The following is a 55,108-nucleotide window of genomic DNA, read 5'->3' on the forward strand; positions in this document are numbered from 1 at the left end:
TGCAATTGCTCTGATATGACAGAGTATAGAATTAAATAAAATGAATTTATAAATTTTAGGTATGTATTCCATCGTAAAATCTGACCTGCAAAATCATAATCATCTTGCTCTCCGGTTTCTTTTAAACTGAGCATAATTCTACCGTCGCGGCAAATTGCTAGTTCAAACGCTTCATGATGATGCTGGAAAACTATTTCGCCCATATACTCATGGAGGTTTTTCTGAATTACCGGGTCATCTACGTCAATAGATGATACGGCCCAGTATTTTTTTGAAGGATAAAATGCCACATATGACTTTTTCATTATTTATGTCCGATTTACATGCGGGTTTTTAAAAAGTGTTGAAGATAGAGGTGCAATTCACTTCGTTCATTGCACCCTACATTCGGGCTGCCGTCTCGATCGATTCGTGGGCTGCGCGGACAAACTCGTCGGCATCGCCCGCTTCGAACGGGCGGATCACGAGCTGAGCGTTGGCAAGGCGCTGGAATGTCATCACTTGTCCTGCTTTTTCAGAAAGTAACTGATATGCCCCGGCGGCATATCGGGCAGCTGGCCAAAGACCTCGTAACCCTGCTTCTGGTAGAAGGGGAGGGCCTGAAAACTGGTGGTTTCCAGATGGTAGTTGCTGATTCCCTTGCTTTGGGCGTACTGCTCCATGGCGCCGAGCAGGCGGCCGCCCCAGCCATCGCGGCGGATGCTTTCGTCGATCCAGAGCCAGTCGACGTGCAGCCAGCCCCACTTGATGTCGGCGATGATACCGCCATGTACCTTGCCCTCTTCATCCTTGATAAAGCTGGCGATCCGCTCGCGCAGATGGGTGCCGGCGTGATCCTTGTTGAAGCCCGAGAGGCCAATGCGCAGCGCTTCGATCTCATCGTCCTGAGGCGGTTGGGGTGGGGTGAGTTGCATAGTGCTTCCTGCTTGATGGTGGTTCTCTCTATGGGGTTGCCGCTTCCAGCGCGGCTATCTCGCCGCCGCTGATAAGCGGCAGGTTGCGGCTGATCTGTTCCACCGGCCAGTCCCACCAGGCGATGGCGTTGAGACGGGCGATGGTGTCGTCGTCGAAGCGGTAGCGGATCACCTTGGCGGGGTTGCCGCCGACCACGGCATAGGCGGGCACGTCGCCGGTGACCACGGAGCGGGCGGCGATAATGGCGCCGTTGCCGACTTTTACCCCCGGCATGATCAGGGCGTCATAGCCTATCCAGACATCGTTGCCGATGACGGTATCGCCCTTGTAGGGGAGGCTGCCCGGGGCGGGGGCGGCGCTCTCCCAGCCGTTGCCGAAGATAAAGAAGGGGTAGGTGGAGAAGCCGGAGGTCTGGTGGTTGGCGCCGTTCATGATGAACTTCACCCCGCGGGCAATGGCGCAGAACTTGCCGATGAGCAGTTTGTCGCCGACGAAGGGGAAGTGGTAGAGGACGTTGCGCTCGAAGCCCGCCGAATCCTCCGGGTCGTCGTAATAGGTGTAGTCACCCACCTCGATATTGGGCCCCTTGATGGTGTTCTTGATAAAGCACACCTGGGGAAAGCCGTTCATGGGGTGGGGATTGGCGGGATCGGGTCCGTGCATCTGGTCTCCTTGGATGGGCCGGGCTAGAGCGCCGGGAAGTAGCAGGCGCTCATGTCGATGGGGTGATCGGGGCAGCCCTGCAGATAGAACTGCCAGCCCGCATCGGAGAAGGCGCGCAGCTCGGTCTCGACAAACTTGATGGCGAGGCTCAGGGCCTGCAGGCTGTCGATGCCGTAGATAAAGGTCTTGTCGCTCAGCCCCGCCAGCTTCACCTTGCAGCGCCAGTCACCGCCAGCCGAACGTGGATCCGGCTCGGGAGCCTTGATGGCGATCTTGAGGGTGAGCTGTTCCCCTTCGAGGCTGACCGCCTCGAAACGGGCTTTGACGATGGCATTCTTCATCCTGCAACTCCTTGTGCGATTCCCCTCCTGCGGCATCGGGCTGCGTCTCCATGGAGGGACAAAAATGGGGGCGAGCCACAGGAGCCTAAACGAAGCCTCTTTTTGAAACAATGGGATATGGGTGGCGAACTGCGGGATTGCGGGTTGCGTCGGGTTGTTTCACCAAACGGGATAAACTTGCTGTAAAGGAATCTTGGCACTGCTGGAAATCTGTCCCATATGGTGATGGTTGGCGGGCTGTCGAGTTGGGGCACAATAGCCAGTCCCTGTTGGCCACAGAAGTACAGGAGCATCCATGACTCTTTCGGTATCGCAGCTTTACGAGGTGATGGCGCAGTTGCCAGATCCGGTCTTCATCCTGAGTGAAGATGGCTATTACGTGGAATACATAGGAGGCATGGAGCATCAATCCTATCAGGACGGCAATCCGCTGGCTGGCAAGCGGCTGCTGGATGTGCTGCCGGAGGCGATGTCCCTCTGGGTGATGGAGCAGGTCGCACTGGCGCTCAACAGCGGTCTGGTGCGGGTGGTAGAGTATGAGTTGGCGGCCAGCGAGGTGGGTGGCATCAACGCCGGTGTCGGGCCGCAAGGCGTGCAGCGCTTTGAGGGCAAGATTGCCCCTCTGCCATCCCTCTATGACGGCAAGCGGGCGGTCGCCTGGGTGACCCGCAATATTACCCGCCAGTTCGAGTTGCAGCAGCGCCTGCAGCGCCAGAGCGAGACCGACCAGCTGACCGGCCTCCATAACCGCCGCTACTTCTTCGAACATTGCCAGCAGGTGAGGGGCAGAGAGGCCCCCTGCGGCCTGCTTATGCTCGACATCGATCACTTCAAGCAGATCAACGATCGCTTCGGCCATCAGCAGGGGGATCTGGCACTGCAGCGCTTTGCCGCCTGCGTCGATGGCCGCCTGCGGGCAGACGATCTGTTTGTGCGCAGTGGTGGCGAGGAGTTTGTGATCTTGCTGCCACGGATTGATGAGGCCGGGTTGCTGGAGATGGCCGAGCAGATCCGCGCCGCGGTCGAGGCTCTGCCCGCCGAACCGGTCGGCATGACGGTCAGCCTGGGGGCCACGCTGGTGCTGCCCGGAGAGGATATCAATCTGGCGCTGGCCCGTGCCGACGAGTGGCTCTACGAGGCCAAGCGGACGGGGCGCAATCGGGTGGCGCACTGTCCGGCCGCCCCCGAAAATTAATGAACAACCCCTTGTTGATGTAAACATTAATTGGATGAAAAGTTCGCCATATTATTTCACTGATATCTCGCGAGCTATGGTGGTAATATTGGCTGCCCGATCGCTGTTCTTATTTGTGTTGTTGGGCAACAGAACAAGGGTTTATCGGTATGTTATCAAACGGGGATAAATGGGTGTGCTGGTGACGAATGCGATACATCTCGCCCCGTTTTGAAACAATCCGATTCAAACGGTCATGAATTATTAACCTTGACCCGGATGGCGATTTCAACGATGGTAGCGTGGCATCTCCATTTCACTCCGGTGGCCCTGTTGGCCGCTGGCGGATTTGCTTTTTCTGCTCCTGCGGCCAAATGCCGCCTGATATTGCCAGCCTGTTATTCGGGCCAATAAAAATAATGATGACAGATTAATAAGGTATATATTGCAATGAGTGTTTCTATTGCTGAAAAGAGTAACCCGGTTTCAAAATTGAAATGGGAGAAAAGTGATTCGGTATGGACCATGGGCTTATATGCCACTGCGGTCGGTGCCGGTACGCTATTTCTCCCCATTACCGTCGGCAGTAATTCGCCGGTTATTTTATTGTTTATTTTGCTGCTCGCATTTCCGCTCTCTTATTATTCCCATCGGGCGTTGAGCCGCTTTGTGCTCTCCAGCTCCCACAAGGAGGGGGATATCACCCATGTGGTGGAGGAGCACTTCGGGGCGCGGGCGGGCAAGCTGCTGATGCTGGTCTATCTGATGGCCTTCTACCCCATCATTCTGGTCTACAGCATCTCCATCACCAACGCGATCCAGAGCTTTGTGGTGCACCAGCTGGGGGATGCCGAGATCCCGCGCGGTCTGCTGGTATTGGGGGTGATGCTGGGTCTGCATCTGGTGCTGCTGGCGGGCAAGCAGATCGTGGTGTCGGCCATCAGCGTGCTGGCGCTGCCCATGGTCGCCTTTCTGATCGGCCTCTCCATCTATCTGCTGCCCCAGTGGAGCCTCTCCTACTTCAGCGAGAGTCAGGCGGTGGACTGGCGTGATCCGGCGTTCTGGAAATCCCTCTGGCTGATCGTGCCGGTGATGGTGTTCTCCTTCAGCCATGCGCCCATCATCTCCTCCTTCAGTGCGGCGCAGAAGAAGCGCTGTCAGGAGAGCGCCGACCTGCGCGCCAAGCGGATCATCAAGTGCAGCAGCCTGCTGATTTGCGGCAGCGTGCTCTTCTTCGTGGTGAGCTGCGTGATGAGCCTGAGTCAGGCCGAGATGGCGCAGGCGCGCATCGACAATATCTCGGTGCTGTCAGCGCTGGCGAACAAGTTCTCCAATCCGCTGATCGCTTATGTGGGGCCGCTTATCGCCATTCTGGCCATGTCCAAATCCTTCCTCGGCACCTCCATGGGAGTGAGCGAGGGGACGGTGAGCATGGTGAGCGGTGCTTGTCAGGGGCTGGGACTTTCCCTGCGTGAAACGACCATCGCGCGGGTCTCGTCGGTGATCCTGTTCGTGGTGACCGGGGTGATTACCTACCTCAATCCCAACGTGCTGGAGATCATCGAGAAGGTGAGCGGGCCGCTCATCGCGGTGATCCTGTTCCTGCTGCCGGCCTGTTCCATCTATCGTCTGCCCGCCCTCAAGCGTTATCGCGGGGCGAGTACCCTCTTCGTGTTGGTGATCGGGCTGCTGGCCATCTCGGCCCTTATCTACGATCTGCTGTAACGGCGGATCCCGCACAAGTCAAAAAGGGCGACCATCAGGTCGCCCTTTTTCTTTGCCTCTCATTTAGCCGAGCAAACTGGTGGCGCTTTGGCCCGCCATCAGCAGGCCGATGGCCAGCACGCTGAACCAGACCAAGGTCGCGCTCACCAGCAGATAGCCGCCGGCGACAAACAGACCATCCCGCTGCAGCATGCCGGTGGCCAGCAGCAGAATGGCCCAGGCGGGCAGGGCATTGGTGAAGGGGATGGCGCCAAGGGGCAGCATCAGCAGCAGAGCGGCCAGCATGATCAGCAGACCGTTGCAGCGGTTGATGGTGGTGCTGGCGGTCAGGGCGAGCAGGCGCGGGCGGATGTAGCGGTCGATGCGGGCCAGCAGATCCGCCCCCTTGTGCAGGGTCGGCTTGAGCTGGTCGGCGGCAAAGCGGCGCTCCATCAGGATGGCGGGCAGCCAGGGCACCCGGTTGAGGGTTATGCCGATACCGATAAAGAGGATCAGCAGGCCAAACGGGGTACTGACGCCGGGGATCGAGACCGGCAGCAGGAAGGGGACGGTGAGCAGCACGCAAAACAGCAGCATCCCCTGCTCGCCGACCAGCGCGAGCATCTGGCGCAGGCTGATATGGCTCTCCTCGATGGCGTGGGCGGTGGCCCGCAGGGTATTGGCGAGGGTGTGTTGCGGGTCGTTGAGGGGGGCTGTCGCCATCTCCGGCATCCTTCTGCTGTCGGCTTGTGCCGGGCCACCATGACCCGGATTGGGCGCCAGCATACGTGGCCGGGGTTAATGGCCGATGAATGACACAGGCGCTTTTAACGCCACGGAAAATGAGCCGGTACAGGTGCCATTTAGGATGGCGACGGGATGGCTCTGGTATGCTTTTGAGCAAAATGGATTGGCCGGAGGTGAGGATGAGACGAGTCGGAATGGTGATGATGGGGGCACTGCTGCCCCTTGGGCTGGCGTGGAGCGGCGAGGGGGAGGCCGGGGCCGGATTGAGCTGGCAGGTGACGCCGTTTTACGGCTACAGCTCCGCCATCGATTTCAAGCGCAGCGAGGATCCGCAGCCTGCGCCGGTGTCGACCAGCATTGACGAGCTGAAGGGGCAAGCCTCCGGCAGTTGGGGGATCTTCATCAGCAAGGAGGTGGATGATCCCGGCATGATCGAGCTGCTCTACAGCCACCAGTCCACCACCCTCTCCCCCGATCAGCCGGATCGCCTGACGGTGGATACCCTGCACTTTGCCGGTGCACTGACCCTCGCTGACAACCTGATGGCGCCCTATATCGGTGCCGGTATCGGGGTAACGCGCTTTGCCGCCTACGACAGCGAGGTGATGCCCTCCATGTCGCTGGCGCTCGGGGTTCAGCCCCGCCTATCCGAGCATCTGGCCCTGCGGGCCGAGGTGCGGGGCTACGGGTCGCTTGCCAACGACAGCAGCGAGTTTCTCTGCAACCCGGATCAGTGCCTGTTCAAGGTGAAGGGGGATTTGGTGACCCAGTGGCAGGCCAATATCGGGCTCACCTTCCGCTTTTAGGTGGGGGAATGTCACGGATAGAGAAGGGGCCATAAGGCCCCTTTTCCATCTGCGATGTTATGCCTTGCCGGTCGTGCTCCAGAGTGGGTTCACTCTCCTTTATTGGCAGGGATAGCCGACACATAGCGATCTCTGCCTGCCTCCTTGGCGCTGTAGAGCGCCTGATCCACCCGCTTGAACAGCGAGACCGCTGGCTCCTGCGGTCCGCGGGTGCCGAACCCGATGCTGACTGTCAGAGGATGGGCCGGATCGGGGGCTATGGTGCGGGTTGCTGCCAGCAGGGTCGCTGCCAGTGGCTCCAGTTTCGTCTGGTTGGCATCGGGCAGCAGGATTGCGAACTCCTCACCGCCGACGCGGGCTGCCAGCCCTCCGACCGGGCAGTGCTGTTGCAGCAGAGCACCAAACTGCTGCAACACCTTGTCGCCCATGTCGTGGCCGAAGTTGTCGTTGATCCATTTGAAGTGATCGAGATCGAGCAGGAGCAGCACCTGATACTCCCCCTCTCCCAAAAACAGCTGCTGATGAAAGTAGCGCCGGTTGGGAAGTTGGGTCAGATCGTCAAACAGCGCCTGTTGTCTGAGCTGGCTATTGATATGAAAGAGGTGATGCATGGTGCTCAGGATACCGATGCTGCTCAGCAGGATACCGCTGGATCGCAGCAGATCCTCGGCATAGATGGCGATCCAGAGCGGCTGGGCGACCAGCTCGTCCATGATGTCGGCGGTCGCACCCAGGATCCACAGCATCAGGCCGCAGGAGAGCAGGCGATAGGTTTTGGCTGGCAGATGGGCGCACTGCACCACCCAGAACAGAAAGATCATGGTGAGCCAGTTGACCAGCTCGAACCCCAGGCTGCTGATATGGATCCGCTCGGCGGGGTAGTGGGGCAGCAGGGTGAGATGGGTGGAGATGATGGCCAGCACCAGTATCCCCAGCAGGGCGCTATGGGTGCGGTGTTCTGCGTCAAAGTGACGATAGCGGTTGACGCTGAGGTCGAGACGATCGGACTGCATGGTGTTCCTCGGATTGGGCCTGCCATCAGAGTGTCGAAAATGGCCCTCATCATGAATCTGTCGTGCCGTTTGTGGCGGCATGGCGTTCAGCCAGTGTAAACGGCGAGCCGGCCGGGCGCGATGATCATCACTCCGGCATGTGGGATAGCGCCTGATTTTGTGCATTTCTGGTGCGAGGGAGACCGCTTGCCCTGTCACAGGGCGACCGGTAGTGGCTTAGCGCAACGCACGCGCCATTTTGGTGCAAAAAGGAGTTTGTTTATATCTAATCTTATGATTTAAATGAGTTTTAACTTTTGGCCCACTTTATGCTTTTTACCATCAGGCGGTCATTTCTGGCCATCTGCACACGGCGAATCGAGGCACGCGAGCAGTGGCCACAAGTTCAATCAAGGAAACGGAGCCGGTTTATACCGGTACGACAGGGAAGGAGAGTGCTCTATGGTCAAAAAATGGATGATGGCGGGTCTGCCGATACTGACGGCGTTGCTGGTGACCCCAAGTTGGGCCGATGAGGTCTCTCAGGTTCAGGCTGCGGTGGCACCGGTTGCCAGCGTGACGATCAACAAGGGTGACAACACCTGGATGCTGCTCTCGGCCGCACTGGTGATCCTAATGTCGATCCCCGGTCTGGCGCTCTTCTACGGCGGGCTGGTGCGCGCCAAAAACATGCTGAGCGTGCTGATGCAGGTCTTTACCCTGTTCTGCCTCATCTGCGTGCTCTGGGTCATCTACGGCTACTCGCTCGCCTTTACCGAGGGCAACAGCGTGTTCGGCTCCTTCAGCAAGGTGCTGCTCAAGGGGGTCACTCCTGACTCCATCGCGGCCACCTTCAGCAAGGGGGTCGGTATCAGCGAGTTCATCTATGTGGTGTTTCAGGGGGCCTTTGCCGCCATCACCTGCGGCCTTATCGTCGGCGCCTTTGCCGAGCGCATCAAGTTTGCCGCCGTGCTGCTCTTCTCGGTCATCTGGTTCACCTTTGCCTACATTCCGCTAGCCCATATGGTGTGGTACTGGGCGGGGCCGGATGCCTATACCAGCGCCGATGCGGCTGCTGCTGCAACCGCCACCGCCGGTTATCTGTTCCAGCATGGTGCGCTGGACTTTGCTGGCGGCACCGTAGTGCATATCAACGCCGCCGTGGCGGGTCTGGTGGGTGCCTATCTGGTGGGCAAACGTCTGGGCTACGGTCGTGATCCCATGACGCCCCACAGTCTGACCATGACCATGATCGGCGCCTCCCTGCTCTGGTTCGGCTGGTTCGGTTTCAACGCCGGCTCCGCGCTGGAAGCCAACGGTGTTGCGGCGCTGGCCTTTATCAACACCTGGGTAGCTCCGGCTGCGGCAGCCCTGTCATGGACGCTGGCCGAGTGGGTGATGAAGGGACGTCCCTCTCTGCTGGGGGCCGCTTCTGGCGCCGTCTCCGGTCTGGTGGTTATCACTCCTGCGGCCGGTCTGGTCGGCGTTGGTGGTGGTCTGGTGATGGGCCTTATCAGTGGCGTGGCGGGTCTGTGGGGTGTCCACGGTCTCAAGCGCCTGCTGGGTGCCGACGACAGTCTGGACGTGTTTGGTGTGCACGGTGTGTGCGGCATTCTCGGTGCCCTGCTGACCGGTGTCTTTGCCAGCCCGGATCTGGGCGGTACCGGGGTGTGGGACTATGTCACCAATCAGGTGGCCGAGGGGTACTCCATTCTGGCGCAAGTGAAGATCCAGGCCATCGGGGTTGGCGTGACCATCCTCTGGTCCGGTGCCGTGGCAGCGATCTCCTTCAAGTTGGTTGACCTGGTGGTGGGTCTGCGGGTGAACGGCGATGCCGAGCGGGAAGGGCTGGATGTGACCACACATGGCGAGAAGGCCTACAGCATGTAATCCCGAACGTCAGACAACAAAAAACCGCCGGTTCCGGCGGTTTTTTTATGGTGCAAGCGCGGTGGCGCTTTTAGTTCGCACTCTTAGTTCACTACGGCCACGTTGATGCTGCCGTTACCCTGGGTCATGCGGACACGGGCACCCGGTCTGAAAGTGGGGCTGGCTTTCTGCACCACTACGATGGCTTCGCCGTTCTCTTTCTTGATCTCCAGCTCGACGCCGTCGACCTGATTCATCTTGTTGCCGATGGCGTTACCGGCTGCGGCACCGGCGATGGCGCCGCCTGCGGCTGCGATATCGCGACCGGTACCACCACCAACGGTGCTGCCCAGCAGGCCGCCGACCACGGCGCCGCCGATGGTACCCATCAGGGAGTTCTCATCGGCCTGGATCTTGACCGGGCGGGTAGAGATGATGGTGCCGTAGCTGACGGTCTGAACCTGCTTGGCGCGGTCTTTGGTATAAACATCGCCAGAGTAGACATCGCTATTGGCGCAACCAGTGATGGTGGTGGCGGCCAGCAGGGCAATAATGGTCATTCGTTTCAACATGATAGGCCTCCAAGGCTGAATAGAATTCAAACAATCAGTTCGATGAATTGAACTTTACTCCAAGCAAGCGGGACATGAAATCGGCAAAATGTAACCAATTATGCGTTCTGTAACCGCTTTTATCCTTGAATCGCAGCTGTATCAGTGAGCTTTTTGACCAGCACCAGCCGATCCTCGCCGGGGCCGAAGTAGTCGGCCACCTCTTCGACCAGCTGATAACCGAGCCGGTAGTAGAGGCGCTGGGCCGGATTGGCGGGATCGACCGTGAGCTGCAATTCGCTGATCTGCAGCCCCTCCATGTTGGTCTCCATCTGACGCATCATCCGCTCGGCCAGCCCGAAACCACGCGCCTCGGGCAGCACCGCCAGCGAGAGTACCCAGCCTTGCGACCGCTCCTGACCGAAACCACCCAGCACATAGCCCACCAGATGCCCCTCGTACTCGGCCACCAGCAGCAGATCGGGCCAGAGATCCATCGCCTGACGGAAGAAGAAGGCGGGATAGACATCTTCGCCAAAAACCTTGGCATCGATCTGCCAGATGGCGTGCATGTCGGTATGGGTCGCGGGGCGCAGCAGGGGCGGGTTGTGGTGCATCAAGGCGTCTCTGGTCAATATTGGCGAAAGGTGATGCCCTGGGTCTGTACCTTGCGATCGCTGCCACCGCGCCATTGGGCGGGGCGGGCCAGCTCGCGGACATCCAGAGCGGTATAGGCAATGTCGTGGTGAAACAGGCTCTCGGCGAGCGACTGGCGCAGGGCGAGCAGCCGCGCATCGTCGAGTTGCCAGCCGCTGACCAGTTCGGGCGCGCTTTCGTGGCGATAGAGCGCGAAGTAGTAACCAAGCCAGCGGGTCGGCAGTTTATGGATCCTGGCCTGGGTCAGCAACTGTCCTGCGCTGTATTGCTCGCAGGCGCCATACTCTTTGGCCAGGATCGCCGACATCGCCAGATAGCGGCGCAGGGCCCGACGCTCACGAAAACGGGTAAACCAGCTCATCTTGTTTCTCCACTGTTCAGGGCAGACAAGGGGTCTGCGCCAGACAGCAAGATCCTAGCGATTGATTTCTGAATCCTGCATGAGCGATCAGGGGGGGAGCGGGCGGCTGTGGGGCAGTTTGGGGGCCTTGCGCCAGCCATCAAGCAGATGGCGGATGGCCAGCCAGGGGTGGCGCAGCAACATGCGGGGGCCACTCCAGCGCATAACCTGCTGGATCTGTTTGCGCATCGCTGGCGCATAGCAGTGGATGTTGCAGTTGGCACAGGTGGGTTTGTGACCGTGGCCGTAACGGCAGCGGGTGAGCCGCTGGTGGGCGAAATCCCGCAGCTTGCGACAGTGACGGCAATGGGGATCCTGATGATGGTGCTGGCAGTAGAGGCGGATCATGGCGCTGACTGTCCGCTGCTCGCGCACCAGTCTGGGGTGAAGAGTCGCCGCTTTGCCGGTGCTGGCGTGCGCGCCCCTTGCTGGGTTGGCTTGATGAATTTTCATGGTCGCCATTTTCCTGACCAGCCCGGGCAGGGTGTTGATACAGGTCAAAAGGGGGGGCAAAAAAACAGGGCCCGCAGGCCCTGTGTCATCAGATGAGGCTGGTTGCCTGCTCCAGCCAGGCGAGATCCTCGCCCTCGAGCAGCGGGCTCAGGCGGCGGAACACCTCGGCGTGGTATTCGTTGATCCAGCGGAATTCGGCCGGGCTCAGCAGGCTGCGGTCGATCAGGCGGGTATCGAACGGTACATAGGTCAGACGCTCGAAGCCCAGCATCGGCAGCTCGCCGATCTGCTCCAGCTCGCTCACCACTACCAGGTTTTCGCAGCGGATGCCAAAACCATCTTCCCGGTAGTAGCCCGGCTCGTTGGAGAGCACCATGCCCGGTTGCAGCGCTACCATGTTCCCTTTCGGGGCGATGCGCTGGGGCCCTTCGTGGACGCTCAGGAAGTGGCCGACGCCGTGACCGGTGCCGTGGTCGTAGTTGTAACCGGCTTGCCACAGCGGCATGCGGGCCAGCACGTCGAGCTGGATCCCTGCGGTGCCGCGCGGGAAGCGGGCCTGATCCAGCGCGATATGACCCTGCAGCACCCGGGTAAACATCGCTTTCTGCTCGTCGGTCACCTCACCCACCTTGATGGTGCGGGTGATGTCGGTGGTGCCATCCATGTATTGGCCACCGGAATCGAGCAGGTAGAGGCTGTCCTGACCAAACGCACGCGGGGTGCCGTTGGTGTGGTGGTAGTGGCACATGGCGGCGTTGGGGCCGAGCGCAGAGATGGTGTCAAAGCTCGGCTCGACGTAGTGCTCCTGCTCGCGGCGGAACGCTTCCACCTGATCGGCCAGAGTGCCTTCATCCACCCCTTCAAACTCGCCGGAGGCGATCAGCCGATCCAGCCAGGCGAGGAAGCGGGTCATGGCCACGCCGTCGCGCAGATGAGCGGCGCGCATGCCGGTCAGCTCCACCTCGTTCTTGCATGCCTTCGGCAGCATGGTCGGGTCTTGGCCAGCCACCAGAATGGCGCCCGCCTCTTCCATGATGAGCTGGGTCCAGGCGTTGGCGCTGTCCGGATCGGCCAGCACCTTCTGTTGATCTTCACCGATGCGCTGCAGCACGTCGCCCAGCTTGTCGATGGGGTAGACGGAGACATCCTGCCCCACGTGCTGGCTGAAGGCGAAGCAGTCGATCTTGTCGGTATCGACGAAGAAATCCATGGTGGTATTGGCGTAGAGCACGGCAAAACCGAGCACTACCGGCAGCCGCTCGATATCGCGACCACGCAGGTTGAGCAGCCAGTTGATGGGCTCGGCCTGGGTCAGCAGCACGGCATCGAGGCCGCGCTTGCGCAGATCGGCGGCCAGCTGTTCGCGTTTGGCCTGGCTCGACTGGCCTGCCAGCTCCTCGCTGTAGAGGATAACCGGCGTCTTGGTCGGCTCGGGACGATCGCTCCAGTTCAGGTCGATGGGGTTCTGCTCGACCCGCACCAGCTCGATGCCGCGCTCGGCCAGCACCGCTTTTGCGTTCTTGTACCAGGTCAGGCTGTGCAGACGGGCGTCGAAACCGACCCGGGTGCCGGAGGGCAGCTGCTCGGCCAGCCACTGGACATGGGGATCTTCAATGAGGTGGAGAAATTCGAACAGCTCGGACGGCGCCTGCATGCGGGCCTGCACCGTGTAGCGACCATCGACGAAGAGGGCGGCACGCTGGGCCATGATGATGGCGACGCCGGCGGAGCCATTGAACCCGGTGATCCAGTCCAGCCGCTCGGCGTAGGCGGGGATGTACTCGCCGAGGTGCTCATCATCATGGGGGACGATAAAGGCGTCCAACTCCTGCATGGCCAGCTCGGCCCTGACTTGGGCGACGCGGGTTTCAATTATCTCGAAATTATTCATGTCGTTAGTGCCAGATGGTTGCTTTATGAGTGTTCATTTCTTGTGGCCGCCAGCCAGGATCCGCTTGATCGACTGGCCTGCTGCCTCGATATGCTGCCTGAGCAGCACCACTGCCTCGTGCTTGCGCCGGGCGCGGCACAGCTCCAGCAGTTGGGCGTGTTCACGCTCCGCCTTGTCCACGCCATCGGTGGCAAAGAGCAGCTCGAAGCGGACATAGCGGTCACAGCTCAGATTGATCTGGGCGATCAGTTCGAGTGCCTGGGGGCGACCGGCTGCCTGATAGAGGGTGGCGTGAAAGCTGTGGTTCAACTCGGCCCAGTGTTCGATCTGGGTGCCTGACTCCAGGGCGTGATCAAACTGGGCGAGGATGGCCTCCGCCTTGGCGAAGGTGGCTTCCGTCATCTTGTCGACGGCGTGGAACAGGGTATCGGCTTCCAGCAGCGCTCGCAAATAAAAGAGCTCGTCGATGGCCGCAGCGTCCAGCATGGTGACGACGGCGCCGCGGTGGGCCTCGAATTTCACCAGCCCCTGCGCTTCCAGCTGCATCAGGGCTTCCCGCACCGGAATGCGGCTCACGGCCAGCTCCTTGGCGATGGCATCCTGACGCAGAGGGGCGCCGGCGGGGAACTCCCCACGGAGGATCCGGCCGCGGAGGTTTTCCATCACCATCTGGGTTCGGGTCTTGTAGGGTGGGGTCATGGTCGGGTCACGATTGGGCGTTACAAAATTGTATATTGTATAAAGTTTGGCTGAATCTACCCCGTCACACCCGGCATGGCAAGGTTTAGGGGCTCGCCGCGGCGTGGCTGGCGGCGTTCGGAACTCCATAAAAACAAAAATGCCGGTCAGCGTGGCTGACCGGCATCATCTCGTTGATGCAAAGGGGTCTGTTACAGCTGCGGACCTGCCGCTACCAGACGTTTGCCCTCGTCGTTATCGGTGAAGCGCTCGAAGTTCTTGATGAAGCGCTGGGCCAGATCCTGCGCCTTGGCGTCCCACTCGGCCTTGTTGGCGTAAGTGTCGCGCGGGTCGAGGATGGCCGGGTTCACATCGTGCAGTGCAGTCGGTACTTCCAGATTGAAGATCGGCAGCACCTTGGTCTCGGCCTTCTCGATGGAGCCATCCAGGATGGCGTCGATGATGGCGCGGGTATCCTTGATGGAGATGCGCTTGCCGGTACCGTTCCAGCCGGTGTTGACCAGATAGGCCTCTGCACCTGCCGCTTCCATCCGTTTCACCAGCTCCTGACCGTACTTGGTCGGGTGCAGGGAGAGGAAGGCTGCGCCGAAGCAGGAGGAGAAGGTCGGAGTCGGCTCGGTGATGCCGCGCTCGGTACCAGCCAGTTTGGCGGTGAAGCCAGAGAGGAAGTGGTACTTGGTCTGCTCCTTGGTCAGCTTGGAGACCGGGGGCAGCACGCCGAAGGCGTCGGCAGTCAGGAAGATCACCTTGGTGGCGTGACCTGCCTTGGAGACCGGCTTGACGATGTTCTCGATGTGATAGATCGGGTAGGAGACGCGGGTGTTCTCGGTACGGGAGCCATCATCGAAGTCGATGGTGCCATCGGCAGCAACGGTCACGTTCTCCAGCAGCGCATCGCGGCGGATGGCGTGGTAGATATCCGGCTCGGCCTCTTCGGAGAGCTTGATGGTCTTGGCGTAGCAGCCACCTTCGAAGTTGAACACGCCGTGGTCATCCCAGCCGTGCTCGTCATCGCCGATCAGCTGACGCTTGGGATCGGTGGAGAGGGTGGTCTTGCCGGTGCCGGAGAGGCCGAAGAAGATGGCGACGTCGCCGTCCTGACCCACGTTGGCGGAGCAGTGCATGGAGGCAATGCCGCGCAGGGGCAGGAAGTAGTTCATCATGGAGAACATGCCCTTCTTCATCTCGCCACCGTACCAGGTGCCACCGATGAGCTGCATCTTCTCGGTCATGTTGAAGGCAACAAAGTTCTCGGAGTTGAGACCCTGCTCCTTCCAGTTCGGGTTGGTGCACTTGGCACCGTTCATCACCACGAAGTCAGGCTTGAAGGTTTTCAGCTCTTCATCGCTCGGGCGGATGAACATGTTTTTCACGAAGTGTGCCTGCCAAGCCACCTCGGTGATGATGCGCACGGCCAGGCGGGTGTCCGGGTTGGCACCGCAGAAGCCGTCGACCACAAACAGGCGCTTGCCGGAGAGCTGTTTGGTGACCAGCCCTTTCAGATGTGACCACACTTCGGGGGTAATCGCTTTGTTATCGTTTTTACCCTGGTCAGACCACCACACAGTATCCTGGGTAGTGGCATCTTTGACGATATATTTATCTTTCGGAGAGCGGCCGGTGAAGATACCGGTGTTGACGTTGACGGCGCCCAGTTCGGTGACGACGCCGCGCTCGAACCCTTCCAGGTCAGGGCGAGTCTCTTCCGCGAAAAGCTGCTCGTACGAGGGGTTGCGAACGATTTCCTGGCTGTTTTTGATGCCGTACTGGTCCAGTCCTAATTGTTGGGCCAGGGTGGGTTCTGCCACGATTGTCATTGTATTCTCCTGGGTTCAGAGGTTTGTAGGGTTCTATCTGACGTTCATCCTATCACTTAGGTGGTAGAGTTTAGCGATCGCCATCAAACTTTATAAAATAGGGTGTTTTTTTGTTATTAAAGTTAAAGGCGGGTTTTGCCCGCCTTTAATTAGTGTAACTTGTTTGCATCATTGCCGGGAGCCCTGCTGAACAGGGTTTCGACATCGATCCCATTAAATTGGTACTGAGCGCCGCAATAATCACAGTGCATGTCGATCTTGCCGAGCTCCTGCACCATATCCATCACCTCTTCCTTTTCTATCTGCAGCAGGGCCCCTTCGCAGCGCTCGCGGGAGCAGGTGCAGCGGAACTCGACCGCCTGCGGATCGAACACCCGCACCTTGTCCTGATGGTAGAGACGGTAGAGGATCTCCTCGGCTTCCAGACCGAACAGCTCTTCATCCTTGATGGTGCTGGTGAGTTGGGTCAGGTGCTCGAAGTCGTTGCTGTGATCCTCGCTCTGGGCGGGCAGCTCCTGCAGCATGATGCCGGCAGCGCGCGGTTCGCCCTCGTGGTAACCGGTGCGGATCCACAGCTTGGTCGCCAGCTGCTCGGACTGGGCGAAGTAGTGCTCCAGACAGCCAGCCAGGGTGTCGGCGTCCAGCGCGATGATGCCCTGATAGCGCTCGCCCTGATCCGGGGTGATGGTGATGACCAGCTGACCGTTGCCGATCAGGCTCTGCAGCTTGTTGTCGCTCGGCAGTTCGCCTTCAAAGCGGGCCACGCCGCGCAGCTGCTGGTTGTGGTCGCCGTTGATGACGGCCAGACGCACCGGGCCATCGCCCTGCAGCTGAACGGTGATGGAACCTTCAAACTTGAGGGTGGCGGTCAGCAGGCTGGTGGCGACCAGCAGCTCGCCCAGCAGTTTTTGCACCTGCACCGGGTAGTTCTGGGCTTCCACCACATGGCGGTAGGTGTGATCCAGCTGGACCAGCTCGCCACGTACTTCGTACTCTTCAAACAGATAGCGATACAGCAGATCTTGGTTGCTCATCATATGTTCCTGGGTTCTTCGGTGAGGTAAATCGGGCGGGCTGGGGTTGAGGCCAGCCCGGTATCAAATCGGGGTCGGTCAGTACTGTTTGACCTTGAGCAGCTGGCGCCGCTCCTGCTTGTCGGGGCGACGCTCCGGGCTCGGCGCAAACTGGCTGTTGAAACGGCGCGCCTCGCTGTTTTCGGCCCGCTTTTTCAGGCTTTCGGCGGTCTCTTCATAGAGCTGCTGGGCGAGCGGTGCCGATTTGCGCTGATCGCTGATGGCCAGCACCCGCACTTCCCGCTCATCCTGCCCCTGCCAGAAGCGGATCAGCGCACCCACTTCCACCTGTTTGCCCGGCTTGCTGCGCTGACCATTGTAGTGCACCTTGCCGCCGTCAATCTGATCCCGTGCCAGCGAGCGGGTCTTGTAGAAACGGGCCGCCCACAACCACTTGTCGAGACGAACCTCAAGGGCGCTTTCCGGATGATTGGCCATGAACCGGCTCCATAACGGGGAAAAGGGGTGGTCGATTATACCAGAGGCGGGCCGCTGGATAGAAACCGGCCGGCAGCGAAGGCGTGCCCCGCTGCTGTCCTGACCACGCAACATATGGGCAGTTTGCTGATTAACAAGGGAAAAGCGGGGGATCTGGCCGTAAGGGGTAGATTGCCTGCCATATGTTGCATAAAAGATGTCGCCCCTCGCGGGGCGCCATCGTTCAGTGCAATTGGCCGGTCAGGTCGGTGATCAGAAGCGATCCTGCGGTTCGACTTTCTTCTCCTCCTTGCCTTCGCTGTGGGCGATGGCGGTGCGGATGAGGTCAACCCCGGCACGGATAATCAGCACCCCCATGTTGACCAGCTTGACGCAGACCCACATGAAGGTGATGAGCAGGATCAGCTTGAGCACGGTCTGGAACGCTTCCAGGAAGTTCTGCTCCAGCTGGGCGGTGAGGCCGTTGGCGCTGGTCATCAGCCAGGTGTAGACCTCGCGCACGAACGGGATGCGGCTTGGCATCTCCAGTACGTCCAGTGCCGCAGGCAGGGCCTGAAAGATAACGATGCTGCCGAACAGGATCAGGATGACACCGATGGCGATGCCGAGGAAAAAGCCGAACTGTCTCATGGAGGGCTCCAGCGGTTGCTGCATGACATTGAAGATAGCCGCCAATAGTAGGGAGTGCCCTCGTTCATCGCAATCTTCCCGGTGCGGCCATCATGGCCGGATCAGCGCTGAACGGGCTGCCAGCATTGCCCAACTATCTGATTTCTGGGAGGCTTGTCGCCATTGTGCATAGGGAAAGCAAATTGATGTCGAGAACCCTCTTTTTACTCTTGCTGGCGCTGTTTACCGCTCTGCCAGCACTGAGCGCCGAACCGACGGCACCGACGGCACCGACGGCGGCAGTCTGCGCCATCCGCCATCAGGATCAACTGCTGCTGGTGCAGGATCGTATCTCCTCCCGCTACAGCCTGAGCGGCGGCTACATAGATGGCGACGAGCGCCCCGAACAGGCGGCCCTGCGCGAGCTGTATGAAGAGACCGGCCTGCGCGGGGAAATCGTCGCGGATCTTGGCCGTTGGCAGAAAGCGCAGGTATTTGCCTGCCGCACTCTGGAGCCTATCGTCGCCCAGCAAAATTCCGATTTTGTCTCGCTGCTGCAGGCCCCCAATCTGGGTGGGGAGATCCTCAATGCCCGTTTGATCGCGGTGGACAAGCTGCCCCGCGCACAGCGCCGCTTCCCCGATCAGCTCGACTGGCTGCAAGCCCGGCTTGGCGAGCTGCCCGAGAGCGAGGTGCGCTGGCAGGCCGATTTCGTGGCGCAGGGCAATGCGCTGCATCAGGCCGAGCTCCCGCTGATGATGCGCCTGCAACAGTGGCTGGGGCCCGATGTCTGGTGGCTGTCTGTCAGCAATCTGTTTGGTTCAGGCGGCTTTCAGCTTGCCCTGATACCTTTGCTGCTCCCGCTGCTGGGGTGGCCACGGCTGCGCCAGCTGCTCTTTGCCATGCTCTGGCTTGGCTTGCTGGTGCAGGCGAGCAAGGAGGGGATCGGCTGGCCGCGCCCCTTCCATCTGCAACCTGAACTGGCGACTCACAGTGCCCAGGGCTTTGGCATGCCGAGCGGTTACACCGCCTCGGCCCTGCTGTTCTGGGGCGCGCTGCTTGGCTGGCTCTGGCCTGCCCGGCGCGGGCTGGCCTATTCGCTGGCGCTGCTGTTGGCCCTCACCACCGGTCTGGCGCGGGTCTGGCTCGGGGTGCACTTTATCTCCGATGTGGCGGTTGGCCTGCTGATTGGCGCCTTGCTGCTGGCGGTTCGTCCATATTGGCGGCTGGATCAGCGCGCTTCTGCCTGGGGCTTGCTGATCGCCGCCGCACTGGTTTGCGCTGGCCAGAGTCAGTCGGCCCATCTGGCCGGGATCGGGCTGGCGGCGCTGGGCCTCTGGCTCGGGGGAAGGGTCACGCTGGTGCGTGACGGTTATTCCCCGTGGCTGACCGGCGCCGTGGTGCTGGCGGGCATGCTGCTGATGGTGGCGGGCGCGTGGGCATTGCCGCTGTTGACCAGTAGTTCGCTCACTATCCTGCTTGGTCAGTTTGCGCTCTTTTTCGGGCTGGGGCTCTGGTTGAGCGCTGGCCTCTGGTGGATACTATCTCTCTTGAAACAAGACTCTAGACCCAGGGGCGGATGCCCTGACAGGGAAACCCTATGAACATGAAAAAAGTGGATTTGGCCAAGATAACCCTGGGGGTGCTGTTTCTCAGCATCCTGATTATCTCCTGTTTCCTGGTGCTGCAGCCCTTCCTGCCCGCGCTGGTGTGGGCCACCATGATCACCATCGCCACCTGGCCGTTGATGCTGATGGTGCAGCGGGTGTTGTGGGGCAAACGGTCGCTGGCGGCCCTCTTTATGACGCTGGTGCTGCTGCTGATGTTCGTTATCCCGCTCTTTATGACGCTGGCCAATGTGGCGGAGAAGGCGCCCATGCTGATCGAGCTGGGCACCAACATCAGCCAGTCGCCGCCGCCCGAGCTGCTCTGGCTGCAACAGATCCCGCTGGTGGGTGACAAGCTCTATGGCTTCTGGCAGCAAATTCTGGCGAGCGGTGGTCAGGTGCTGTTTGCCAAGCTGGCCCCCTACTTTGGCCAGACCGCCCGCTGGCTCGCCGCTCAGGCGGGCAATCTGGGGTTGCTGTTCGTTCACTTCCTGCTGACTGTCGGCATCTGCGGCCTGCTCTACCACTCAGGTGAAGTGGTGGCGACCGGCATTCGCCGCTTCGCCCACCGTCTGGCCGGGCAACGGGGCGACAACGCCACCGTGCTGGCCTCCCAAGCGATCCGTGCCGTGGCCATGGGCGTGGTAGTGACCGCGCTGGTGCAATCCTCGGTGGCCGGTGTCGGCCTGCTGATTGCCGGTATCCCCTACGCCATGGTGCTGGTGGTGGTGATGTTCCTGCTGATCGTTGCCCAGATCGGCCCCTTCCCGGTGCTGCTGGCCTGTATCGGCTACCTCTACTGGAGCGGCGACACCACCTGGGGCACCTTCCTGCTGGTCTGGTCACTGTTTGCGGGCACCATGGACAACTTCCTGCGCCCCTTCCTCATCAAGCGCGGCGCCAATCTGCCGCTGATCCTCATTCTGGTGGGGGTTATCGGCGGCTTGCTGGCGATGGGGATCATCGGCCTCTTTATCGGCCCCGTGGTGCTGGCGGTGGGTTACACCCTGCTGGATGCCTGGATCAAGGAAGATGACCAACCGGCGGCAGCCGCGGTGGAAGCGCCCAAGGCCCAATAACGATTCAGTAAAAAGACGATTCGGTAACAAGACGAATCAGTCACCATCGCTGATGCAAAGAGCCGCCCGGTGTGAACTGGGCGGCTCTTTTGTTTGTGGTGATCGTGGTTTATGGCGATCGAGTCAGATTGGTTGATCCTCGCCAACCTCCATATCCCACATATGACCGTCTCATGTAGGTTCGATTGGCGAAGCGTAATCGGACGCTCGAGATGCCGCTGTTCCGGTTCTATCCATAAGTCGGCGGTGACCCGTCAGAGTGGAAATGCGGGTGACTTATGGCCGTAAAGCAGACCGGGCAAGCGGTATAAGCTGAATTTATGGGTTTGTGTTAAATGACCCAATTTTTGCTTATACCGAAGCCTATCCAGACCCCATGCCACGATTTGGTCCGCTACAAGCCAGCCATAGGCAATGGCCGATTTGTGCCAACCCATATGCACCCCGTGTTACCGCCTATGCCGGTTTGATTAGCGAAGCTTGATTGGAGGATCGAGATGCCGCTGTTCCGGTGTTTCCGTGAATCAGCGGCATCTGGCAGAGGAGAAATATGGATGGCCGTTATTGTGGGGGAATGGATTGACGCGAACGTCCGATTACGCCTGACGGCTAATCGAACCTACGGGCTATACCTATTCCTTTAAATAATCATCATCTATTTCACGTGCAAGGCTTTCAAAGCTTTTGTGACTTTTTTGTAGATAGAATAAGTAAATTCGTGCATCTGCTTCTGAAAAGTCATTCGCATTAGAGTTAGTTAGATAAGTTTTCACTCTTTGAATGGCATGGAAATACTCATCAAGATCGTACTGAGTATGATCTGGTAATTCATTCCTTTCTTTCAATGCACTCTGAAATTTATTGTATGCCTCTTCGATTGACTCAAGCATACTAAGACCAAATGAAACATTTGAACTGGATGGGGAGTATATAGCTTGTCCTACTTTTTCGAACATGTATCCCATTGTTGAGTGAAGAATATCTGCTAGAGGTTGCTCCATAAACTTAGCCCTATGCTGCTCGTCAATTTTTCGAAGTTTTTCACTGATTAATGCGTAAGCATTATTAATGCCGATAAGTTGTGTTTCTACTGTTTTTTTAAAGTCAACGTCGATGAACTCACTTTGGCCTTCATCGTAGAATCGGATCAAAGTAAAGCCGCCTTTACTCATTGAAATACGAGAAATATGATTGAAGTAAGTGGTTTTCTTAACCTGATTCTTTGTTGGGTGACCGATGGAGGCGTTTCTAACGGCTCTGATGCTTTTCAGTTCGTCCGACAATGAATATGGCACTTCAAATGCTTCAGACAAATGACTCATGGCGTCTTGTTGGATAAATAACGCTTGTAATAGCCCATAAGTGTAAATATAAGACAACCCTACATTAACGGGGTATTCTGATTCGAAATAACTTTTTAATGCTAACCCTGTGTCACCAAGCGTGTCTAAAGAACTACAAATTTGGCTCCAGTTATCTAATTCTGAGATTAAGACCTTCTGATATCTATGCGTGTTTATGTGATCTCGTACTTGCGCCTCGATATCAAAAAACCTTATTAAATTATCTTCAATGTTTTTCATCTATGGCAATTCATCTCAATAAGTATGACAGTAATTAGATGGACGGCGGTGATAATCCATTAATAGAACCATCCATATAACTCGGGCTCACCCTAATCACCGCCAAGAAAATTCATTTTAAATCACAATATTGCTGACCAATCTATGGCGCTGAACGCATTCGCTAGGAGTTTTCCTTTGGCTATATTTTGACCATATGGCAAAAGTACACTTCTAGGGCGGCAATGGAAAGTGCCACCGAGTCTCAGCCTCTTGAATAACTCGGGAGTGTGACCAAGGTGACACTCCATATGACATAGCTGGCCAAGATATGGAACGGTGGCTGAACAAAAATGGGCATGGCGATATAACCCGGGGTGTCGCAACGCCCCGGGTTATCAGTCGGTAGGGAAGGCTCAGGCTGGCTGGTGCAGGGTGATGCAGTGAATGCCACCGCCACCGGCTGCGACCGGATCGATATTGATCTGCACGATGTCGCGGCCGGGGTAGAGGCGGGTCAGCAGCTCGTGGCAGTAGCTATCGGCGGCCTTGTCGCCAAACTCGGGGGCGATCACCGCACCATTGATCGGCAGATAGTTGATATAACCGGCGGCAAAGTCGCGGCTGCGGCTAAAGCGGTTGTCCCGCCCATCGAGCGGGGGCGGCAGCACATGCAGCTCCAGCTTGTTGCCGTCGGCATCGGTGGCCTGCTTGAGGATGGCCATATGCTGGCGGGTCACCTCGTAGTCGTGGGACTCCGGATCGTTGTCGAGATTGACCACCACCACCCCGGGGCGGACAAAGCGGGCGTAGAAATCGACGTGAGCATCTGTGATGTCCTTGCCCTTGATGCCCGGCAGCCAGATGATTTTGCGCAGCCCCAGATTGGCTTTCAGCTCCGCCTCCAGTTGCGCCTTGCTCACCCCCGGATTGCGGTTGCTGTTGAGCCAGCAGCTCTCGGTCAGGATGGCGGTGCCGTTGCCATCCACCTCGATACCGCCCCCCTCGCCAGTCAGCTTGCTTTGCTGATAGTGAGCATCCGCCTGCTTGCTGACCAGCTCGGCCACCCCTGCATCCTGTTCGTGCTCCTGCTTGTCGCCCCAGCCGTTGAAGTTGAAATCCACCAGCCCCAGCTCCCCTTCGCCGTTCTGGACGAAGACGCCGCCGGTATCGCGCAGCCAGATATCGTCCAGCTCGGCGACGATAAAGCGGGTGTTCTGCTCGCCACAGAGTTGGCGGGCCAGCGCCTGTTCGGCTTCGCGGCAGAGCACGTTGACCTGGGTATAGGGCACCATGGCCTGCACCAGACGGCCGATGGTTGCCTGCACCTCCTTGTAATCGCGGCCCCAGATGGCCGGGCTGGCGGCAAAAGCGACCCAGACCCGGGTCTGGAACGTCGACTCTTCCGGCATATGAAAGGGCTCGTTGGCAGCCGCCAATGCGTTCTCTTCCGGGTTAGCTCCGTCGGCCGCGAAGGCTTTGCCGGGCAGGTTGCCGAGCCCTGCCAGCGCACCGATGGCCGCCAGCTGTTTCAATACGTTGCGTCGGGATGGCATGAAAAACTCCTTATGATTCATAGGCTGCTCTTGAAGCGAGTCCAGGCCCGCATGCGCGCTCGCATGGCGGATTGCGCGATATCCTGGCCCGGGATGAGCCGCTGATAGGTGGCGTCATCCAGATAGATATCCGGGTTGCCGGTCATGGCCGCATCAACCATGGATTTCGCTTTGGCACTGGCAGTGGGATAACCGGTGCTGTTGCTGATGGCCGCCATGTTGGCCGGGCGCATCACAAAATTGATAAAGGCGTAGGCGTATTCAGGATGGGCGGCATCCGCCGGGATCGCCATGGTATCCATCCAGATAGTGCTCCCTTCCTTGGGCAAACGGTACTCGAATTGATCCTTCTTGCCAGCCTCGGCGGCGCTGCGACGCGCTTGGGTCATGTCGCCGCTGTATCCGAGGGAGAGGCATATGTCGCCGTTGACCAGCTGGGTGGCCGGCTGGGACTGGAATTTGCGGATATAGGGTTTGATCCCCTTGAGCAGGGCCAGGGCGGCATCCAGATCCGCCGCTTTGCCACTGCGGGGTTCACGTCCCAGATAGTGGAGCACCACCGCCAGCACCTCGTCGGGGGAGTCGATGATGGAGATGCCGCAGTCGGCAAACCTAGCCGCCAGCTCGGGCTTGAACAGCATGTCGAGACTGTCAGTCGGGGCATCCGCCATCCTCTGCTTGATCATCCCGGCGTTGTAGGTGAGCCCTATGGTGCCCCAGGTGTAGGGCACCACCGCATCCCGTGAATGGGGATAGGCTTGCTGGATACGCTGCAAACCCGGCTCGATGTCGGCCAGATGCTGCAACTTGCTCTTGTCGAGCGGTTGCAGGCTGCCGGCACGCATCAGCCGCTCCGCCACCGTGTCGCCGGGGAAGATCAGGTCATAACCGCTGTGACCAGCCATCAGCTTGGCTTCGAGGGTTTCGCTGCTGTCCATGACGTCATAGATGACCCGGATCCCGGTCTCTTTGGTAAAGGCGCTGAGGGTATCGGGGGCGAAATAGTCCGCCCAGTTGTAAAGGCGCAGCACCTTGTCGGCCGGTTGCTCCTGAGCGAGCGCTGCTGCGGTGCCGGTGCACAACATGGCCGCGAGCAGCGCCAGCGTGCGGGATAGTCTCTCTGTCATGCCAACACTCCTCTGTGGTTGCCCGTCATCCGGCTCTGGTGGCCATCCAGACTCTGCAAGGTGCCATACATCTCGGGGCGGCGATCCCGATAGATGCCCCAGCTCATGCGCTCCTCGGCCATGGCTGCGAGATCCAGCTCCTGCACCAGCACGCCCGGGGTGGTTCTGTCCGCCTCGGCGAGCAGCGCCCCCTTGTGGTCGGTGATGAACGAGGAGCCGTAGAACGTCATCTGCAGGTCGGGATCCGTGGTGGCGACCTCGTTGCCAATCCGGTTGGCGGCTATCACCGGCAGGATGTTGGCGGCGGCATGGCCGCGCTGGGTCAGCTGCCAGTGATCGCGGGAGTCGAGATGGGCCGCTCCCGGTTCCGAGCCGATGGCGGTGGGATAGAGCAGCAGCTCAGCCCCCTGCAGGGCCATGCTGCGGGCCGCCTCGGGGAACCACTGATCCCAGCAGATGCCGACGCCGATCCGCCCTGCCGCGCACTCCCAGACCCGAAAGCCGGTATCGCCGGGGCTGAAGTACTCCTTCTCCTGATAGCCGATGGCATTGGGAATATGGGTCTTGCGATAGACCCCCAGCAGCTTGCCGTCGGCATCCGCCAGTGCCAGCGAATTGAAGAAGGCGTTGCCGGCACGTTCGAACCAGCTGATGGGCAGCACCACGCCAAGCTCGCGAGCGAGTGCCGAGAAGCGGCGCAGCACCCGGCTCTGTTCGAACGACTCGGCCAGCGCCAGATGGCCGTGGTGCTGCTCGATGCAGAAGTAGGGGGTGGCAAACAGCTCTTGCAGCAGGATAAGACCCGCCCCTTTGGCGGCAGCCTCCCGCACCATTCTCTCCGCCATATCGAGATTGCGCGGCAGATCCCAGCTGCAGGCAAACTGGGTGGTTGCGACGGTGATGTTGCCCATCCTCTTATCCTCGTACCGGCCATGCCGGCTGTTGCTGGGTGATGCAGTGGATACCGCCGCCGCCGTGTGCCAGCTGGTTGATCTGCACCGGCACTACCTCCCGCTGCGGGAAGGCGCGCTGCAGCACTGCTGCCGCTTCCCGGTCGCTGGCCACGCCATAGGCGGGCATGATGATGGCGCCGTTGGCGATGTAGAAGTTGGTGTAGGAGGCGCAAAAGACCTCGGCTTCTGCATCGATGGCCTCGCTGGCCTCGTAGAGATCCTGCAGCTCGAACGTGCGCCCTCTGGCATCGGTGGCCAGCATCAGGGCACGGCGGTTCTCCCTGACGATACGGGCATAGGTCGAGCTGGTATCGCGGGTGGCGTCCACCAGCAGCTGACCGGGGCGACTGAAGGCGCAGACTCCGTCCACATGGCCATCGGTCATGTCGCCGGTGACATGGTCGGGATCTCCCGGCAGCCAGATGGTCTTCTCGATACCGAGCAGGCGACTGAAGATTTGCTCGATCTCGCCCTTGCTGATCCCCGGGTTGCGATTGCTGTTGAGCAGCACCGATTCGGTGGTGATCAGGGTGCCTTCGCCATCCACATGGATGGCGCCCCCCTCGTTGGCCAGAAAGCTGCCGATGGTATCGAGCTCCAGACTGTTGAGGATGCGGCGAGCCAGCCCTTCATCGAGCGGGTGGGCCGATTTGCCGCCCCAGGCGTTGAAGCGCCAGCTCACCCCGGCACAGCCCAGTTCCGGGTGGCAGATAAAGGTGGGGCCGGAGTCGCGGCACCAGCTGTCATCCACCGCAATGGGGACAAGAGTGACCCGCTCGTCACAGAGCGCGCGCGCCTCGGCCTGCGCGGAAGGGTCGACCACCAGCTTGACCGGCTCGAACCGGACGATGCTATTGACCACCCGGGCGAAGTCCTGCTGCACGCCGGCGAGGGTGACGCCCCAACCTGACTCCCACAGCGCCTTGTTGTGGGGCCAGACCATCCAGGTCGCTGCGTGCTGACACCATTCGGCGGGCATAAACCAGCCCTTTGCCACGATTCCCTGTTCCCGCATATCACCACCCTGATTAGGTACTATTAAGATTGCTGACGATGGGGATAGACTATTCCCGCAGTTGGTGGCGAACAAACGATCAATTTTCCGTAAAAGTGATAAGTGGAGCTAATCAATGGTGTTCAAGCAGTGGCCCCCGCTCAACGTGCTGCGGGGCTTTGAGGCGGCAGCCAGACTCGGCAGTTTTCATCAGGCGGCGCAGGAGCTGCACCTGACCCAGTCCGCCATCAGCCAGCAGATCCGCTCGCTGGAGGAGCTGCTCGGCCAGCCACTGTTTCACCGGCAGGGGCGCTCGGTCGCGCTGACCGATGCGGGGCAGGATCTGCTGGAGACCACCCAGAGCGTGCTGTTGCAGCTGGCGATGGGGATCCAGCGGCTGGAGCAGTACCGCAAACCGAACCAGCTGGTGCTCAACACCAGCACCGCCATCGCTCGTCACTGGCTGCTGCCGCGGCTGGGGGAGTTTCACCGCCTGCATCCCGACATCGATCTCTGGCTGTTCACCAGCGATGAAGAGCCCGACATGGCCGAGCAGACCGTCGATCTCGCCCTGCGCTGGGATCTCGGGCCGCAGGCCGAGTGTCGCCATCAGCACCTGCTGGCGGATCGCTTGCTGCCGGTGGCCACCGCAACCGTGCTGTCCCGGCCCGCGGAGGAGCGCACCACCCTGCACGGCGAGCGGGAGCTGGATTGGCATCACTGGACGCTGAGAGGAGGGGAGGATCTGCACCTGCAGACCCGGGGACTCAACTTCTCCGATCCCGGCCTGCTGCTGGAGGCCGCCAGCGCCGGACTCGGTGTGGCGCTGGTGAGCGAACTGCTCTCCCGTCCCGCTCGTCAGCAGGGGTTGCTGTTGCTGCTCTCCACCCGTCGGGTCAAGGGGCCGCAGTGGAATCTGCTGGTGCATCAGGATAGCGAGGGGATGCCGGAGTGCCGCGCCTTCTGCCATTGGCTCGGCCAGCAGTTTGCCGACGGTGAACCCGACCGGGAGGAGGGCGGGCTTGCCACCCTCTGAGGCAGGTCACTGAATCGGGGGCGCTGGCGTGGTTAAATGGTCGGCTCACATCTTGCCGGATATTGCTGTGACCATGCCATCTGACCTTCAGCCGCTGCTCGCTTGGCCCGACTATCTGCAGGCATCCTGGCTGCGCTGCGCCCACCAGACCAGTGCCACCCTCTGGCATCCGCCCCACAGCGCCAAGGGGCAGACCTTGCAGAGCCTGCGCCAGCGCAAGCGTGACCTGCTCACCACCGGCGAGATGGCCCTCGAAGATCTCTACGAATTTATGGAGGGGCGCCCCTGCGCCCTGCTGCTCACCGACGAGAGCGGCTGCCTGCTGGCCCAAACCGGCCACCCCGACACCCTGCGCGAGCTGGCGGCGCTGGGGTTTGGCCCCGGTGCATTCTTCAGCGAGGGGCGCATCGGCTCCAATGCCATCAATCTGGCGGCGCTGGAGGGAGTGCCGCTCTGCGTCAGCGGCCCCCAGCACTTCAACCAGACCCTCCACCCCTGGCACAGCTGCGCCAGCCCGGTCTACAACAGCAATGGCCGTCAGGTCGCCATCATAGCTCTGATCTGCAAGGTGGAGGAGGCGAGCGCTGGGGATCTGGCGCTCACCGTCAGCGCCGGGCGCGAGCTGGCCCATCTGCTGCAGATGGAGACCCTGATGCAGGAGTCCCAGCACCACCTGAGCGAGCTTTACGCCCTGCTCGACGGCATGGATGACGGTGTGCTGGCCTGGGATCCGCAGGGGCGGCTGCGCTACCTCAACGCGCTGGCAGCCAATCGGCTGCGGCTCGATCCGGCACTCTGTCTCGGCCAGCCGCTGGAGCAGCATCTGTTGTTGCCGCAGCGGTTGCAGCTGGCCATCAGGGGGCAGACTCCGCTCAGCCATGTGGAGGTGACGCTGGAGCGGCTTGGCGCTCAGGAGGGGGAGTTCATCAATGCGCTGGTGAGCCTCAAGCCGCTACCGGGGCCGGAGGGGGTCAGCTTTATCGCCCTGCTGCACCCGGTCGATCGGCTGCGGGCTATTCACCAGCTGCGCCAGACGGTGCCCGAGCTGTCGGCGCTGGTGGGCGAATCGAGCGCCATGCGCAAGCTGCTGCGCTACGCCCGGCAGGCGGCCCAGAGTCAGGGGCCGATCCTGCTGCGCGGCGAGGAGGAGGTGGGCAAGGCCCAGCTGGCGGAGGCTATTCACTTTGGCAGCGAACGGGCCGCCGGGCCGCTCATTACCCTCAACTGCAAGGCGCTGCCGAGCGAGCGGATGGCGCTGGAGCTGATGGGCTCCGACGAGGCGGGGCAGGAGCGGGCAGGCAAGTTCGAGCTGGCCCACGGCGGCACCCTGGTGCTGGAGCAGGTGGAGTGCCTCTCTGCCCCCATGCAGGCGGCGCTGCTGCAACTGCTCAAGACCGGCCGCATCCAGCGCTTCGATTCGGCCCGCATCCTGCCGCTCAAGGTGCGGATCATCGCCACCAGCAGCGCCCCGCTGGAGCAGCTGGTGCAGGAGGGGCTGTTTGGCCGCCAGCTGCTCTATGCCTTGCAGGCGTGCGAGCTGTGGCTGCCGGGGCTGCGGGAGCGCGCGGCGGATCTGCCGGGCCTTATCAGCCAGCAGCTAGGGGCACAGGGGCGCGAGCCGGTGCGCCAGTTCAGTCCGGCGGCCCTCGACTGCCTGCTCGCCTATCCCTGGCCCGGCAATCTGGGGGAGCTGCGCAGCGCCGTCGAGCATGCGCTGCTTCATTCCGGTCAGGGGCCGATCCCGCCGGAGGCGCTGCCCGCCGCCATTCGTCACGGTTATCAGCGGGTGGCTGACGAGGTGGTGGGGCAACCGCTGCTCACGCTGGCGGAGCTGGAGCGGCAAGCCATCCTGCGCTGCGCCCACGCCTGCAAGGGGCAGGTGAGCCAGATGGCCCAACATCTTGGCATCAGTCGCACCACCCTCTGGCGGCGGCTCAAGCTGCTCGAGATCGATCCCGCCGACTATCACGGCTGATAGTTATTCAGGCTGTTGCCAACCGGCCCGCAGAAAACGAAACGGCCCCGCAGTCGCGGGGCCGTTTTTATATGGCAAGGTAAGCGGTGGCGTGGTTATAGCCCCAGCTGGTGGGCGGTGACGATGGCCGCCAGCACATCCTCGGCGGTGACCTTGAACGGCATATTGTGGATGGTCTCGCCCTCGGCGGTGGAGGCTTTGGCCACCTCCATCAGGCGCACCATGTCCAGCTCCTTGACCCCCATCATATGCAGGTTGGTCGGCAGGCCCACCGAGCGGCAGAAGCCCAGTACGGTTTCGATCTCCGCCATCGGCGCATTCTCCAGCACCAGCTGCACCAGGGTACCGAACGCCACTTTTTCACCGTGGTAGAGGTGGTGACACTCGGCCAGCTGGGTCAGACCGTTGTGGATGGCGTGGGCGGCGGCCAGACCGCTGCTCTCGAAGCCGATACCGCTCAGATAGGTGTTGGCCTCGATGATGTTCTCCACCGCCTTGGTGCAGAGCCCCTGTTCAACCGCCAGCTTGGCCTTGTAGCCATCGGCCAGCAGAGTCTTGTAGCAGAGCTCGGCGATGGCCTGCGCCGCCAGCGTGGAGGCGCCACCGGCCATGGTCTGGCAACCGGAAATCTTGTTGGCGCGCGCCTCGAAGTAGGTGGAGAGCGCATCCCCCATGCCGGAGACCAAGAGCCGCACCGGAGCGCGGGAGACCACGCCGGTATCCATGATGACCATGTTGGGGTTGGTCGGGATCATCAGGTATTCGCTGAACTGCCCCTCCGGGGTGTAGATGACCGCCAGCGCGCTGGTGGGGGCATCGGTGGAGGCGATGGTGGGCACTATGACCACCGGCACCTTCTGATAGAAGGCGACCGACTTGGCGGTATCCAGCGTTTTGCCGCCGCCGATGCCGATGATGACGTCAAACGGGGTCTGCTTGCAGCGGGCCAGCAGGCGGTCGATCTCGGGGCGGGAGCACTCGCCGTTGAAGCAGTCGAACTCCGGCTTGATACCGGCGCCGTGGAAGCTGGTGGCCACGGTATCGCCGACCAGCTTGGTGACGAAGGCGTCGGCCAGAATAAGCGGCTTGCTGCCGAGCGCTTTGACGTAGTTGCCGATATTGGCGAGGGCCCCGTTGCCTTGCACGTATTTGCTGGGGCTGATGATGATGCGGTCCATATTTTATCCCTCTCTCTTTATGAATTAAGAATCGGGGCGAAGGGGCGGCAGTGCCGGGGACTCCTTCGTCTTGAATGGTGCTGCACAGGCTCAGCGAGCGAGTGCAGCCCCTTGAAGCAGTGGCGTCAGTCGCCGAAGCGCTCGTCGGCCAGCTGCTGGAAGCAGGTCAGGGCGGCGTTGGCATCCTCGCCGCGCGCCAGCAGGGTGAGCTGGTCGCCCTGACGCACGTTGAGCATGGCGAGCCGGGTCAGGCTGCGGGGATTGGCCTCTTTATCCCCCTTTTGCAGCTTGAGCTCAGCGGCAAAGGGCTTGAGGGCGGCCACCAGCCGGGCGGCGGGGCGCACATGCAGGCCGTGGGGGTTATCCACCACCACCTCGCAGCGCAGCCAGCCATCGTCGGCAACGGGGGCTGTCTCGGTGGCGGCCTGCGCCGCGCTGGCAGGCAGCATCGCTTGTTTCGGGCCAAGGGCACCGAGCGCCTCGGCGGCCACCTCATCCAGCGTCAGGCCGGAACCGGCCGCCACCACAGCGGCCAGAGTGCCTTCGACCAGCGGAGCGGGGCAGAGCCGCACCCTCGCGCTCAGCTCCGGGGGCAGCAGTTCGAGGGCGGTCTCGGCACTCAGGAGGGCGCTGCCCAAGTCCATCAGCACCAGCACGCCGTTGCCGTCATCCGCTTCTTCAATCGCACTCATCACGGCGATGGCATCGGTGCCGATGGGGTGGTCGGGGTCATCGACCCCGGCTGCCAGCAGCAGGCGGGCCGGGCTGCCGAGCTGGTCGGCCAGCGCTTTCAAGCCGGCCGCCAGCATGGCGCTGTGAGAGACAACTACGATTCCGATCATGTTACAACCTCGCTCTGTCACGCAGGGCGGTCAGCAGCAGCAGGGTCGAGGTGGCCCCGGCATCCTGATGGCCGATGCTGCGCTCGCCAAGATAGCTGGCGCGCCCCTTGCGGGCCTGCATCTGGATGGTGGCCTCGGTACCGGCTGCGGCAGCTGCCACCGCCTTGTCCAGCGCCTCGTTGAGGGGCAGCTCTTGCTGCTGCGCCTGTTGCAGGGCGGCCAGTGCTGGCCACCAGGCGTCACACATGGTCTTGTCGCCCGGCTCGGCACGGCCGCGGGAGACGATCCCCTCGACGCCATCGCTCAGCATTTTGCACAGCTGACTGAGGCTGAGGCTCTGGCAGGCATCGCTGCTGGCCGCCGCCCGGATAAAGAAGGTGCCGTAGAGCGGGCCGCTGGCACCGCCGACCGAGGAGAGCAGGGTCATGCCGGTGGTTTTCAGTACCTGCCCGATATCCTTGTCCGCTACTGCCGGCAGCTTCTCGGCCACCTTGGCGAAGCCGCGCTGCATGTTGAGGCCATGGTCGCCGTCGCCGATATCGGTATCCAGCGCGGTGAGGTAGTCACGCTGCTCGGTAAAGATGTGTTCGCAGTCGAGCAACCAGTTGACGATTTGGTGTTTGCTTAGCATGGCTATCGGCACTCCTTAGCAGCCGCGACGCAGGGCGGGGGTGTGAACGGGGGCATCCCACAGGGTCATCAACTCATCATCCACCTTGAGCAGGGTGATGGAGATGCCGGTCATGTCGAGGGAGGTGCAGTAGGGGCCGATCAGGTTGCGCACCAGATGGATGCCCGCCTCTTCGCACAGGGTAGCGAGGCGACCATAGACGCCATAGAGCTCGGAGATGGGGGTGCCACCGAGGCTGTTGACCAGTGCGATGACTCGATCGCCTTTGTTGAGCGGTTCGATAAAGGTGTGCTCCTCCTGCCAACTACCGCTGGTGCGATCCCAGTGGCGCAGGGTGCGGCCATAGGGGGTGTTGTCAGCAAGCTCGCTGAACATGTCGTCCACCAGGGTATTGAGGTCGGTGAAGGGGCGACGCTCGATGCCCGGCTCGCCGTGGATACCGACGCCGAACTCCAGCTCGTTGTCCGCCAGAGTGAAGGAGGGCTTGCCAGCGGCCGGCACGGTGCAGGCATGCATAGCCACGCCTATGGTGCGGCTCTGGTTGTTGATGCGACGGGCCAGCGCCTCGCAACGCGCCAGATCGTAGCCCGCCTCGGCGGCGGCACCGACCAGCTTCTCGCACAGCACGGTCGTGGCAACGCCACGGCGACCTGCGGTGTAGAGGCTGTCTTTGACCGCCACGTCGTCATCGATCAGGGCGAAGCCCACCTTGACGCCGTCGCCGTGCAACAGCTCGACCGCGGTCTCGAAGTTGAGTACGTCGCCGGTGTAGTTCTTCACCAGAAACAGCACGCCCGCGCCGCCATCAACGGCCTGACCGCACTCGTACATCTGATCCGGGGTCGGAGAAGTAAAAATCTCGCCAGGACAGGCGCCATCCAGCATCCCCTTGCCCACCAGACCACCGTGCATCGGCTCGTGGCCGCTGCCACCGCCGGAGACCAGCGCCACCTTGCCCATCACGGGGGAGTCGGCGCGGGTGATGTAGTGGGGTTCGATACGTACCTTGAGCTCGGGGTGGGCGGCGGCCATCCCCATCAGTTGTTCACGGACCACGGCATCGACGGCATTGATCAGTTTCTTCATGGCTCACTCCTTGGCTTGCCACCGCACGGGTGGGCAAATGGTTGATGCAGCCAGTCTAACGACAGAAAAAGTGATAAAAATGACGGGCGATTTGGTTCGGATTTGAAACAGCAGACGGGGTATAGGCGTTTCAATCTGAAACGACGCAGGGCAAGCGGGCGGGAAACTGTTAGCTGACTCACAGCCATGAAAAAGGGCCCCGCAGGGCCCTTCGCTATAACCGGAATATGTAGACGGGTTAGATGGCCCAGCCACCGGCGTAGAAGACCACCAGCGCCACGGCGATGATAACGGTGCCGACGTTCAGCTTCTTCCACTCGGCAGCGAACAGGCGACCGATGACCAGCGCTACGAAGCCCAGCATGATGCCGGTCACGATGTTGCAGGTGAGCACGATAAAGACGGCGCACAGCATGCCGGAGAGCGCATCGACCGAGTCGCTGAAGTCCAGCTTGGTGACGTTGCCCAGCATCAGCAGACCGACATACATCAGTGCCGGTGCGGTGGCGTAAGCCGGTACCAGATAGCTCAACGGGGAGAGGAAGATCATCAGCAGGAACAGCACACCGACCAGAGCGGCGGTCAGACCGGTCTTGCCGCCAGCTGCGGTGCCTGCGGCAGACTCGATGTAGACGGCAGCCGGAGCACCACCGACGGCGCCTGCCACCATGCTGCTGACGGAGTCGGCAGTCAGGGCCTTGCCGCCGCTGATGATGTGGCCACGTTCGTTGATAAGGCCAGCCTGACCGGCCACGGCACGGATGGTACCGGTGGCGTCAAACACGGCGGTCATCACCAGCGCCAGTACGGTCGGAATCACCACCGGATTGAGGGCGCCCAGCAGATCCATGCTGCCTACCAGCGAGCCCTTCTCGCCAGTCAGGCTCGGCATGGCGAAGAAGCCCTGCCAGGTCACTTTCGGGTCGAAGATAAGGCCGAGGATGGAGATAGCGATGATCACCATCAGGATGCCGCCCGGCACCTTGCGACGCTCCAGACCGAAGATGGCAGCCAGACCCAGCACCGTCATGATGACCGGGAAGGCAGTCACTTCACCGAGTTGTACCGGCAGACCGGCCCCTTCGTTCTTGATCACCATGCCGACGCCGTTGGTGGCGATCAGCAGCAGGAACAGACCGATACCGATACCGGTACCGTGAGCGATGCCGGAGGGGAGGTTGTCCAGGATCCACTGGCGCACGCCGGTGACGCTGATCAGGGTGAACAGCACCCCCATCAGGAAGATGGCGCCGAGGGCGACCGGAATGCTCAGCCCCTGACCCAGTACCAGACTGAACGCGGTAAAGGCGGTGAGGGAGATGGCGCAACCGATGGCCATCGGCAGCTTGGCCCACAGACCCATCAGCAGGGAGCCGAAGGCGGCGATCAAACAGGTGGCCACAAACACCGGGCCCTGCTCAAAGCCGGCAGCACCCAGCATGTTCGGCACCACTATGATGCTGTAGACCATCGCCAGGAAGGTAGTCAGCCCCGCGACCAGCTCCTGACGCACGCTGCTGCCGCGCGCAGAAATGGAAAAATAAGAGTCCAGAAAGCCGCCAGTCCCTGTTTGGGCGGCCATATCTTGCTTTGCCATAACTAATCCTGAAAGTGTGAAGGAAATCGTTTGCGTTGGTGGCGCGCAAAATAGCAAGAATCTGTGACAAAAGCAGCGGATAACTGGAATTTTTCCTCAAGATCTCTGCATGAGAAGCCATTCGAAGCTTGTTTGGAGACTCAATTGATAAGAGACAGCGAAAAACAGCTCGGAGCTGGTGAGGGACGGGGAGGGGATGGCGGTGAGCAGATAGCAAAAAACCCGCCTTGGCGGGTTTTTTCATTCAGACCGGACAGCTGCCCGGGCGTGAATTACAGAGCTACTACGTTGGCAGCAGCCGGGCCTTTCTGGCCTTGCTCGATGGTGAACTCAACGCGCTGACCTTCGTCCAGGGTTTTGAAACCCGGGGTCTGGATGGCGGAGAAGTGAACGAACACATCTTTGCTGCCATCAACCGGGGAGATGAAACCAAAACCTTTCTCGGAGTTGAAGAACTTAACGGTACCAGTCACTTTAGACATAATAATTTCTCTTAAATTTAGTGTTAGAAATGCCATCAAATGGCAAATTTGATTTTTCGTCAGCAATACGTATGGGAAGCACTAAAGAAGGAGAATTATTCGTCAAGCATCATCGAAATAATACTTGCACTAATCACTGCTTTACTAAAATGACTGCCTAACATAATCAGGACTGAACTGCCGAACTATCGCTGACGATTAGAACACGCACTCTTTTTTAAAGCAAATGTTATCTCGTTCTTAACGTTTTATCGTGAATTTAACCTGATGCAGTAAAAAACAAACGTGATGTATATCAATCGGATAGGCGCATGCTTTGCGCTTTTTTCATGAAGAAATAATTTTCCCGGGATGGTGTGGCAAGCAAAGTAACGGCGTAAAACGACGGTTCCTGGCGGGATCAAAAATAACATCCCCGTTTGGGGATTATCAGTCTCTTGCGAGACACAAAAAAACGCCTCGCACAGGGCGAGGCGGCTCTTGCATCAGAATCCGGATTGCTCAGCGTTTGCTGCGAAATTTGTTGCTGACCGAATCTATCCAGCTGAACGTTTCCGGCAATGCCTGATTCTTGGCGCGTTCTTTGGCTTTCTCGCGGGCCAGCTTGGAGGCTGCCTTGGCCGCTTCGGCGCGGTCGGCCACAATCTTCAGGCGACCCTCTTCACGGATCTTGTTCCGCTCGCCATTGGTCAGCTGGTGATCGGCATTGGCTTGCGCCTTTTGCAGCATCAGGGCTATCTCGGCTTTTTCAGCCTCGGTCAGATCTTTCATTTCCAGCTTTTTCATGGTGCGCTCCTGCGGCAGGGTGTCAGCCACCCTAACACAGTTGTCATATCGCGCCCCCATGCAATCGCCGTTATGCCGAACAAAGACTTGATTGTGTGACTTAGCCGGATATTCGCGACCTTTTCCTGTCCGTTTGCCACATTTCAGCTGAGAGTGAGCTGCGCTTCTGTCAGTGCCTCATCCGGTTCGACATGGATCAGCACGATGGCGTGGGGCAGCTCTGCCATGATGGCGTGCTCGATCCGGTCGCAGATATCGTGGGCTTCGCTGATGCTCATCTCGGGCGGCAGGGTGAGGTGAAAGTCGATATGACGGCGGCGGCCAGCACGGCGACTGCGCAGGTCGTGGAAGCCGCTGGCGCTCGGACAGCATTCGGTGATGATGCGGCTGGTCATAGCCAGCTCTTCCGGGCTCATGCTCTCGTCGATCAGGGGCTGGAAGGCCTCATTGAGCATGCTGATCGCCTCTTTGACGATAAACAGGGCAACCCCGATGGCGACCAGCGGGTCGAGTATGGCGAGAGAGTGGCCAAACAGACCGGCCAGCCAGATCCCGCCAAGGCCGACCGCAACACCGGCAGAGGTGAGCACATCCGCCTTGAGATGCAGAGCGTCAGCCGCCAGTGCAACCGATTCCTCTTCCCGGGCCACCTTGTAGAGGTAGGCCGAGACGCCGCTGTTGACCAGCGCAGAGATCACCATGACCAGCACACCCCAGCCGATGCTCTCGATGGCGGTTGGTTGCAGGATTTTGTCGACCGCCTCGAAGATGATCCAGCCCGCGGCGAGCAGTATCAACAGTGCTTCGATGACGCCGGAGACGTTCTCTATCTTGTCGTGACCATAGGGGTGGCGATCATCGGGAGGCAGATCGGACTTTTTCACGGCGAAAAGGGCGATCAGGGCGGCCACCAGATCCATGGCGGAGTGGATGGCCTCCGAGATAATACTGACCGAGCCGCTGGCAAATCCGGCTACCAGTTTCATAGTGATCAGGCTGATATTGGAACAGACCGATACCATGGCTGCTCTGGTTTTTCTGCTCATGAGACTATTTCCTGAATAAATAGCTGACTTTCCGATGTGGCCGGCCATTATATAGAGTTGTTCGGAAATAACCTATTCAGGGTTGTAACTTCATGTTTCCGTTGATATTGAGAATGCTTATTAAAATTGTGGCGCTTAAATGGATTGAATATTTATAAGCAGTTCCTTCTCTGCCGGATTTTATTATTCGTCCATTTTTCATGAGGTTGTTCTGAGAATATCAGTGGAACAACATTTAATAATGCGAATAACTCTTTTTTGGTCTTTCATGCCGGCCCTATTCCCTTGTCTGGAACAGGGGATTTATGAGACGGAGAATGAGGCTGGATCCGGACGCATATGGGGGGTATGCTGGGTCTGGTGATGGTCAGATGCCATCGCATATAGCGTACTGAAGTTGATGATTCGGATGACATGCTGGCTCCCTTGAGGAACCAACTGTCTGGGTAACATTTTTGGAGTTTGATGATGAGTAACAAAGAACATCACAACGGCAAAGATGCCAAGAAAAAACCGCAGATGTCACTGAAAGAGAAACGCGAAGCCAAACGTCAGAAAGCAGAACTGAAAAACGGCAGCGCAATGAAGTAACGCTCCCTTACTGCTGTTCCTTAGGAGCCAGTACAAAGCCAGCCTGTGATGGGCTGGCTTTTATGTTTCCGGCCCGCAGACAATGTCGCGATTATTCCCCCCGAAACAGCAATCTTTTGGTATCCATCCCTGACGGGAAATAAATCGGTTTTCTCCAGAACAGTGACAGCTGCGAGCTGGATATAAAAAAGCCCTGATTAATCAGGGCTTTTTTGATCTTGTGACGGCTTAGAACGGGATGTCGTCGTCGAAATCCATCGGCGGCTCGTTGTAGACCGGCGGGGCAGACTGGGGCTGTTGGGGCGGACGGCCGTAGCCACCCTGCTGCTGCATGTTTTGCTGCGGGGCGGCGGCCGGACGCTGCTGGTTCATCGGCTGCTGCATGGCTTGCTGCGGTTGACCCCAGCCACCTTGTTGCTGGCCACCCATGTTCTGGCCCATGCCCTGACCGCCTTGCGGACGGCCACCCAGCATCTGCATGACGCCAGTAAAGCTGTCGACCAGCACTTCAGTGGTGTAGCGCTCCTGACCACTCTGATCCTGCCACTTGCGAGTCTGCAGTTTGCCTTCGACATAGACCTGGGAGCCTTTCTTCAGGTATTCGCCAGCCACTTCGGCCAGTTTGCCCATGAAGACGACGCGGTGCCACTCGGTGCGCTCTTTCTGCTCACCGGTCTGTTTGTCGCGCCAGGTTTCAGAGGTGGCCAGAGTAATGTTGGTCACAGCACCGCCACTCGGCATGTAGCGTACTTCCGGGTCTTGCCCGAGGTTACCGATCAGAATGACTTTATTGATGCCTCGACTGGCCATAATCTCTCTTCCACCTTTATATTCCGGTCAGGCAAGGCCTGGACCCACTAAATAAGTTACCGCGCTTTTTTCATGACCATGTCGTTATCATATTGAACAGCATGGTTTTTCTATAACCGTTGCAGCAATCAGAGTACTCGTTTCGCGTGTTCTGATTCAGGTTTAGCCCCCAATAGTAACAGTTGATCACTCTGCGGGCGAGCGCTTGCTGGTGTGGATTGTGGGCAAACTCGCCGCCTTGGTCAGGGTGTGACGAAGGGGCTATCCATCGTAAAAAAGGATAACTGCGATAGATAATGCCTGTCTATTCATCCAGTAGTCTCTATGCCATACTGACTCGCTCAGGTTTCTGTATCGAGCGTGCAACAAGATGGAAAAGATCGTGGTCCGGGGTGCTCGCACCCACAACCTCAAGAACATCAATCTGACCCTGCCCCGCGACAAGCTGATCGTGGTCACCGGCCTCTCCGGTTCGGGCAAATCCTCTCTGGCGTTCGATACCCTCTATGCCGAGGGGCAGCGCCGCTATGTGGAGTCCCTCTCCGCCTATGCCCGCCAGTTCCTCTCCCTGATGGAGAAGCCGGACGTCGACCATATCGAGGGGCTCTCGCCCGCTATCTCCATCGAGCAGAAGTCCACTTCCCACAACCCGCGCTCGACCGTCGGTACCATCACCGAAATCTACGACTACCTGCGTCTGCTGTTTGCCCGGGTCGGTGAGCCGCGTTGCCCGACCCACGCCATTCCGCTCGCCGCCCAGACCATCAGCCAGATGGTGGATCAGGTGCTGGCCCAGCCTGAGGGGAGCAAGCTGATGCTGCTGGCCCCAGTGGTGCGCGATCGCAAGGGGGAACACACCAAGCTGCTGGAGAATCTGGCGGCTCAGGGCTACATCCGTGCCCGCATCGATGGCGAGGTGTGCGATCTATCGGATCCTCCGACTCTGGAGTTGCACAAGAAGCACACCATCGAGGTGGTGGTGGACCGCTTCAAGGTGCGCGATGACCTTGCCTTGCGTTTGGCCGAGTCGTTCGAGACGGCGCTGACCCTCTCCGGTGGCATCGTACTGGTAGTGCCGATGGACGGCGAGGAGGGGGTTGCCCCCATGACCTTTTCCGCCAACTTCGCCTGCCCGGAGTGCGGTTACTCCATGTCGGAGCTGGAGCCGCGCATCTTCTCTTTCAACAATCCGGCCGGCGCTTGCCCAACTTGTGACGGCCTCGGGGCGCAGCAATATTTCGATCCGGCCAAGGTGATCGGCGATCCGGCCATCAGTTTGGCCAACGGCGCCATCCGTGGCTGGGACAAGCGCAGCTTCTACTACTTCCAGATGCTCAAATCCCTCTCCGAGCACTACAAGTTCGATCTGGAGACGCCGTGGGAGGATCTGCCGCCGAAGACCCAAGAGGTGATCCTGCGCGGCTCCGGTCGCACCGAGATCGAGTTTCGCTACATGAACGATCGCGGTGACGTGGTGGTGCGCAAGCACCCGTTCGAGGGGATCCTGCACAACATGGAGCGGCGCTACCGGGAAACCGAGTCCAACTCGGTGCGCGAAGAGCTCTCCAAATACATCGCCAACAAATCCTGTACCAGCTGCGGTGGCAGCCGGCTGCGGGAGGAGGCGCGCCACGTCTTCGTCGACAACCGCAACCTGCCGGCCATCGCCGAGCAGTCCATCGGTGATGCGCTGGCCTTCTTCGAAGGGTTGAATCTGACCGGCCAGCGCGCCCAGATCGCCGAGAAGATCCTGAAAGAGATCGTCGAGCGGCTTGGCTTCCTGGTGAACGTGGGCCTCAACTACCTGAGCCTGTCGCGCAGTGCCGAGACTCTCTCAGGCGGCGAAGCGCAGCGCATTCGACTGGCTAGCCAGATTGGTGCCGGTCTGGTGGGGGTGATGTACGTGCTGGATGAGCCCTCCATCGGCCTGCACCAGCGCGACAACGAGCGGCTACTCAAGACCCTCACTCACCTGCGCGATCTCGGCAACACGGTGATCGTGGTGGAGCACGACGAGGACGCCATCCGCCTCGCCGACCATGTGCTCGACATCGGCCCGGGAGCCGGGGTGCACGGCGGGGCCATCGTCGCGCAGGGCACGCCGGAGGAGATCATCAATAATCCCGAGTCGCTGACCGGTGACTATCTCTCCGGCCGCAAGCAGATCGCCATCCCGGCCGAGCGCACTCCGCTTACCGGCAAGTGGCTGAAACTCAAGGGGGCGAGCGGCAACAACCTGCGCAACGTCAACCTGGATCTGCCGATCGGGGTGATGACCTGCGTTACCGGCGTCTCCGGCTCCGGCAAGTCGACCCTGATCAACGACACCCTGTTCCGCATCGCTCACCGCGAGCTCAACAAGGCCACCGAATCCACGCCGGCGCCTTATCGCAGCGTGGAGGGGCTGGAGCATCTGGACAAGGTGGTGGATATCGACCAGAGCCCCATCGGCCGTACCCCGCGTTCCAACCCGGCCACCTACACCGGCCTGTTCACCCCGATCCGCGAGTTGCTCTCCGGCACCCAGGAAGCGCGCTCGCGCGGCTACCAGCCGGGCCGCTTCTCCTTCAACGTGAAAGGGGGCCGCTGCGAGGCATGCCAGGGGGATGGAGTCATCAAGGTAGAGATGCACTTCCTGCCGGATGTCTATGTGCCGTGCGACGTCTGCAAGGGCAAGCGTTACAACCGCGAGACGCTGGAGGTGAAGTACAAGGGCAAAAACATCCACGAAATCCTAGAGATGACGGTGGAAGATGCCCGCGAGTTCTTCGATCCGGTGCCGGCGGTGGCGCGCAAGCTGCAGACCCTGATGGATGTGGGCCTCTCCTATATCCGCCTTGGCCAGTCTGCCACCACCCTGTCGGGCGGCGAGGCGCAGCGGGTCAAGCTGGCGCGCGAGCTCTCCAAGCGGGATACCGGTCAGACCCTCTATATTCTGGACGAGCCGACCACCGGCCTGCACTTCCACGACATCCAGCAGCTGCTCAAGGTGCTGCACCAGTTGCGGGATCGCGGCAACACCATCGTCATCATCGAGCACAATCTGGATGTCATCAAAACTGCCGACTGGATCGTCGATCTGGGTCCGGAGGGGGGCGCCGGTGGCGGCCGTATTCTGGTGACGGGGACCCCGGAGGAGATATGCGCCAATAAAGAGTCTCATACAGCACGCTTTTTACGGCCCCTGCTGGAGAGATAAACCGTTATAATCGTGGGGCCTTGGGCCCCTTTTTTATGATGAAAATCGGGAGCGTGGAGGTTTTGGGCGGTGCGTGGCATCGCAGCATCACTGCAATGGATATGTCGGTTTATGGCTCAGGCTTCGCGTACCATCGATCATCAGTTGGCTTACTCCATGTTTCCTGTCTGGCTGGGCGCCATCTTGTTGCTGCTGATCGTGGTGGCCTGGGCTCAGGTGCCAGCCGCCAATCGTATCGAAGACCAGCGGATGAGGGAGCATTTACTCCGGGTCAGTCGGGTGGTGCAGGCCGATCTGACCTCGCTGAATGCCTTGAGTCGTGACTGGGGGATTTGGGATGATAGCTACCGCTTTATGGCCAGCAAGAAGCGCGCTTACATTGAATCCAATCTGCTTAATGACATGACGATGCAGGACTTCAGCCTCAATCTGATGAGCTTTATGGATCTCAATGGTTATGAGGTCTGGACCCGCACCCTGCTGCCCGATGCCCCCGGTGTCAATCCGGGTCAGTTTCCCTACTTTCTTGACGAGTTGAAAAGAGAGCTGAGAGAGCAGTCATTGGCGCTGGGCGGAGGCAATCTGCATGGGATCCGCTCTTCCCAGTGGGGGCCTCTGATGTATGCCTGGCAGCCCATTCGGGATAGCAAGGGGGCATCCACGTTCAACGGCTTTTTGCTGCTCTTGCGTTGGCTCGACAAGAGCTATCTTGGTGAGGTTTCGGATCGCACCGCTCTGCCGCTGGCCATTACCCATATCAATACGGATCTCTCCGCTTCGTTTACGCCGCTGGGGCCGCAAATGACCTATCGCCTGACCAATCTTGGTCTGGCGCGTCTTCGGGGAGAGGTTCGCCTGTTGAACAGTGAGCGTCACCCTGTGCTGACTCTACAAATAGAAGAGGAGCGGACGGTTTTGAGCGGTGTACTTGAGGGGGCTCTCTGGACCTTCGTTGGCATGCTGGTTATCAGCTTCATCTGCGTCACCATCGCCATGTCCCGCTTGAAGGCTATCGTACTGACTCCCCTGCAGCAGCTGGTTGCGGCGTTGCAGCGCTTTGGCGATAAACCGGATGCAGGCTTGATCCCGGAGATCAACAGCAGTGTCGAGATGGCCATGCTGAGCGGCAAGTTTCGAGAAATGGCCTGCAAGGTGAGTGAACAGCATGATCAGCTGCTGGCGAGATCGAACCGGATGGAAGCGGCCGCTTTCACCGATCCGTTGACCCGCTGTTTTAACCGACGTTATCTGGATGAGTGGTTGCGAGCCCATGTTGCGACCCCTTGCCTGTTGCTACTGCTCGATCTCGATCACTTCAAACGGATCAACGACGAGCTGGGGCACGATATTGGTGATCTGGTGCTGAGTCAGCTGGCCGAGTTGCTGCGCAAACTGGTAACTGGCGAGAGTGAGCCTCTTATCAGGTTGGGAGGAGAGGAGTTTCTGCTGCTGTTACAGATAGAAGATGAACAAGAGGTGGCCCTGCGCGTGGAATACATCAGCCAGCGCATTGCTCAGCACCGTTTTGGCCGTGAGGATCTGCCACTGTGGTTGACGGTTTCCGCGGGATATTGCAGTTACCCGCTGCATAACGGGATGCAGGATTCATTTTGGAGCCATAGCTTCAAGCTGGCTGATATGGCGCTTTATCAGGCGAAACAGGGGGGCCGCAACCAGTGGCGAGGTTATTCGGGGAGAGTGCCTGATGGTGCTGTTGGTCAATCTGCTGAACAGCTCGCGCATAGCTTGCTGTTAATCGAGCGGATGTCAAAGAGTCGCGGTTAACCCTGACGCACGAGCACTAGGTAGGCTATCGCGAACATGAAACCGAACAGGATAAAGAGAAAGGAACCTATTCCCCAGATGGCAGCAAGTATGGCTCCCACCTTTTGCCACCGAGACTGATTCTTCATAAATAAACCATTACTTCCTGATAACTTGTGCGCCGCAAAAATACGCTTTTTTACAGTGATTAACAACAAGGCGCCGAGGGGAATTGCCCAGATAAGGCGCAATTGAATTGCATCTTAAGCAAGGCGGTATTGTTATCCAGGCGACGCTATCGAGGATTTTGGCTTTCCGAGAGGGGGATGAAACGAACCGCAAAGATGTCAGCGCAATCAATTTATTTCTGTGCAACCTTTGCTCCAAGTCAATAACTTTGCATTTACAAGGATCTATAGTCAGCAGGCTTACAGCATCAAATGAAAACAAAAAAAGGGATTACGTGATGAAAAAATTACTTCCTCTGATGATTGCCGCTGCAGTGACCTCTCCTTTCGCCATGGCCCACCAAGCTGGCGACATTCTGGTTCGTGGCGGTGCTGCCATTGTTTCCCCCCAAGGGAGCAGTGACAACGTACTGGGTACCGGTGAATTTGAAATCAATAACAATACTCAGCTGGGTTTGACTCTTGGTTACATGATTACCGATAACTGGGGTGTCGAATTGCTTGCTGCAACGCCTTTTTCTCATAAGGTAAGCACTGCTGGCTTGGGTGAAATTGCCAAAGTTAAGCATCTGCCGCCAACCCTGATGGGTCAATACTACTTCGGTGATGCCAAGAGCAAGGTTCGCCCTTATGTTGGTGTCGGTATCAACTACACCACCTTCTTTGACGAGAAGGGCGTTGGCAAACTGGATGGCGCCAATATCAGTCTTGATGACTCATGGGGATTGGCGGGGCAGGTTGGTATCGATATGGCTGTGACCGACCGCTGGTTTGTGAACGGTTCTGCCTGGATTATGGACATTGACACTGATGTCAAAGTCGATGGCGTTGGCACTTTTAAAACACATATTGACCCGATGGTCTTTATGCTGGGTGTTGGTTACCGCTTCTGATGATTTGATTCTGACGGCCCTTTGCTCTGGGGCCGTAGAAAATAGCAATGTACGTCTCTTTCAGCCCGGCTTGTGCCGGGCTTTTTTGTCCCCACAATTGCCACTGATTGTGATCCAGTCCCATACAAATCAATTAAATACCCAAGCCCGGTTTCAGTAATTAGCCACCCCCGCCGATAGTGACTATGTTCACTTTACCTTTCCCCAATGAGTGAGGATGTCTCCATGGGTTTATCTATTGTGCAGCGGATCATCGCAGGATTCGTGTTGATGCTGCTGTTGCTGATCCTGCTTGGCGTGATCAGTACTTTCAAAATCAAAGGGATCAACGAGGGTCTATCGGCTGTCTCCGATCGGGCAACGCCACTGGTTGTCGCCGTCGCGGGTCTCAAGGGGGCGTTGCAGGATAGCAACCGTTGGGTGCTGATCTACCGTACCAGCGAAGAGGGGGGTCAGCTGCCACAGCTGGCCAGCCAGTTCAAAGAGCAGCAGAACCGTTTTGCCCAGCTCAGTCAGGAAATGGGCAAATTTACCGACGTGGCGGATGCCCGAGCCCGTTTTCAGCAGGTCGAAAATGCAACTCGCCAGTTCTACTCGCTGGCGGATCAGGTGCTGGCTCAGCATGGTCAATGGGTGAGTGCGCTGGATCAGCGCCGCAAGCTGGAGATGGCGTTTATCCGCCTCGAAGATACCTACCAGTGGGCCGCCGACTTGCTGCTGCAACAGACGGCAAGCAAACGCTCCATGCGCAACAAGGCTGAGCTGATTACCTCTGGTATTGCCCGTGATTTGAAGAACATTCGCCGTGCCGATGCCAAGACCGACCTGAACGAGTTGGAGAAAGTACTGAGCAAGGATATCGAGATGGCCCGCAAGCGGCTGGATCGGGTGTTGGTACCTGATGATGTGAAAGCCCGTTTTGTTGCCAATCTGGATCGGATGCAGGAGCTGGCACTTGGTCCGCAGGGCCTGCTGGCCACCATGCGTCAGGCCCAGCAGCTGGAGTTGTCATTGGCAAGCCAGAACCAGCAGCTCGATGCCAGCTTGATCAACAGCCTGAACCTGCTCGATGAGATGGGTAAATCCGCGAGCGCAATTGCCAGTGAAAGCCGGGTCAATGCCGATGCGGCGGTCACCAGCGCCAGTTTCTGGATCCTGGTGGTAGCAGCCATATCTGCCGGTGCGGCACTGGTGATTGGTTATACCACTACCCGCAGCATTCAGCGGCCGTTGCAGATGATCGACAAGGAGCTGAGCTACATGGCGGCCGGTGATATGACCCGTCGCATCAACTATCGCAGCAGTTGCGAGTTTGGCAGTCTCTCCCGATCTATCGATACGCTGGCGGGCAAGACCGGGGAGCTGCTCTCCCAAATCAATGCGGGTTCCCGCCATCTGGTGGATGAGGCGAGCCGGGCGGCCGAGATTAGCGAACGCGCCATGTCGCGGGTGCAGGAGCAGAAGAGCCAGACCGATCAGGTCGCAGCAGCTATCACCGAACTTGAAGTGAGTGCGACCGAGGTTGCGCGTTCTACCGATGGTACCAAGCGCGAGGTGGATCTGGCGGATGAAGAGGCCCGCAGTGGCCGCCAGAAAGTGGCGACCACCCGCCGGATTACCGAACAACTGGCCGGTGCCATGGAGGAGGCCGTTGGCATCACCTACAAGCTGGGCGAGTTCAGCAACAATATCGGCAGCATTCTCGATGTGATCCGCAGCATTGCCGAACAGACCAACCTGCTGGCGCTGAACGCCGCCATCGAAGCTGCCCGAGCTGGCGATGCCGGTCGCGGCTTTGCGGTGGTAGCTGATGAAGTGCGGGCATTAGCCAATCGCACCCAGACGTCGACCGAGGAGATCCAGGCGATGATCGAGAACCTGCAGAGCTCCAGCAAGCACGTTGTCGAAGTAATGGGGCGCAGTCAGGAGCAGACCCAGAACTGTGTCGAGCAGACTCGCGAGATGGATAGTGCACTGCAATCCATCGCCGATCGGATGGGGGCCATCAAGTCGATGGCGGATCAGGTGGCGCACGCCGCTCAGGAGCAAATCTCGGTCAGCCAGGGGGTGGCTCGCCATATCTCGGGTATTGCCGAGGTGGCGTACGAGACGGAGCGCGAGGCGCGTGAGTCAGCCAGCAGCAGCGAAGTGCTGGCCGAACTGGTCGCCAAGCAGCAACAACTGATTGCACATTTCAAGGTCTAGGAGGGCTTATGTCTAAAAAGTGGATTGGAGCCCTGAGTCTCCTGTTGTGTGGCCAGTTGATGGCCAGTGAGTTGGTGATAGAGAGCTGGCGTACCGATGACAAGGCATTGTGGGAACAGAAGATCATTCCGGCATTCGAAGCGTCACATCCCGGTATCAAGGTAAGTTTTCACCCTGTTCAGAACGTCAACTACATGCCGACCCTGTGGGAGAATCTGAAAGGGGGTAAGGCCGGTGACCTCATCACCTGCCGCCCGTTCGATGATTCGCTGGCGCTGTTCAAGGCGGGTCATCTGGCCGAGCTGACCGAGATGGCCGGGATGGAAAACTTCCCGAGTTTTGCCCAGTCGCCCTGGCAGACTGACTCCGGTGCCCAGACCTTCTGCGTACCCATGGCCTCGGTGATCCATGGCTTCTTCTACAACAAGAAGATTTTCAGCGAGCTGGGACTGGCCGTGCCGCAAACTCGTGATGAGTTCTTTGCTGTGCTCGACAAGGTGAAGGCGGATGGCCGCTATGTGCCGCTTGCCATGAGTGGTTCCGAGAGCTGGGTTGCCTCCGAACTGGGTTTCCAGAACATCGGCCCCAACTACTGGAAGGGGGAGGATGGGCGTCTGGCGCTGATCGGTGGACAGGAGCGGCTCGACAATCTGCAATACGTGAAGGTGTTCGACGAGCTGGCCCGCTGGCACGACTATCTTGGCGAGGGAGCCGAGAGTCGCGATTATGCGACCAGCAACAAGCTGTTTACCTCCGGCAAGGCCGCTTTCTATGTGGCAGGCTCCTGGGAGATTGCACCTTTTACCGGCAAGGTTGATTTCGGTGTGATGCGTCCGCCAGTGGCGAAACAGGGTGACGGCTGCTTCTTTACCGATCACACCGACATCGGTATGGGGATGAATCCGGCCAGCAAGAACAAAGAGGGGGCAATGGCTTTCCTGCAGTGGCTGACAACCCCGCAGTTTGCCGAGCTCTATACCAACTCGCTGCCGGGATTTTTCTCCCTCTCCAACCACTTCTTTGATGTCACCAATCCGGCGGCAAGGGAGATGATGGGATGGCGCGATCAGTGTGACTCGACCATTCGCGTGGCTACCCAGATCCTCTCTCGTGGCACTCCCAAGTTGGGGGATGAGCTGGCGGAAGTGAGTCAGGCGGTGTTGCTTGGCAAGATGGAGCCCAAGGCTGCCGCAGAGCGGTTGGAGAATGGCCTCAAAGGGTGGTATGCCCCCCATCAGGGCAACAAGGCCAAGGGGCAGGATTGTCAGTGTGATGCTGTCGCACCGGCTGCGGCTGTTTCCGCGGCTCCTGCAACGACCGACACTCCTGCGGCACCGGCACCGGCACCGGCACCGGCACCGGCACCGGCACCTGTGGCATCGGTTGCTCCTGCTCAGCCAGCGTCGTCTGCTGCCGCGCCACAACCAGCATCTCCCCATGAGGTGGAGCAAGCGCTCTCCAAAGAGCTGGAGGCGCCTCAGCAATAGCGGGGTTTGTAAAAGGAACGGGAGGCATCAGCCTCCCGTTTTTGTTGCTGCTCTACCGAGGTTCATGGGGCCAGCGGCAAAGGCTGCCGATGCGGGCGACCGGAGTGAAACCCAGCGAGCGGTAGATCCGCTGTGCGTGGTAGTGCTCGTCGGCCACTATGATCAGCTGTTCGACGCGAGTGAGCCCGTGTTGAGCAACCTGGCTCAGCAGCTGGCGGCAGAGCCCCTGATTCCGCCATCTCCGGTGGGTTCTTACCAGCTGAAAGCGCCCCAACTTATCGGTAAAGAAGAGACCGCAGCTGGCAACCAGCTGATCATCCAGCCAGACCCCCCACCAGTTACCCAGGCCATCGGCAATCATTGCCTGATAGAGCTCGCTGCGGGAGTGAAGGTAGGAGAGATAACTCTCCTTTGAATGAGCTTCATCTCGCTCATGGAGCTCGAAGTCTATCCACTCCTGCCAGTCAGCAGGCTTGAATGCACGCACTTCGGCATGGGAAAGAGCGCTATCGGACATTTGCCAGCCATCCTTGTCGAGTGCCAGAACAACGCACTCCAGATACTGATATCCGGTAGTGACGAAGCCGGCGACCCGGCTGTTCTGCCCTTCGGCCAGTGGCCACTGGAAAGTTCGGTGCTGGATCCTGGGATCCTGGCCAATCAGCTGATCGAATGCGGCTTCCAGCCATCCTTTATCCCTGTCACTGGGGGGAGAGGCGAGCAGCAGATAGTTGCCAAAGTAGTAGTCGGGAGCATCCGGAGTGCGCACGGCCCAGAACTGCTCGTGCCGGGTGACCTCGCCCTGATAGCGATCAAACAGCAAGTCGGTGGCAAAGCCGGGGTGGGTATCCATGATGGTGCTCCTGCGAAGATTCAATCTTTTATCGGCAGGTGCAGGAAGAAGTAGATAAAAAGGGGCCGGAGAATTGATTCTCCGGCCAAACAATCACACGCAGATTCAGAACGTCCAGGACGATCCGTCGTCTATCATAACTCGCTCGGGATAATTTTGGGATGATGAGTTCCGCTTAGTCGTTGATTAATTTGTAACGATGAGTTTCATCTGACGGTGTTTGTGAAATGACAGTTGACTTTATATTGCTTTGCTCATAAATATAGAGACGTTTAGACGTCCAAACATCCGTTTTGGCGTGCGTAGATGGATTGCAGGACAGGGAGAAGAGCAGATGGGATTTCACAGTGCACGTCAGGTTGAAGCGCTCAACCAGAGTCTGGCAGATTTGAATGGCGATATATCGGTCAGTTTCGAGTTTTTCCCGCCCAACAGCGAAGGGATGGAAAACACGCTCTGGCAGTCCATTGAGCGACTGAAAGTGCTGGAACCCAAGTTTGTCTCCGTGACCTACGGCGCCAATTCCGGCACTCGGGATCGCACTCACAAGGTGATCAAGGATATCAAGGAGCGCACCGGCCTGATCGCGGCACCTCACCTGACCTGTATCGATGCCAGCCGCGACGAATTGCGTACCATTGCCCGCGACTACTGGAACAGCGGTATCCGCCATATTGTTGCGCTGCGTGGTGATCTGCCTCAGGGGCTGGAGAAGCCCGAGATGTATGCCACCGATCTGGTTGCCCTGCTCAAGGCTGAAGCTGACTTCGATATCTCGGTAGCGGCCTATCCGGAAGGTCACCCGGAGGCGAAGAGCGCCCAGTCGGATCTGCTCAACCTCAAGCGCAAGATCGATGCCGGTGCCAACCGAGCGATTACCCAGTTCTTCTTCGATGTGGAGACCTATCTGCGTTTTCGGGATCGTTGTGCCGCTATCGGTATTGATGCCGAAATCGTGCCGGGGATCCTGCCGGTCTCCAACTACCAGACCCTGGCCAAGTTTGCCGGCTTCACCAACGTGAAGATCCCGCGCTGGATGCATCAGCGTTTTGAAGGGCTGGAGAACGATCAGATGACTCGTAATCTGGTGGGGGCGAGTATCGCCATCGATCAGGTACGGGTGCTGAGTCAGGAAGGGGTCAAGGATTTCCACTTCTATACCCTGAACCGATCCGAATTAACCTATGCCATCTGCCACACCCTTGGGGTGCGACCGAAAGGTCAGCCGTAATCGGCAGAGGGATAAAAAGCCAATGAGTCGTTCATTGGCTTTTTTGTTATGGCGACCCGTCAGGGTCTGGTCGGAGCGATCTCTTTCGGCTCGAGATCGATTACCGCATTGCCTGCTGCTCCCGGATACTGGTGATAACTCTGGTCCTGCTCCAGGGTGTAGAAGGTATCCAGATAGTCATCGTCATTGGTCATCCAGGAGTCGGGTAGCGCCTTGACGATACGACCGCCCAGATCGAGGAAGGGGAGGCCCTCCGGCACTCCGCCAGCGGTAAAGCCGAGCTTGAGCGCCTCAATCAGCAGGTCGGCCAGCTCCTTGTAGTTGACGTTGTCATCCTGCTCCATCATCACGATATCAACCGCACCCCAGCGGTAGCGATCCCAGTAAACCAGGATCTGGTTGGGAGTGTAGTCGGTATTGTCATAGTCGAGGTAGGGCATATCGACGATATCGACCACGGGTTCATCCCGACTGGGGTTGACCCCGGCGACGACGGCATAAACCTCGGCAGCACCGAGCAGCCATGGCTCCTGATCATCTTTCAGTCTGATCTTTTTCAGGATGCTGGTTTTGAGCGGTGCAGTGCTGGCAGAAGCCTTGGGTTGGGGGGCTGCCTGCATATCGGCCGCGGCAAACGCCTTGCGCATCACCTGCAGACCGGCATTTTTGGCTTTCACCGGATCTGCTTCGACCACGAGCACGGGTCGGGCCGGTGCCTTGTCGACATCCAGATAGACCGGATTGCCAGCGCTGTCGAACGCTTCGATGGCACTCCAGCTCTTCTCATCACCGCTCGGGACATAAGCGACCAGCGGTTCAACCCCCTGTTGCAAGGCGGCAGCCTGTTCCGGGTTGGCCAGTCGCAGCTGCATCAACTGCTTCACTTCCCCGTCGAGCCCTTGTCGGGCGATCGCTGCCTGATTGGCATCGGTTGCTTGCCGTTTAAGGCGGGTGGGCGCTTTCTTCAACAACTCGGGCAGCGGGCTTTGGTACTGAGGATTGCTCACCAGAGGCAGCAAACTCTTCTGTTGTAGCGCGAGCTGGCGCGCCAGCTCCCGATCCGTATCGGCAGCCTGGACGCTCGTGGCGCCCAGTATGGCCAGCAATAACAAGACAGCCTGACTTTTCATTTTTATTCTCCGTTATATGAACCTGACAGGCGGCAAATTGGGAAGAAGATGCCGCCTGATGCCACTAGATTAAAATTAGTTTCAGTTGTGAACTATTTTGTACGGAGAGTGTGGAATGGTTCACGGTTTGTGATCCAATTGATTCCTTTGTCGATAAATTTGGATGCCATAGAGCCCCATGCCGATGAGCAGTCCCCAGCAGGCGGCAGCGATGCCGAGCAGGTTGATACCGGAAGCCGTGATGATGAAGGTCAGCAGGGCGGCCTCACGGGCATCATCGTGTTGCAATGCGGTGTGCAGGCTGCTGCCGATGGTGCCGAGTAGGGCCAACCCGGCGACACAGGTCACCAGTGTCGCTGGGAAGGCTGTGAACAGCGCCGCCACCGTGGCCCCGAAACAGCCGGTCAGCAGATAGAAGCAGCCAGCCCACACTGCCGCGGGCCAGCGCCGGTTGGCATCCGGATCTACCTCTTTCCCCATGCAGATGGCAGCGGTGATGGCCGCCAGGTTGAAGGCGTAACCGCCGAATGGAGCCAGCAGCAGACCGGTCAGGCCGGTCCAGGTGATGAGAGATGAGGTGGCGGGTTGATAGCCGTGGGCCCGTAAAATGGTAATGCCTGGCATGTTCTGGGAGGTCATGGTGACGATGAACAGTGGCAGAGCGATACCGAACAGGGCGCTAAGGGAAAACTCTGGCCAGGTCATGACCGGGCCGGCCAGTTGCCAGTGAATGGTGTCAAGCCGCAGTTCTCCTCTCAACAGGCAGATGAGGATGCCGACCGCCAGCACCAGTACCATGGTATAGCGTGGCCAGAGATGGCGGCCGAGCAGGAATGCCAGCAACAGGCTGCCGAGTAGCATGGGATCTGCCGGCGCGACTTTGAACAGATCCAGCCCGAATTTGAGCAATACCCCGGCGAGCATGGCCGCCGCCAGCTGTGCAGGAATATGACGCATTAGCCGATCGAACCAGCCGCTGATGCCGCACAGGGTGATCAGCATGGAAGAGATAATGAAGGCACCGATGGCCTCGGCCAGGGTGAAGTTGCCCAGGCTGGTGATGAGCAGGGCGGCCCCCGGGGTCGACCAGGCAGTCAAGACGGGAATGCGGTAATAGAGGGAGAGGCCGATGCAGCTGATGCCCATGCCGATACCCAGCGTCCATAACCAAGACGCGAGCTGGGCAGCATCGGCCCCCGCTGCCGTGGCTGCCTGAATGATCAGGATGACCGAACTGGTATAACCGACCATCACGGCGATGAAGCCTGCGACCAGATGGGGAAGGGCAAAGGGCATATAACGTCCTTGTGGGGTTGTGGCGGTTTGTGCGTTATTACGTACAATATTGCACCAGACTATATCGGTGTGCGCTATAGCGCACAAGGCAATTAATGCTGGCGCAATTAAAGAGGCAGTCATGCAAGAGGTGAATCAGCATCTGGCACAACGTCTGAAGGGTTTACGCAGTGAACTGGGCTGGAGCCTGGATGTAGCGGCGCGAGAGACTGGCGTCAGCAAGGCGATGCTGGGCCAGATTGAGCGAGGGGAATCGAGCCCGACGGTGGCCACTTTGTGGAAGATTGCCACCGGCTTTCGGGTCTCTTTCTCCAGCTTCATCGAGCCGACTCCGGCAGAGCAGGGGGAAGTGCTCTATCGCACCGCAGATGCGATTCGCCAGCAGCCGGCGGGAGAGGGCATGCAGGTCGCCCCTCTCTTCCCTTATGAGAGACGCTTTGGATTCGAACTGTTTGAGCTGACTCTGTTGCCCGGTTATCAGCGAGAATCAGAGCCCCATGAGCCCGGAGTGACCGAGCATGTCATCGTCATCAGCGGCCAGATGGAAGTGCTGGTGGATGGAGAGTGGCGTTCCTTGACACAGGGAGAGGCGGTGCGTTTTGCGGCTGATCGCCCTCATGGCTATCGCAATCAGGGGGTGGCCCCGGCTATCTTCCACAATCTGATCCACTATCCGGCCAGCAGGTCTTGAGCTGGTGGCTCAGCCAGGTCGCCCATCTGCACGAGGGCTGGTCAGTATGGGGGCATAGACCCAGACAAACAGACCATACGCCAGACTCCAGGCCAGGCCGCTCAGGTTCCAGCCGTGCAGGGTATAGGCAGGCCAGAATAGCGGGATCAGGACCCTGAGTAGGGCGGCCACGATCACCAGCGCGAACGCGTACTGGATCCTGCGCCCCACCTGCAAAGCCCGGCCACTGTGACCAAGGGAAACCCGGGCTATCATCCCCAGAATCATTGTCCCCATGCAGCCGGCACTGAGCTGGTGGCTGGCCAGCGACAGGCTTATGGGCAGGCCGGCAGCCAGAGCACCAAGGGAGAGCAGGCCGAGGGGAATAAACAGGTAGGCGAGGTGCAGCGACCACAAGAGGGGCTGGCCAAGAGTGGACGGCAGTCGCCAACGCAACTGGCGCCACAGATGCAAAACGGCAGCCACTATATATAGAGGGAACATATAGATGCTGGTGGTCCACTGTGTGGGTAGCAGCAGCCAGCTCACCAGGATGAGCCACAGCGTGGCAAGGGCTGCACGCTCCAGCCAGAGAATAGGAACAGCTTTTTCCATCCCGGTGGCTCTGGCGGTAAAGAAGGGGATGACTCGCCCTCCCATCACGGCGATGAGGTTCGTAAACAAGAGCACAGCGGTAATGAACAGATGTTCCATATCTACCCACTGTGCCTCCCATAGCCAGCTGGCACCGTTGAGCAGGGTCAGAACAACCAGCAGAGGTACAAAGAAGAGGTTGCGCCATTGTTTAGTTTGCACGATAGGTTTGGCCAGATACCAGGCGCAAAGCGGCAGCCAGAGCAGGTCTGCTGCCATCAAGAAGGTATTGTGTTCGCTCAGCCAGGGCAGCAAAGCTCTCGGCAATGCCCACAGCACCACGATCAGCACTAGCGGCCAGCTTCTAACCCCGGGGTGAGCGGTCCAGTTTTGCACTGCGGTCAGTAGAAATCCTGCAACAATCGCAGCTCCGAAGCCAAACAACATCTCGTGAGCATGCCACCAGATGGGATTGCCAATCCCCGGCAAGACGAACCAGCCATTGAGCTGCCCAAGCCAGCCCAGCATTACCAATGTTGAGAACAAGGCGCCGAGCAGGAAGAAAGGCCGAAACCCGAGGCGGAACAGAGGAACAATTTTCTCCTCTTTACGGCTATCCAGGATCTGATGCATGACGAAACCTTAATTGAACATTTGAAAAGCCAATTATAAATTGGCTTTTCAAATGTTCAATTAAAACCGATGTGTTGATAAGGGCAAGAAATGAGAGGGCAGTGATAAACCGTGGCAGGTAGCCTGATTTGGCTATTGAGGTGCCAGTAGTAAGCTGATTTCGCCGGTTTAATATGCCAATTGGTGGCTTTGTGAGCGAACGAACAGCGAAAGCCATCTTTTTGCAAT

Annotated in this window: 51 protein-coding genes and 1 pseudogene (1 of these 52 only partly in view); 16 read left to right on the forward strand and 36 right to left on the reverse strand. The window is 59.2% G+C overall.

From position 1 onward, the window contains the following. From NOM67_RS18040 to NOM67_RS18060, 5 genes and pseudogenes are all read right to left on the reverse strand, one after another. Window positions 1-305, reverse strand: the 5' portion of a protein-coding gene (locus NOM67_RS18040; protein WP_255939008.1) for a hypothetical protein. It extends 700 nt beyond the left edge of the window; 305 of the gene's 1,005 nt are visible here — the first part of the coding sequence; the start codon lies at window positions 303-305; its stop codon lies beyond the left edge, outside the window. A 91-nt stretch (window positions 306-396) separates the two neighbouring features. After that, window positions 397-498 (reverse strand): annotated as a pseudogene (locus tag NOM67_RS18045) (GNAT family N-acetyltransferase); the annotation flags it as partial. After that, on the reverse strand, window positions 498-914 hold the full coding sequence (locus tag NOM67_RS18050; protein WP_043850290.1) for a GNAT family N-acetyltransferase: 417 nt from the start codon (window positions 912-914) through the stop codon (window positions 498-500). The gene NOM67_RS18050 and the pseudogene NOM67_RS18045, both read right to left, overlap by 1 nt. A 28-nt stretch (window positions 915-942) precedes the next feature. Continuing rightward, window positions 943-1,578, reverse strand: coding sequence for a Vat family streptogramin A O-acetyltransferase (locus NOM67_RS18055; RefSeq protein ID WP_255939011.1), 636 nt, complete (start codon window positions 1,576-1,578; stop codon window positions 943-945). A gap of 23 nt (window positions 1,579-1,601) precedes the next feature. Beyond that, the gene (locus NOM67_RS18060; protein ID WP_219278460.1) at window positions 1,602-1,919 is read right to left on the reverse strand and encodes a hypothetical protein; all 318 of its coding nucleotides are present in this window, start codon (window positions 1,917-1,919) and stop codon (window positions 1,602-1,604) included. A gap of 295 nt (window positions 1,920-2,214) precedes the next feature. On the opposite strand from NOM67_RS18060, the gene NOM67_RS18065 reads away from it, so the two are divergent. Both NOM67_RS18065 and NOM67_RS18070 read left to right on the forward strand, forming a co-directional pair. Then, window positions 2,215-3,114: a GGDEF domain-containing protein gene (locus NOM67_RS18065; RefSeq protein WP_255939014.1), complete on the forward strand. Its 900-nt coding sequence runs from the start codon at window positions 2,215-2,217 to the stop codon at window positions 3,112-3,114. 429 nt (window positions 3,115-3,543) lie between these two features. Next, window positions 3,544-4,818 carry an amino acid permease gene (locus NOM67_RS18070; protein ID WP_201915407.1) on the forward strand — a complete coding sequence of 425 codons (1,275 nt, stop codon included), beginning with the start codon at window positions 3,544-3,546 and terminating at the stop codon, window positions 4,816-4,818. 63 nt (window positions 4,819-4,881) lie between these two features. Here the strand turns inward: NOM67_RS18070 and NOM67_RS18075 are convergent, their stop codons facing one another. After that, window positions 4,882-5,520 carry an exopolysaccharide biosynthesis protein gene (locus NOM67_RS18075; RefSeq protein WP_255939016.1) on the reverse strand — a complete coding sequence of 213 codons (639 nt, stop codon included), beginning with the start codon at window positions 5,518-5,520 and terminating at the stop codon, window positions 4,882-4,884. A gap of 203 nt (window positions 5,521-5,723) precedes the next feature. On the opposite strand from NOM67_RS18075, the gene NOM67_RS18080 reads away from it, so the two are divergent. Further along, a complete protein-coding gene (locus NOM67_RS18080) occupies window positions 5,724-6,350 on the forward strand; it encodes an outer membrane beta-barrel protein (protein WP_255939017.1) in 627 nt (208 codons plus the stop codon). An 89-nt stretch (window positions 6,351-6,439) separates the two neighbouring features. On the opposite strand, the gene NOM67_RS18085 is transcribed toward NOM67_RS18080, so the two are convergent. Next, entirely contained in the window at window positions 6,440-7,363 is a 924-nt protein-coding gene (locus tag NOM67_RS18085; protein WP_156854032.1) for a GGDEF domain-containing protein, read from the reverse strand. Window positions 7,364-7,804: 441 nt separating this feature from the next. On the opposite strand from NOM67_RS18085, the gene amt reads away from it, so the two are divergent. Further along, on the forward strand, window positions 7,805-9,232 hold the full coding sequence (amt, locus tag NOM67_RS18090; RefSeq protein ID WP_108571437.1) for an ammonium transporter: 1,428 nt from the start codon (window positions 7,805-7,807) through the stop codon (window positions 9,230-9,232). Between the two features lie 83 nt (window positions 9,233-9,315). On the opposite strand, the gene NOM67_RS18095 is transcribed toward amt, so the two are convergent. The 10 genes from NOM67_RS18095 to NOM67_RS18140 all read right to left on the reverse strand — a co-directional run bounded on the left by NOM67_RS18095 (window position 9,316) and on the right by NOM67_RS18140 (window position 17,820). Continuing rightward, on the reverse strand, window positions 9,316-9,783 hold the full coding sequence (locus NOM67_RS18095) for a glycine zipper 2TM domain-containing protein (protein WP_185228185.1): 468 nt from the start codon (window positions 9,781-9,783) through the stop codon (window positions 9,316-9,318). A 119-nt stretch (window positions 9,784-9,902) separates the two neighbouring features. After that, on the reverse strand, window positions 9,903-10,379 hold the full coding sequence (locus NOM67_RS18100; protein WP_255939018.1) for a GNAT family N-acetyltransferase: 477 nt from the start codon (window positions 10,377-10,379) through the stop codon (window positions 9,903-9,905). Window positions 10,380-10,393: 14 nt separating this feature from the next. Then, complete coding sequence (locus tag NOM67_RS18105; RefSeq protein WP_042032206.1) at window positions 10,394-10,780, reverse strand: DUF6559 family protein; 387 nt, start codon at window positions 10,778-10,780, stop codon at window positions 10,394-10,396. A gap of 87 nt (window positions 10,781-10,867) precedes the next feature. Continuing rightward, a complete protein-coding gene (locus NOM67_RS18110; RefSeq protein ID WP_041209671.1) occupies window positions 10,868-11,272 on the reverse strand; it encodes a nitrous oxide-stimulated promoter family protein in 405 nt (134 codons plus the stop codon). An 88-nt stretch (window positions 11,273-11,360) separates the two neighbouring features. Then, window positions 11,361-13,163 (reverse strand): aminopeptidase P family protein, encoded by a 1,803-nt coding sequence (locus NOM67_RS18115; protein WP_255939019.1) that lies wholly within the window; start codon window positions 13,161-13,163, stop codon window positions 11,361-11,363. A 33-nt stretch (window positions 13,164-13,196) separates the two neighbouring features. After that, the gene (locus tag NOM67_RS18120) at window positions 13,197-13,862 is read right to left on the reverse strand and encodes a GntR family transcriptional regulator (protein ID WP_042032204.1); all 666 of its coding nucleotides are present in this window, start codon (window positions 13,860-13,862) and stop codon (window positions 13,197-13,199) included. A 191-nt stretch (window positions 13,863-14,053) separates the two neighbouring features. Next, window positions 14,054-15,679, reverse strand: coding sequence for a phosphoenolpyruvate carboxykinase (ATP) (gene pckA / locus NOM67_RS18125; protein WP_041209673.1), 1,626 nt, complete (start codon window positions 15,677-15,679; stop codon window positions 14,054-14,056). 149 nt (window positions 15,680-15,828) lie between these two features. After that, a complete protein-coding gene (hslO, locus tag NOM67_RS18130; protein ID WP_033113738.1) occupies window positions 15,829-16,713 on the reverse strand; it encodes an Hsp33 family molecular chaperone HslO in 885 nt (294 codons plus the stop codon). Window positions 16,714-16,791: 78 nt separating this feature from the next. Beyond that, window positions 16,792-17,190 (reverse strand): ribosome-associated heat shock protein Hsp15, encoded by a 399-nt coding sequence (hslR, locus tag NOM67_RS18135; RefSeq protein WP_033113739.1) that lies wholly within the window; start codon window positions 17,188-17,190, stop codon window positions 16,792-16,794. 252 nt (window positions 17,191-17,442) lie between these two features. Then, the gene (locus NOM67_RS18140; protein WP_033113750.1) at window positions 17,443-17,820 is read right to left on the reverse strand and encodes a hypothetical protein; all 378 of its coding nucleotides are present in this window, start codon (window positions 17,818-17,820) and stop codon (window positions 17,443-17,445) included. Between the two features lie 185 nt (window positions 17,821-18,005). On the opposite strand from NOM67_RS18140, the gene NOM67_RS18145 reads away from it, so the two are divergent. Both NOM67_RS18145 and ydiK read left to right on the forward strand, forming a co-directional pair. Then, on the forward strand, window positions 18,006-19,403 hold the full coding sequence (locus NOM67_RS18145; RefSeq protein ID WP_255939022.1) for a phosphatase PAP2 family protein: 1,398 nt from the start codon (window positions 18,006-18,008) through the stop codon (window positions 19,401-19,403). Continuing rightward, complete coding sequence (gene ydiK, locus NOM67_RS18150; RefSeq protein ID WP_201968249.1) at window positions 19,400-20,485, forward strand: AI-2E family transporter YdiK; 1,086 nt, start codon at window positions 19,400-19,402, stop codon at window positions 20,483-20,485. Before NOM67_RS18145 ends, ydiK begins: the two co-directional genes overlap by 4 nt. Before the next feature lie 632 nt (window positions 20,486-21,117). Here the strand turns inward: ydiK and NOM67_RS18155 are convergent. From NOM67_RS18155 to NOM67_RS18175, 5 genes are all read right to left on the reverse strand, one after another. Next, window positions 21,118-22,068 (reverse strand): hypothetical protein, encoded by a 951-nt coding sequence (locus NOM67_RS18155; protein ID WP_255939023.1) that lies wholly within the window; start codon window positions 22,066-22,068, stop codon window positions 21,118-21,120. A 395-nt stretch (window positions 22,069-22,463) separates the two neighbouring features. Then, window positions 22,464-23,603 carry an agmatine/peptidylarginine deiminase gene (locus NOM67_RS18160; protein ID WP_255939024.1) on the reverse strand — a complete coding sequence of 380 codons (1,140 nt, stop codon included), beginning with the start codon at window positions 23,601-23,603 and terminating at the stop codon, window positions 22,464-22,466. Between the two features lie 17 nt (window positions 23,604-23,620). After that, complete coding sequence (locus NOM67_RS18165) at window positions 23,621-24,730, reverse strand: extracellular solute-binding protein (RefSeq protein ID WP_255939025.1); 1,110 nt, start codon at window positions 24,728-24,730, stop codon at window positions 23,621-23,623. Then, window positions 24,727-25,641 carry an N-carbamoylputrescine amidase gene (gene aguB / locus NOM67_RS18170; RefSeq protein ID WP_255939026.1) on the reverse strand — a complete coding sequence of 305 codons (915 nt, stop codon included), beginning with the start codon at window positions 25,639-25,641 and terminating at the stop codon, window positions 24,727-24,729. The genes NOM67_RS18165 and aguB overlap by 4 nt, the downstream gene beginning before the upstream one ends. 4 nt (window positions 25,642-25,645) lie before the next feature. Beyond that, window positions 25,646-26,698 (reverse strand): agmatine/peptidylarginine deiminase, encoded by a 1,053-nt coding sequence (locus tag NOM67_RS18175; protein ID WP_255939027.1) that lies wholly within the window; start codon window positions 26,696-26,698, stop codon window positions 25,646-25,648. Window positions 26,699-26,813: 115 nt separating this feature from the next. On the opposite strand from NOM67_RS18175, the gene NOM67_RS18180 reads away from it, so the two are divergent. Beyond that, on the forward strand, window positions 26,814-27,713 hold the full coding sequence (locus NOM67_RS18180; RefSeq protein WP_255939028.1) for a LysR family transcriptional regulator: 900 nt from the start codon (window positions 26,814-26,816) through the stop codon (window positions 27,711-27,713). A 73-nt stretch (window positions 27,714-27,786) separates the two neighbouring features. After that, entirely contained in the window at window positions 27,787-29,688 is a 1,902-nt protein-coding gene (gene dhaR, locus NOM67_RS18185) for a dihydroxyacetone kinase operon transcriptional regulator DhaR (protein WP_255939029.1), read from the forward strand. A gap of 95 nt (window positions 29,689-29,783) precedes the next feature. Here dhaR and NOM67_RS18190 read toward each other — a convergent pair whose 3' ends face one another. From NOM67_RS18190 to NOM67_RS18225, 8 genes are all read right to left on the reverse strand, one after another. After that, entirely contained in the window at window positions 29,784-30,866 is a 1,083-nt protein-coding gene (locus NOM67_RS18190) for a glycerol dehydrogenase (protein ID WP_255939030.1), read from the reverse strand. Window positions 30,867-30,991: 125 nt separating this feature from the next. Continuing rightward, entirely contained in the window at window positions 30,992-31,708 is a 717-nt protein-coding gene (gene dhaM, locus NOM67_RS18195; RefSeq protein WP_216950070.1) for a dihydroxyacetone kinase phosphoryl donor subunit DhaM, read from the reverse strand. 1 nt (window position 31,709) lies between these two features. Beyond that, window positions 31,710-32,339, reverse strand: coding sequence for a dihydroxyacetone kinase subunit DhaL (dhaL, locus tag NOM67_RS18200; protein ID WP_005341571.1), 630 nt, complete (start codon window positions 32,337-32,339; stop codon window positions 31,710-31,712). 15 nt (window positions 32,340-32,354) lie between these two features. Then, window positions 32,355-33,425, reverse strand: coding sequence for a dihydroxyacetone kinase subunit DhaK (dhaK, locus tag NOM67_RS18205; RefSeq protein WP_005340163.1), 1,071 nt, complete (start codon window positions 33,423-33,425; stop codon window positions 32,355-32,357). A 238-nt stretch (window positions 33,426-33,663) separates the two neighbouring features. Beyond that, the gene (locus tag NOM67_RS18210; RefSeq protein ID WP_042032197.1) at window positions 33,664-35,022 is read right to left on the reverse strand and encodes an NCS2 family permease; all 1,359 of its coding nucleotides are present in this window, start codon (window positions 35,020-35,022) and stop codon (window positions 33,664-33,666) included. 272 nt (window positions 35,023-35,294) lie between these two features. After that, window positions 35,295-35,504 carry a cold-shock protein gene (locus NOM67_RS18215; RefSeq protein ID WP_156854046.1) on the reverse strand — a complete coding sequence of 70 codons (210 nt, stop codon included), beginning with the start codon at window positions 35,502-35,504 and terminating at the stop codon, window positions 35,295-35,297. A 501-nt stretch (window positions 35,505-36,005) separates the two neighbouring features. Beyond that, window positions 36,006-36,290, reverse strand: a complete 285-nt coding sequence (gene yjbD, locus NOM67_RS18220) for a DUF3811 domain-containing protein (RefSeq protein ID WP_042032196.1) — start codon at window positions 36,288-36,290, stop codon at window positions 36,006-36,008. A gap of 143 nt (window positions 36,291-36,433) precedes the next feature. Then, complete coding sequence (locus NOM67_RS18225; RefSeq protein ID WP_124243477.1) at window positions 36,434-37,336, reverse strand: cation diffusion facilitator family transporter; 903 nt, start codon at window positions 37,334-37,336, stop codon at window positions 36,434-36,436. Between the two features lie 468 nt (window positions 37,337-37,804). Between NOM67_RS18225 and NOM67_RS18230 the strand changes: the two genes are divergently transcribed. Next, complete coding sequence (locus NOM67_RS18230; RefSeq protein WP_005306071.1) at window positions 37,805-37,927, forward strand: hypothetical protein; 123 nt, start codon at window positions 37,805-37,807, stop codon at window positions 37,925-37,927. Between the two features lie 228 nt (window positions 37,928-38,155). Here NOM67_RS18230 and NOM67_RS18235 read toward each other — a convergent pair whose 3' ends face one another. Further along, window positions 38,156-38,737 carry a single-stranded DNA-binding protein gene (locus NOM67_RS18235; RefSeq protein ID WP_156854066.1) on the reverse strand — a complete coding sequence of 194 codons (582 nt, stop codon included), beginning with the start codon at window positions 38,735-38,737 and terminating at the stop codon, window positions 38,156-38,158. 370 nt (window positions 38,738-39,107) lie between these two features. Here NOM67_RS18235 and uvrA point away from each other — a divergent pair, with 370 nt between their 5' ends. From uvrA to NOM67_RS18260, 5 genes are all read left to right on the forward strand, one after another. Then, window positions 39,108-41,936, forward strand: coding sequence for an excinuclease ABC subunit UvrA (uvrA, locus tag NOM67_RS18240; RefSeq protein ID WP_255939037.1), 2,829 nt, complete (start codon window positions 39,108-39,110; stop codon window positions 41,934-41,936). A gap of 111 nt (window positions 41,937-42,047) precedes the next feature. Further along, on the forward strand, window positions 42,048-43,721 hold the full coding sequence (locus NOM67_RS18245) for a diguanylate cyclase domain-containing protein (protein ID WP_156854073.1): 1,674 nt from the start codon (window positions 42,048-42,050) through the stop codon (window positions 43,719-43,721). A 445-nt stretch (window positions 43,722-44,166) separates the two neighbouring features. Further along, window positions 44,167-44,781, forward strand: coding sequence for an outer membrane protein OmpW (ompW, locus tag NOM67_RS18250; protein ID WP_042032192.1), 615 nt, complete (start codon window positions 44,167-44,169; stop codon window positions 44,779-44,781). 225 nt (window positions 44,782-45,006) lie between these two features. Continuing rightward, window positions 45,007-46,986, forward strand: a complete 1,980-nt coding sequence (locus NOM67_RS18255) for a methyl-accepting chemotaxis protein (RefSeq protein WP_041209689.1) — start codon at window positions 45,007-45,009, stop codon at window positions 46,984-46,986. Between the two features lie 8 nt (window positions 46,987-46,994). Beyond that, the gene (locus NOM67_RS18260) at window positions 46,995-48,473 is read left to right on the forward strand and encodes an ABC transporter substrate-binding protein (protein WP_255939045.1); all 1,479 of its coding nucleotides are present in this window, start codon (window positions 46,995-46,997) and stop codon (window positions 48,471-48,473) included. A gap of 52 nt (window positions 48,474-48,525) precedes the next feature. Here the strand turns inward: NOM67_RS18260 and NOM67_RS18265 are convergent, their stop codons facing one another. Further along, window positions 48,526-49,326: a GNAT family N-acetyltransferase gene (locus NOM67_RS18265; RefSeq protein ID WP_041209691.1), complete on the reverse strand. Its 801-nt coding sequence runs from the start codon at window positions 49,324-49,326 to the stop codon at window positions 48,526-48,528. A gap of 334 nt (window positions 49,327-49,660) precedes the next feature. Here NOM67_RS18265 and metF point away from each other — a divergent pair, with 334 nt between their 5' ends. Then, complete coding sequence (gene metF, locus NOM67_RS18270) at window positions 49,661-50,557, forward strand: methylenetetrahydrofolate reductase (protein ID WP_005341548.1); 897 nt, start codon at window positions 49,661-49,663, stop codon at window positions 50,555-50,557. Between the two features lie 59 nt (window positions 50,558-50,616). On the opposite strand, the gene NOM67_RS18275 is transcribed toward metF, so the two are convergent. Further along, window positions 50,617-51,687, reverse strand: a complete 1,071-nt coding sequence (locus NOM67_RS18275) for a DUF3103 family protein (protein ID WP_156854077.1) — start codon at window positions 51,685-51,687, stop codon at window positions 50,617-50,619. Window positions 51,688-51,807: 120 nt separating this feature from the next. Beyond that, entirely contained in the window at window positions 51,808-52,983 is a 1,176-nt protein-coding gene (locus NOM67_RS18280; RefSeq protein WP_198505707.1) for a benzoate/H(+) symporter BenE family transporter, read from the reverse strand. A gap of 121 nt (window positions 52,984-53,104) precedes the next feature. Between NOM67_RS18280 and NOM67_RS18285 the strand changes: the two genes are divergently transcribed. Continuing rightward, window positions 53,105-53,674 (forward strand): helix-turn-helix domain-containing protein, encoded by a 570-nt coding sequence (locus tag NOM67_RS18285; protein WP_182927082.1) that lies wholly within the window; start codon window positions 53,105-53,107, stop codon window positions 53,672-53,674. Between the two features lie 9 nt (window positions 53,675-53,683). Here NOM67_RS18285 and NOM67_RS18290 read toward each other — a convergent pair whose 3' ends face one another. Together NOM67_RS18290 and NOM67_RS18295 are read right to left on the reverse strand one after the other, a co-directional pair. Continuing rightward, entirely contained in the window at window positions 53,684-54,880 is a 1,197-nt protein-coding gene (locus NOM67_RS18290) for an NnrS family protein (protein WP_156854083.1), read from the reverse strand. Continuing rightward, the coding region (locus NOM67_RS18295) for a hypothetical protein (RefSeq protein ID WP_255939063.1) at window positions 54,861-55,108 on the reverse strand (248 nt) is incomplete at its 5' end. The genes NOM67_RS18295 and NOM67_RS18290, both read right to left, overlap by 20 nt.

This window comes from Aeromonas sp. SG16 (assembly GCF_024436135.1).
GTDB lineage: Bacteria > Pseudomonadota > Gammaproteobacteria > Enterobacterales > Aeromonadaceae > Aeromonas > Aeromonas jandaei.

What these genes read in the sequence shown, in the direction of transcription:
- NOM67_RS18065 (WP_255939014.1), top strand. Translation starts at nt 2,215, where the DNA reads ATGACTCTTTCGGTATCGCAGCTTTACGAGGTGATGGCGCAGTTGCCA.
- NOM67_RS18190 (WP_255939030.1), bottom strand. Translation starts at nt 30,866, where the DNA reads ATGGACCGCATCATCATCAGCCCCAGCAAATACGTGCAAGGCAACGGG.
- NOM67_RS18210 (WP_042032197.1), bottom strand. Translation starts at nt 35,022, where the DNA reads ATGGCAAAGCAAGATATGGCCGCCCAAACAGGGACTGGCGGCTTTCTG.
- NOM67_RS18165 (WP_255939025.1), bottom strand. Translation starts at nt 24,730, where the DNA reads ATGACAGAGAGACTATCCCGCACGCTGGCGCTGCTCGCGGCCATGTTG.
- dhaR (WP_255939029.1), top strand. Translation starts at nt 27,787, where the DNA reads ATGCCATCTGACCTTCAGCCGCTGCTCGCTTGGCCCGACTATCTGCAG.
- NOM67_RS18180 (WP_255939028.1), top strand. Translation starts at nt 26,814, where the DNA reads ATGGTGTTCAAGCAGTGGCCCCCGCTCAACGTGCTGCGGGGCTTTGAG.
- NOM67_RS18260 (WP_255939045.1), top strand. Translation starts at nt 46,995, where the DNA reads ATGTCTAAAAAGTGGATTGGAGCCCTGAGTCTCCTGTTGTGTGGCCAG.
- ydiK (WP_201968249.1), top strand. Translation starts at nt 19,400, where the DNA reads ATGAACATGAAAAAAGTGGATTTGGCCAAGATAACCCTGGGGGTGCTG.
- NOM67_RS18100 (WP_255939018.1), bottom strand. Translation starts at nt 10,379, where the DNA reads ATGCACCACAACCCGCCCCTGCTGCGCCCCGCGACCCATACCGACATG.
- uvrA (WP_255939037.1), top strand. Translation starts at nt 39,108, where the DNA reads ATGGAAAAGATCGTGGTCCGGGGTGCTCGCACCCACAACCTCAAGAAC.
- NOM67_RS18120 (WP_042032204.1), bottom strand. Translation starts at nt 13,862, where the DNA reads ATGACCCCACCCTACAAGACCCGAACCCAGATGGTGATGGAAAACCTC.
- NOM67_RS18095 (WP_185228185.1), bottom strand. Translation starts at nt 9,783, where the DNA reads ATGTTGAAACGAATGACCATTATTGCCCTGCTGGCCGCCACCACCATC.
- NOM67_RS18115 (WP_255939019.1), bottom strand. Translation starts at nt 13,163, where the DNA reads ATGAATAATTTCGAGATAATTGAAACCCGCGTCGCCCAAGTCAGGGCC.
- hslO (WP_033113738.1), bottom strand. Translation starts at nt 16,713, where the DNA reads ATGAGCAACCAAGATCTGCTGTATCGCTATCTGTTTGAAGAGTACGAA.
- NOM67_RS18105 (WP_042032206.1), bottom strand. Translation starts at nt 10,780, where the DNA reads ATGAGCTGGTTTACCCGTTTTCGTGAGCGTCGGGCCCTGCGCCGCTAT.
- NOM67_RS18235 (WP_156854066.1), bottom strand. Translation starts at nt 38,737, where the DNA reads ATGGCCAGTCGAGGCATCAATAAAGTCATTCTGATCGGTAACCTCGGG.
- NOM67_RS18050 (WP_043850290.1), bottom strand. Translation starts at nt 914, where the DNA reads ATGCAACTCACCCCACCCCAACCGCCTCAGGACGATGAGATCGAAGCG.
- NOM67_RS18155 (WP_255939023.1), bottom strand. Translation starts at nt 22,068, where the DNA reads ATGAAAAACATTGAAGATAATTTAATAAGGTTTTTTGATATCGAGGCG.
- NOM67_RS18060 (WP_219278460.1), bottom strand. Translation starts at nt 1,919, where the DNA reads ATGAAGAATGCCATCGTCAAAGCCCGTTTCGAGGCGGTCAGCCTCGAA.
- pckA (WP_041209673.1), bottom strand. Translation starts at nt 15,679, where the DNA reads ATGACAATCGTGGCAGAACCCACCCTGGCCCAACAATTAGGACTGGAC.
- NOM67_RS18070 (WP_201915407.1), top strand. Translation starts at nt 3,544, where the DNA reads ATGAGTGTTTCTATTGCTGAAAAGAGTAACCCGGTTTCAAAATTGAAA.
- NOM67_RS18080 (WP_255939017.1), top strand. Translation starts at nt 5,724, where the DNA reads ATGAGACGAGTCGGAATGGTGATGATGGGGGCACTGCTGCCCCTTGGG.
- NOM67_RS18230 (WP_005306071.1), top strand. Translation starts at nt 37,805, where the DNA reads ATGAGTAACAAAGAACATCACAACGGCAAAGATGCCAAGAAAAAACCG.
- NOM67_RS18255 (WP_041209689.1), top strand. Translation starts at nt 45,007, where the DNA reads ATGGGTTTATCTATTGTGCAGCGGATCATCGCAGGATTCGTGTTGATG.
- NOM67_RS18280 (WP_198505707.1), bottom strand. Translation starts at nt 52,983, where the DNA reads ATGCCCTTTGCCCTTCCCCATCTGGTCGCAGGCTTCATCGCCGTGATG.
- NOM67_RS18160 (WP_255939024.1), bottom strand. Translation starts at nt 23,603, where the DNA reads ATGCCATCCCGACGCAACGTATTGAAACAGCTGGCGGCCATCGGTGCG.
- NOM67_RS18175 (WP_255939027.1), bottom strand. Translation starts at nt 26,698, where the DNA reads ATGCGGGAACAGGGAATCGTGGCAAAGGGCTGGTTTATGCCCGCCGAA.
- NOM67_RS18145 (WP_255939022.1), top strand. Translation starts at nt 18,006, where the DNA reads ATGTCGAGAACCCTCTTTTTACTCTTGCTGGCGCTGTTTACCGCTCTG.
- NOM67_RS18285 (WP_182927082.1), top strand. Translation starts at nt 53,105, where the DNA reads ATGCAAGAGGTGAATCAGCATCTGGCACAACGTCTGAAGGGTTTACGC.
- NOM67_RS18265 (WP_041209691.1), bottom strand. Translation starts at nt 49,326, where the DNA reads ATGGATACCCACCCCGGCTTTGCCACCGACTTGCTGTTTGATCGCTAT.
- NOM67_RS18215 (WP_156854046.1), bottom strand. Translation starts at nt 35,504, where the DNA reads ATGTCTAAAGTGACTGGTACCGTTAAGTTCTTCAACTCCGAGAAAGGT.
- NOM67_RS18085 (WP_156854032.1), bottom strand. Translation starts at nt 7,363, where the DNA reads ATGCAGTCCGATCGTCTCGACCTCAGCGTCAACCGCTATCGTCACTTT.
- NOM67_RS18245 (WP_156854073.1), top strand. Translation starts at nt 42,048, where the DNA reads ATGGCTCAGGCTTCGCGTACCATCGATCATCAGTTGGCTTACTCCATG.
- ompW (WP_042032192.1), top strand. Translation starts at nt 44,167, where the DNA reads ATGAAAAAATTACTTCCTCTGATGATTGCCGCTGCAGTGACCTCTCCT.
- NOM67_RS18055 (WP_255939011.1), bottom strand. Translation starts at nt 1,578, where the DNA reads ATGCACGGACCCGATCCCGCCAATCCCCACCCCATGAACGGCTTTCCC.
- metF (WP_005341548.1), top strand. Translation starts at nt 49,661, where the DNA reads ATGGGATTTCACAGTGCACGTCAGGTTGAAGCGCTCAACCAGAGTCTG.
- aguB (WP_255939026.1), bottom strand. Translation starts at nt 25,641, where the DNA reads ATGGGCAACATCACCGTCGCAACCACCCAGTTTGCCTGCAGCTGGGAT.
- NOM67_RS18225 (WP_124243477.1), bottom strand. Translation starts at nt 37,336, where the DNA reads ATGAGCAGAAAAACCAGAGCAGCCATGGTATCGGTCTGTTCCAATATC.
- NOM67_RS18110 (WP_041209671.1), bottom strand. Translation starts at nt 11,272, where the DNA reads ATGAAAATTCATCAAGCCAACCCAGCAAGGGGCGCGCACGCCAGCACC.
- NOM67_RS18290 (WP_156854083.1), bottom strand. Translation starts at nt 54,880, where the DNA reads ATGCATCAGATCCTGGATAGCCGTAAAGAGGAGAAAATTGTTCCTCTG.
- dhaM (WP_216950070.1), bottom strand. Translation starts at nt 31,708, where the DNA reads ATGATCGGAATCGTAGTTGTCTCTCACAGCGCCATGCTGGCGGCCGGC.
- NOM67_RS18275 (WP_156854077.1), bottom strand. Translation starts at nt 51,687, where the DNA reads ATGAAAAGTCAGGCTGTCTTGTTATTGCTGGCCATACTGGGCGCCACG.
- NOM67_RS18075 (WP_255939016.1), bottom strand. Translation starts at nt 5,520, where the DNA reads ATGGCGACAGCCCCCCTCAACGACCCGCAACACACCCTCGCCAATACC.
- NOM67_RS18140 (WP_033113750.1), bottom strand. Translation starts at nt 17,820, where the DNA reads ATGAGACAGTTCGGCTTTTTCCTCGGCATCGCCATCGGTGTCATCCTG.
- yjbD (WP_042032196.1), bottom strand. Translation starts at nt 36,290, where the DNA reads ATGAAAAAGCTGGAAATGAAAGATCTGACCGAGGCTGAAAAAGCCGAG.
- hslR (WP_033113739.1), bottom strand. Translation starts at nt 17,190, where the DNA reads ATGGCCAATCATCCGGAAAGCGCCCTTGAGGTTCGTCTCGACAAGTGG.
- dhaK (WP_005340163.1), bottom strand. Translation starts at nt 33,425, where the DNA reads ATGAAGAAACTGATCAATGCCGTCGATGCCGTGGTCCGTGAACAACTG.
- amt (WP_108571437.1), top strand. Translation starts at nt 7,805, where the DNA reads ATGGTCAAAAAATGGATGATGGCGGGTCTGCCGATACTGACGGCGTTG.
- dhaL (WP_005341571.1), bottom strand. Translation starts at nt 32,339, where the DNA reads ATGCTAAGCAAACACCAAATCGTCAACTGGTTGCTCGACTGCGAACAC.